49 protein-coding genes, 11 tRNA genes and 2 pseudogenes (1 of these 62 running past the window's edge) are annotated in these 57,671 nt (G+C 48.8%); 43 read left to right on the top strand and 19 right to left on the bottom strand.

Translation table 11 applies throughout. The features are described from left to right. Both BZG83_RS02435 and ptsG read left to right on the top strand, forming a co-directional pair. Nucleotides 1-551 carry the 3' portion of a TatD family hydrolase gene (locus tag BZG83_RS02435; protein WP_077479228.1) on the top strand. Its footprint begins 229 nt before the window's first position, so only the last 551 of its 780 coding nucleotides appear in the window; its start codon lies beyond the left edge, outside the window; it ends in the stop codon at nt 549-551. A 624-nt stretch (nt 552-1,175) separates the two neighbouring features. Beyond that, entirely contained in the window at nt 1,176-2,603 is a 1,428-nt protein-coding gene (gene ptsG / locus BZG83_RS02430) for a PTS glucose transporter subunit IIBC (RefSeq protein WP_077479227.1), read from the top strand. 86 nt (nt 2,604-2,689) lie between these two features. Here the strand turns inward: ptsG and BZG83_RS02425 are convergent, their stop codons facing one another. The 3 genes from BZG83_RS02425 to BZG83_RS02415 form a co-directional block, all read right to left on the bottom strand. Further along, a complete protein-coding gene (locus BZG83_RS02425) occupies nt 2,690-3,595 on the bottom strand; it encodes a lysine exporter LysO family protein (protein ID WP_077479226.1) in 906 nt (301 codons plus the stop codon). A gap of 119 nt (nt 3,596-3,714) precedes the next feature. Continuing rightward, nucleotides 3,715-4,638: an HDOD domain-containing protein gene (locus BZG83_RS02420; protein WP_077479225.1), complete on the bottom strand. Its 924-nt coding sequence runs from the start codon at nt 4,636-4,638 to the stop codon at nt 3,715-3,717. Between the two features lie 133 nt (nt 4,639-4,771). Then, nucleotides 4,772-5,359, bottom strand: coding sequence for an LON peptidase substrate-binding domain-containing protein (locus tag BZG83_RS02415; RefSeq protein WP_077479224.1), 588 nt, complete (start codon nt 5,357-5,359; stop codon nt 4,772-4,774). A gap of 283 nt (nt 5,360-5,642) precedes the next feature. Here BZG83_RS02415 and BZG83_RS02410 point away from each other — a divergent pair, with 283 nt between their 5' ends. From BZG83_RS02410 to BZG83_RS16690, 6 genes are all read left to right on the top strand, one after another. Beyond that, nucleotides 5,643-6,230, top strand: coding sequence for a TfoX/Sxy family DNA transformation protein (locus BZG83_RS02410; RefSeq protein WP_077479223.1), 588 nt, complete (start codon nt 5,643-5,645; stop codon nt 6,228-6,230). A 219-nt stretch (nt 6,231-6,449) separates the two neighbouring features. Next, nucleotides 6,450-6,523, top strand: a tRNA-Cys gene (locus BZG83_RS02405). Nucleotides 6,524-6,547: 24 nt separating this feature from the next. Continuing rightward, nucleotides 6,548-6,624: transfer RNA gene (locus tag BZG83_RS02400), tRNA-Met, on the top strand. Between the two features lie 101 nt (nt 6,625-6,725). Beyond that, a tRNA-Gly gene (locus BZG83_RS02395) sits at nt 6,726-6,801 on the top strand. Between the two features lie 38 nt (nt 6,802-6,839). Further along, nucleotides 6,840-6,926, top strand: a tRNA-Leu gene (locus BZG83_RS02390). Nucleotides 6,927-7,102: 176 nt separating this feature from the next. Then, complete coding sequence (locus BZG83_RS16690) at nt 7,103-7,270, top strand: hypothetical protein (RefSeq protein ID WP_157891193.1); 168 nt, start codon at nt 7,103-7,105, stop codon at nt 7,268-7,270. A gap of 60 nt (nt 7,271-7,330) precedes the next feature. On the opposite strand, the gene BZG83_RS02385 is transcribed toward BZG83_RS16690, so the two are convergent. The 7 genes from BZG83_RS02385 to BZG83_RS02355 all read right to left on the bottom strand — a co-directional run bounded on the left by BZG83_RS02385 (nt 7,331) and on the right by BZG83_RS02355 (nt 15,966). Beyond that, nucleotides 7,331-7,960, bottom strand: coding sequence for a Fic/DOC family protein (locus tag BZG83_RS02385; RefSeq protein ID WP_077479222.1), 630 nt, complete (start codon nt 7,958-7,960; stop codon nt 7,331-7,333). 185 nt (nt 7,961-8,145) lie between these two features. Further along, nucleotides 8,146-8,367: a FeoC-like transcriptional regulator gene (locus BZG83_RS02380; protein ID WP_069589117.1), complete on the bottom strand. Its 222-nt coding sequence runs from the start codon at nt 8,365-8,367 to the stop codon at nt 8,146-8,148. Next, on the bottom strand, nt 8,318-10,645 hold the full coding sequence (feoB, locus tag BZG83_RS02375; RefSeq protein WP_077479221.1) for a ferrous iron transport protein B: 2,328 nt from the start codon (nt 10,643-10,645) through the stop codon (nt 8,318-8,320). Before feoB ends, BZG83_RS02380 begins: the two co-directional genes overlap by 50 nt. Further along, nucleotides 10,645-10,872, bottom strand: coding sequence for a FeoA family protein (locus BZG83_RS02370; protein ID WP_069589119.1), 228 nt, complete (start codon nt 10,870-10,872; stop codon nt 10,645-10,647). The genes feoB and BZG83_RS02370 overlap by 1 nt, the downstream gene beginning before the upstream one ends. 233 nt (nt 10,873-11,105) lie before the next feature. Then, a complete protein-coding gene (locus BZG83_RS02365) occupies nt 11,106-13,496 on the bottom strand; it encodes a Lon protease family protein (protein WP_077479220.1) in 2,391 nt (796 codons plus the stop codon). Between the two features lie 181 nt (nt 13,497-13,677). Then, nucleotides 13,678-14,688 (bottom strand): low-specificity L-threonine aldolase, encoded by a 1,011-nt coding sequence (gene ltaE / locus BZG83_RS02360; protein WP_077479219.1) that lies wholly within the window; start codon nt 14,686-14,688, stop codon nt 13,678-13,680. A gap of 234 nt (nt 14,689-14,922) precedes the next feature. Continuing rightward, a complete protein-coding gene (locus BZG83_RS02355; RefSeq protein ID WP_077479218.1) occupies nt 14,923-15,966 on the bottom strand; it encodes an ABC transporter substrate-binding protein in 1,044 nt (347 codons plus the stop codon). Between the two features lie 297 nt (nt 15,967-16,263). Here BZG83_RS02355 and BZG83_RS02350 point away from each other — a divergent pair, with 297 nt between their 5' ends. The 3 genes from BZG83_RS02350 to BZG83_RS02340 all read left to right on the top strand — a co-directional run bounded on the left by BZG83_RS02350 (nt 16,264) and on the right by BZG83_RS02340 (nt 18,957). Continuing rightward, a complete protein-coding gene (locus BZG83_RS02350) occupies nt 16,264-17,544 on the top strand; it encodes an NAD(P)/FAD-dependent oxidoreductase (RefSeq protein ID WP_077479217.1) in 1,281 nt (426 codons plus the stop codon). Between the two features lie 115 nt (nt 17,545-17,659). Continuing rightward, nucleotides 17,660-18,268 carry a 2OG-Fe(II) oxygenase gene (locus BZG83_RS02345; RefSeq protein ID WP_077479216.1) on the top strand — a complete coding sequence of 203 codons (609 nt, stop codon included), beginning with the start codon at nt 17,660-17,662 and terminating at the stop codon, nt 18,266-18,268. 116 nt (nt 18,269-18,384) lie between these two features. Next, a complete protein-coding gene (locus tag BZG83_RS02340; RefSeq protein ID WP_077479237.1) occupies nt 18,385-18,957 on the top strand; it encodes an alpha-ketoglutarate-dependent dioxygenase AlkB family protein in 573 nt (190 codons plus the stop codon). A gap of 33 nt (nt 18,958-18,990) precedes the next feature. Here BZG83_RS02340 and BZG83_RS02335 read toward each other — a convergent pair whose 3' ends face one another. Then, nucleotides 18,991-20,499, bottom strand: coding sequence for a M28 family metallopeptidase (locus BZG83_RS02335; RefSeq protein ID WP_077479215.1), 1,509 nt, complete (start codon nt 20,497-20,499; stop codon nt 18,991-18,993). A 399-nt stretch (nt 20,500-20,898) separates the two neighbouring features. On the opposite strand from BZG83_RS02335, the gene BZG83_RS02330 reads away from it, so the two are divergent. From BZG83_RS02330 to BZG83_RS02310, 5 genes are all read left to right on the top strand, one after another. Continuing rightward, nucleotides 20,899-20,972, top strand: a tRNA-Cys gene (locus BZG83_RS02330). A 29-nt stretch (nt 20,973-21,001) separates the two neighbouring features. Further along, nucleotides 21,002-21,078 (top strand) — tRNA-Met (locus BZG83_RS02325). Between the two features lie 137 nt (nt 21,079-21,215). Further along, a tRNA-Gly gene (locus BZG83_RS02320) sits at nt 21,216-21,291 on the top strand. A gap of 37 nt (nt 21,292-21,328) precedes the next feature. Continuing rightward, nucleotides 21,329-21,405: transfer RNA gene (locus BZG83_RS02315), tRNA-Met, on the top strand. Nucleotides 21,406-21,537: 132 nt separating this feature from the next. Next, nucleotides 21,538-21,613 (top strand) — tRNA-Gly (locus BZG83_RS02310). Between the two features lie 17 nt (nt 21,614-21,630). Here BZG83_RS02310 and BZG83_RS02305 read toward each other — a convergent pair. Then, the gene (locus tag BZG83_RS02305) at nt 21,631-22,590 is read right to left on the bottom strand and encodes a sensor domain-containing diguanylate cyclase (protein ID WP_077479214.1); all 960 of its coding nucleotides are present in this window, start codon (nt 22,588-22,590) and stop codon (nt 21,631-21,633) included. Between the two features lie 199 nt (nt 22,591-22,789). On the opposite strand from BZG83_RS02305, the gene BZG83_RS02300 reads away from it, so the two are divergent. Then, nucleotides 22,790-23,764 carry an ABC transporter substrate-binding protein gene (locus BZG83_RS02300; protein WP_077479213.1) on the top strand — a complete coding sequence of 325 codons (975 nt, stop codon included), beginning with the start codon at nt 22,790-22,792 and terminating at the stop codon, nt 23,762-23,764. 320 nt (nt 23,765-24,084) lie between these two features. Continuing rightward, complete coding sequence (locus BZG83_RS02295; RefSeq protein WP_077479212.1) at nt 24,085-25,062, top strand: arginine deiminase-related protein; 978 nt, start codon at nt 24,085-24,087, stop codon at nt 25,060-25,062. 52 nt (nt 25,063-25,114) lie between these two features. Here the strand turns inward: BZG83_RS02295 and BZG83_RS02290 are convergent, their stop codons facing one another. After that, on the bottom strand, nt 25,115-25,474 hold the full coding sequence (locus BZG83_RS02290) for a HopJ type III effector protein (RefSeq protein ID WP_069586822.1): 360 nt from the start codon (nt 25,472-25,474) through the stop codon (nt 25,115-25,117). A 181-nt stretch (nt 25,475-25,655) separates the two neighbouring features. On the opposite strand from BZG83_RS02290, the gene BZG83_RS02285 reads away from it, so the two are divergent. The 7 genes from BZG83_RS02285 to BZG83_RS02255 all read left to right on the top strand — a co-directional run bounded on the left by BZG83_RS02285 (nt 25,656) and on the right by BZG83_RS02255 (nt 32,587). Further along, nucleotides 25,656-25,746 (top strand) — tRNA-Ser (locus BZG83_RS02285). 174 nt (nt 25,747-25,920) lie between these two features. Further along, on the top strand, nt 25,921-26,382 hold the full coding sequence (locus tag BZG83_RS02280; RefSeq protein ID WP_131825047.1) for a GNAT family N-acetyltransferase: 462 nt from the start codon (nt 25,921-25,923) through the stop codon (nt 26,380-26,382). A gap of 708 nt (nt 26,383-27,090) precedes the next feature. Continuing rightward, nucleotides 27,091-28,527 carry an esterase-like activity of phytase family protein gene (locus BZG83_RS02275; protein WP_077479210.1) on the top strand — a complete coding sequence of 479 codons (1,437 nt, stop codon included), beginning with the start codon at nt 27,091-27,093 and terminating at the stop codon, nt 28,525-28,527. Nucleotides 28,528-28,782: 255 nt separating this feature from the next. After that, entirely contained in the window at nt 28,783-29,058 is a 276-nt protein-coding gene (locus tag BZG83_RS02270) for a hypothetical protein (protein ID WP_077479209.1), read from the top strand. A 188-nt stretch (nt 29,059-29,246) separates the two neighbouring features. Then, a complete protein-coding gene (locus tag BZG83_RS02265; protein ID WP_241825780.1) occupies nt 29,247-30,131 on the top strand; it encodes a sterol desaturase family protein in 885 nt (294 codons plus the stop codon). Nucleotides 30,132-30,228: 97 nt separating this feature from the next. Continuing rightward, nucleotides 30,229-31,788, top strand: a complete 1,560-nt coding sequence (locus BZG83_RS02260) for a YjjI family glycine radical enzyme (protein ID WP_077479208.1) — start codon at nt 30,229-30,231, stop codon at nt 31,786-31,788. Next, complete coding sequence (locus BZG83_RS02255; RefSeq protein WP_077479207.1) at nt 31,775-32,587, top strand: 4Fe-4S cluster-binding domain-containing protein; 813 nt, start codon at nt 31,775-31,777, stop codon at nt 32,585-32,587. Before BZG83_RS02260 ends, BZG83_RS02255 begins: the two co-directional genes overlap by 14 nt. A gap of 32 nt (nt 32,588-32,619) precedes the next feature. Here the strand turns inward: BZG83_RS02255 and BZG83_RS02250 are convergent, their stop codons facing one another. Next, nucleotides 32,620-33,789, bottom strand: a complete 1,170-nt coding sequence (locus BZG83_RS02250) for an MFS transporter (RefSeq protein WP_077479206.1) — start codon at nt 33,787-33,789, stop codon at nt 32,620-32,622. 251 nt (nt 33,790-34,040) lie between these two features. Continuing rightward, entirely contained in the window at nt 34,041-34,820 is a 780-nt protein-coding gene (locus tag BZG83_RS02245) for a MipA/OmpV family protein (protein WP_443216365.1), read from the bottom strand. 175 nt (nt 34,821-34,995) lie between these two features. Here BZG83_RS02245 and BZG83_RS02240 point away from each other — a divergent pair, with 175 nt between their 5' ends. The 7 genes from BZG83_RS02240 to glpC all read left to right on the top strand — a co-directional run bounded on the left by BZG83_RS02240 (nt 34,996) and on the right by glpC (nt 43,130). Further along, on the top strand, nt 34,996-35,700 hold the full coding sequence (locus BZG83_RS02240; RefSeq protein WP_077479204.1) for a response regulator: 705 nt from the start codon (nt 34,996-34,998) through the stop codon (nt 35,698-35,700). Nucleotides 35,701-35,742: 42 nt separating this feature from the next. Next, nucleotides 35,743-37,029, top strand: a complete 1,287-nt coding sequence (locus BZG83_RS02235) for a HAMP domain-containing histidine kinase (protein WP_077479203.1) — start codon at nt 35,743-35,745, stop codon at nt 37,027-37,029. Between the two features lie 100 nt (nt 37,030-37,129). Continuing rightward, on the top strand, nt 37,130-37,897 hold the full coding sequence (locus BZG83_RS02230) for a glucosaminidase domain-containing protein (RefSeq protein WP_108743614.1): 768 nt from the start codon (nt 37,130-37,132) through the stop codon (nt 37,895-37,897). An 8-nt stretch (nt 37,898-37,905) separates the two neighbouring features. Continuing rightward, on the top strand, nt 37,906-38,589 hold the full coding sequence (locus tag BZG83_RS02225) for a YoaK family protein (RefSeq protein ID WP_077479202.1): 684 nt from the start codon (nt 37,906-37,908) through the stop codon (nt 38,587-38,589). Nucleotides 38,590-38,879: 290 nt separating this feature from the next. After that, nucleotides 38,880-40,574 carry an anaerobic glycerol-3-phosphate dehydrogenase subunit A gene (gene glpA, locus BZG83_RS02220; RefSeq protein ID WP_077479201.1) on the top strand — a complete coding sequence of 565 codons (1,695 nt, stop codon included), beginning with the start codon at nt 38,880-38,882 and terminating at the stop codon, nt 40,572-40,574. Then, nucleotides 40,571-41,884, top strand: coding sequence for a glycerol-3-phosphate dehydrogenase subunit GlpB (gene glpB, locus BZG83_RS02215; protein WP_069588276.1), 1,314 nt, complete (start codon nt 40,571-40,573; stop codon nt 41,882-41,884). The genes glpA and glpB overlap by 4 nt, the downstream gene beginning before the upstream one ends. Further along, complete coding sequence (gene glpC / locus BZG83_RS02210) at nt 41,874-43,130, top strand: anaerobic glycerol-3-phosphate dehydrogenase subunit GlpC (protein ID WP_077479200.1); 1,257 nt, start codon at nt 41,874-41,876, stop codon at nt 43,128-43,130. The genes glpB and glpC overlap by 11 nt, the downstream gene beginning before the upstream one ends. A gap of 63 nt (nt 43,131-43,193) precedes the next feature. Here the strand turns inward: glpC and BZG83_RS02205 are convergent, their stop codons facing one another. Beyond that, nucleotides 43,194-44,876 (bottom strand): BCCT family transporter, encoded by a 1,683-nt coding sequence (locus tag BZG83_RS02205; protein WP_077479199.1) that lies wholly within the window; start codon nt 44,874-44,876, stop codon nt 43,194-43,196. A 322-nt stretch (nt 44,877-45,198) separates the two neighbouring features. On the opposite strand from BZG83_RS02205, the gene BZG83_RS02200 reads away from it, so the two are divergent. Next, a complete protein-coding gene (locus BZG83_RS02200) occupies nt 45,199-45,660 on the top strand; it encodes a DUF3429 domain-containing protein (RefSeq protein WP_232112141.1) in 462 nt (153 codons plus the stop codon). Nucleotides 45,661-45,811: 151 nt separating this feature from the next. Continuing rightward, nucleotides 45,812-47,428, top strand: a complete 1,617-nt coding sequence (locus tag BZG83_RS02195) for a methyl-accepting chemotaxis protein (RefSeq protein WP_158074930.1) — start codon at nt 45,812-45,814, stop codon at nt 47,426-47,428. A gap of 57 nt (nt 47,429-47,485) precedes the next feature. On the opposite strand, the gene BZG83_RS02190 is transcribed toward BZG83_RS02195, so the two are convergent. Then, nucleotides 47,486-47,959 carry a hypothetical protein gene (locus BZG83_RS02190; protein WP_077479197.1) on the bottom strand — a complete coding sequence of 158 codons (474 nt, stop codon included), beginning with the start codon at nt 47,957-47,959 and terminating at the stop codon, nt 47,486-47,488. A gap of 334 nt (nt 47,960-48,293) precedes the next feature. Here BZG83_RS02190 and BZG83_RS02185 point away from each other — a divergent pair, with 334 nt between their 5' ends. The 8 genes from BZG83_RS02185 to BZG83_RS02140 all read left to right on the top strand — a co-directional run bounded on the left by BZG83_RS02185 (nt 48,294) and on the right by BZG83_RS02140 (nt 56,471). Continuing rightward, nucleotides 48,294-49,334 carry a substrate-binding domain-containing protein gene (locus BZG83_RS02185; protein ID WP_069588285.1) on the top strand — a complete coding sequence of 347 codons (1,041 nt, stop codon included), beginning with the start codon at nt 48,294-48,296 and terminating at the stop codon, nt 49,332-49,334. Nucleotides 49,335-49,400: 66 nt separating this feature from the next. After that, the gene (gene pstC, locus BZG83_RS02180) at nt 49,401-50,783 is read left to right on the top strand and encodes a phosphate ABC transporter permease subunit PstC (protein WP_077479196.1); all 1,383 of its coding nucleotides are present in this window, start codon (nt 49,401-49,403) and stop codon (nt 50,781-50,783) included. Then, on the top strand, nt 50,776-52,080 hold the full coding sequence (pstA, locus tag BZG83_RS02175; RefSeq protein WP_077479195.1) for a phosphate ABC transporter permease PstA: 1,305 nt from the start codon (nt 50,776-50,778) through the stop codon (nt 52,078-52,080). Before pstC ends, pstA begins: the two co-directional genes overlap by 8 nt. A 132-nt stretch (nt 52,081-52,212) precedes the next feature. Next, nucleotides 52,213-52,965 (top strand): phosphate ABC transporter ATP-binding protein PstB, encoded by a 753-nt coding sequence (gene pstB, locus BZG83_RS02170; protein ID WP_077479194.1) that lies wholly within the window; start codon nt 52,213-52,215, stop codon nt 52,963-52,965. 130 nt (nt 52,966-53,095) lie between these two features. Then, a tRNA-Ser gene (locus tag BZG83_RS02165) sits at nt 53,096-53,186 on the top strand. 462 nt (nt 53,187-53,648) lie between these two features. Continuing rightward, a complete protein-coding gene (locus tag BZG83_RS02160; RefSeq protein WP_206744369.1) occupies nt 53,649-54,785 on the top strand; it encodes a hypothetical protein in 1,137 nt (378 codons plus the stop codon). Nucleotides 54,786-54,894: 109 nt separating this feature from the next. Further along, nucleotides 54,895-55,419, top strand: a complete 525-nt coding sequence (locus BZG83_RS02155; protein ID WP_077479192.1) for a GNAT family N-acetyltransferase — start codon at nt 54,895-54,897, stop codon at nt 55,417-55,419. 773 nt (nt 55,420-56,192) lie between these two features. Further along, nucleotides 56,193-56,471 (top strand): hypothetical protein, encoded by a 279-nt coding sequence (locus tag BZG83_RS02140; protein WP_077479189.1) that lies wholly within the window; start codon nt 56,193-56,195, stop codon nt 56,469-56,471. 244 nt (nt 56,472-56,715) lie between these two features. Here the strand turns inward: BZG83_RS02140 and BZG83_RS17150 are convergent. Together BZG83_RS17150 and BZG83_RS17145 are read right to left on the bottom strand one after the other, a co-directional pair. Continuing rightward, a pseudogene (locus tag BZG83_RS17150) lies at nt 56,716-56,841 on the bottom strand (IS91 family transposase); the annotation flags it as partial. A gap of 119 nt (nt 56,842-56,960) precedes the next feature. Further along, nucleotides 56,961-57,068: pseudogene (locus BZG83_RS17145) on the bottom strand (IS110 family transposase); the annotation flags it as partial. Nucleotides 57,069-57,157: 89 nt separating this feature from the next. Between BZG83_RS17145 and BZG83_RS02135 the strand changes: the two are divergent. After that, complete coding sequence (locus BZG83_RS02135; RefSeq protein WP_158011508.1) at nt 57,158-57,598, top strand: GNAT family N-acetyltransferase; 441 nt, start codon at nt 57,158-57,160, stop codon at nt 57,596-57,598. Nucleotides 57,599-57,671: the final 73 nt, after the last annotated feature.

Here is a 57,671-nt window from a genome sequence, read left to right as displayed (position 1 = left end):
ACCGTTTAAAGGCCCTTGCCGCTGATGATCGTGTGGTGGCTATTGGCGAGACAGGGTTGGATTACCATTACCAGCCAGAGTTGGCCGAACAGCAACAAGAGATTTTCCGCCAGCACGTGCGTTTAGCGGTAGAGCTAAATAAACCACTGATTATTCATACCCGCGCGGCACGTGAAGATACACTGACGATTTTACGTGAGGAAGGGGCTGAACGAGTGGGTGGCGTGCTACACTGTTTTACAGAGAGTTACGAGATGGCCGAGGCGGCTATTGAGCTAGGCTTTTATATTTCTATCTCAGGTATCGTGACCTTCAATAAGGCGACCGAGCTTAAAGAGGTGGTACGTCGTTTACCGCTAGAGCGCTTGTTGGTAGAAACTGACTCGCCTTATTTGGCGCCGGTGCCTTATCGCGGTAAGCAAAACCAGCCTGCTTATGTGCGGGAAGTTGCCGAGTATATCGCGTTGCTCAAAGGAGAAACGGTTGAGACGGTTTGTGAGGTCACAAGCCAAAACTTTTTTGCGCTTTTCAGCGGCGCGAAAACTAATTAATTCAAATAGCCCGGCGACAATGCCGGGCTTTTTCTTCTTTTGCCATTTCATTGTATATCGGGCGGGTAAAATAAAATCATTTCACGCCTTATGATGCATGTAGCTCGCCTGATGACATGCAGATACGGCTGTTATTTTTCGGTCAAAATTGCGTCATATTGACGTCAAAGTGACCATGCTGACAATGTCGTTATCGATTTTTGATTTGAATCAAAAATAACATAAGCCATTGAATTTAAATAATTAATAGGTTTTCTTGCATCGCTATTACTTAGTGTATTAATTCGTTACGTAAAATAACTTTCCACTTTTTTCTCATCGCACTTGTTGTACTTTTTCAATTCTTGCTTTTTGAAATAAAAAATATTTTTAAATCAGTTGTTTATGAATATTATTGCTGATTTTGTCAGCAAGTTTAATTGTGATCTATATTTACTYTTTAATCAGTAAAATCATCGTACGTAGGCAGGGTGATGATTCGCACCTTATAGTTTGGGTGAGTTCAATAATCACAAATCGCAATGACTCTCAGGCGTCCGACGTTTTCGGGCCACCTGTAGCGGGGGAGCCGAATGGTTAGCCACGAGAGCATGCATTGTTAACTTCCTTGTCAGGAGCAAGACTATGTCAAAAAACCTCTTCGCTAACCTGCAAAAAGTCGGTAAGGCGCTGATGCTACCAGTATCCGTGCTACCGGTAGCAGGTATATTGCTAGGTGTTGGTGCGGCCAACTTTAGCTGGATGCCAGATATTGTTTCTCATCTGATGGAACAAGCTGGTGGGTCTGTGTTCGGCCAAATGGCACTGCTGTTCGCCGTGGGTGTCGCGCTGGGCTTTACTAACAACGACGGTGTTTCCGGTCTGTCTGCGATCGTCGGTTACGGCATCATGGTGGCAACACTTAACGTGATGGCTCCTGTGATGGGCGCTGAAGAAAWCAAGACGGGTGTACTTGGCGGTATTCTTGCCGGTGCTGTGGCTGCGTGGACGTTTAACCGCTTCTACACCATTCAGCTGCCTGACTACCTTGGTTTCTTTGCGGGCAAACGTTCGGTGCCAATTATCACCGGTTTCCTCTCTATCGCGCTGGGTGTCATCCTTTCTGTTATCTGGCCACCAATCGGTGGTGCGATCGCTACCTTCTCTCACTGGGCTGCAGAGCAAAACCCTGTGACCGCATTTGGTATCTACGGTATTGTCGAGCGTGCCTTGATCCCATTCGGCCTGCATCACATCTGGAACGTACCTTTCTTCTACGAAGCAGGTAGCTGTGTGAACAATGCAGGCGAGCAAGTGAATGGCATCATGACTTGCTTCTTGACCGCTAACGACGCGACTCGTGAAGCAGGTAACGGCTTCGGTCAGTTAGCTGGTGGTTACTTGTTCAAAATGTTCGGCCTACCAGCCGCTGCGTTTGCGATTGCACATTCTGCAAAACCAGAAAACCGTGCCAAAATCATGGGTATCATGGCGTCAGCAGCACTGACTTCATTCCTTACTGGTATTACTGAACCTATCGAATTCTCGTTCTTGTTCATCGCACCTGTACTGTACGGTATTCACGCGGTGATGGCGGGCTTGGCTTATGTGTTGACCAACGCACTAGGCGTGGTACACGGCCATACTTTCTCTAACGGTTTCATCGACTTTATCGTACAAATGCCACGTGCTGAGAACGTGACCACACTGGTACTGCTTGGCCTGGGTTATGGTGTTCTTTACTACATCGTATTCCGCGTGGTGATCCGTGCTCTTGACCTGAAAACCCCAGGTCGTGAAGACGAAACCACTGAAACCTCAACAGCGACTGGCTCTGAGCTAGCGGGTGACTTGGTTGCAGCCTTCGGTGGTAAAGACAACATCACAGGTCTTGACGCATGTATTACACGCCTACGTGTTTCTGTGGCAGACACTGAAATTGTTAACCAAGACAAGCTTAAGCAACTTGGTGCAGCGGGTGTTGTAGTTGTATCTGGTGGCGTACAAGCTATCTTCGGTACGAAATCAGACAACCTGCGTACGGAAATGGATGATTGGATGCGCAGTCACTAACCAGTGACATCGTCCAAGCGAAAGGAGAGCCATTGGCTCTCCTTTTTTTATGTGTATTTGCCACGATGAGAAAAGGTGAGGGAGCGTTATGCGCCGAGCGAGAGAAAGAATAGCATTAGTACCGGAACCAGCAGACTTAAAATAAAGCCGCTGACGATCGCGATCGGCACACAGCGAATCCCGCCGGTGCTTTGAATAATGGGTAAGGTAAAGTCCATCGCGGTTGCGCCACCATAGCCAATCGCCGTGAGTGGATAACGGCTAATAATCATGGGAATCAACATAATGGCCACCAGCTCGCGGGCAAGTTCGACAATAAACGAGGCGCCACCATAGACGGGGCCCAGCCCATCTCCCATTAAGATCCCTGCCAAGGAATACCAGCCGAACCCGGATGCCATCGCAAGGCCGTGATGATAAGGCAAATCGAGTAACCATGCGGCCAATAAACCACCCGGCAGTGAGGTGATGACGATGAGCGCGGCGATCACCACACCTTTTTTATTCAGTACAATTTGTTTAAGTGTCATGCCACTATTGCGTAACTGAATACCAATCAAGAACAGCAGAAGTAGCAGAATGATTTCGCTGGCGGTATCGACCCAAGATAAGTTCATTTCTACGATCAGGCCAGCGGCGAGCCCCACAAAGACGGCGGCTATCAGTTTGCCGGATTCAGACATCATGGTGCTTAGCTTTAGTTTGTGTTGATGGCCCTGCGTGTCCGTCGGCCAGATTTTATCTAAAACGGGTAACGCGAGGAGGTTGGCCCCCCCAATACAGACAAAGAAGGTTGCTGCGTAGACACCAATAGTGGAAATGTTACTCCCTAGGTTGTCGAGAGAAGCTAAGCTCAGGCCCATCAGCAATAAAATCACGATCACCAGTCGGACGGTTAGCGTATTAACCCAATGAACATGCTGAGGCCGCTTAAGAGGTATGAGGTAGCCCACGATAAGGGGTAAAAAGATCAGTAACATCCCTGAGAACATCGATTTTGCTCACAATAAAGAAAGAGTTCATCGAGGTTATCAATCGGTTAATAGTCTGGTCAATAAAATCAGACAGCTGTGATATGGAATCACACCACAGCGTGACAGGCGCATTGGCGTTAGATACTGCTCGCTTCGATGACAGCGTCAAGCTCACGGGTAAAGTCCAACTCGTTCAAGTTAGAGAGTTCATAAAGAGCTTCAGCCCCGGGCGCGGTGAGTTCAACGTCATGATCATCAATGGCGTCATCATGGTTACGGAACATGAGTAAGTGATTCGCCATGCGTGCAATATCTAAATAGGTAATGTCTGGGCGAGCGTGTGTGTATAGCTTGGTATTAATCGCCACTTCAATGTAATCACGCTCAAAGTGCCAGTTTTGAAGGATGAGTCGACTGCAATCGCCCGATAAGTTAAAGARGACTTGTTCGGCGATATCAAACTTAAGGTAGTGGCCTTCATCGAGAAAGCGCTGAAATTCGCCGATGATGCTGTACAAACCAATATCTGCGAGTAGACCAATGATTAAGGCTTTTTCTGGCTCAACCGACAAGGGCTCATCGCAATAGTTATGAATTTTCTGGGTCACCAACGCCATAGCGGCAGCAAACTCACGGGATTTTTGCGCGCTTCGCTTCAAAATGTGATTGCACTGTGGGCCAAATTTGGCTTGGCTTTTTAATTGATAAATCGCTGCGGCGGTCACTATCCCTAACACACGATCGACCCCTAATCGGGAGACTGCAGTTTGGATGTCGTTGCATTTGCCGGTGGCCCGTGGTGCAAATAAAGCGGAGTTTGCTGCCTTGAGTACCGCACCACAGAGGCTAGGATCATCGATCAATAAGTTGGCAATATCGCGCATCGTGGTATGAGGCTGTTTGCTGGCGCGCTGGATTGACAGAACGACATCCGGTAAAGGAGGGAGGGCAAGGCGATTGACACGGATGGTTTCAATGGCGCGTTTGTAAAACTCAGATTCTATGCCGCGTAAGTATTTATCGCGATCGGGGGAGACCCAAAAGAATGACAGATGGTCCATAAGTCCTGATTCTATTTTTTACCGTCTTGTATGGTAATGCGGACGCACAGGAAAGAGAACCGCGAACTTGTGGATTACTCGCTTTTTTCGTTCCTTTGTTGATACTTTGAACAACTTGGAGTAGGCGTTAGCGTCACTCGTCGTTTTCGAGCGGGTAACGTAGCAATTTATCGATAAACTCTGCGACCTGATTTGGGCTAGGTTGTGACAGCAATAGCTGTTTTTGTTTGACTTCAATAGGCAGCAGCTCCAGCCAACGCAAACACACCCACCCAAGTTCGTCATATTGTGCAAGATTAAAGTGGTGATGTAACGTGGGGTTTGAGCGATAGTATTGCGCTAGTTTGTTRCTTAAATATTCATACTCTTGCGGGGTATTTTGTTGTCGCCATTGGGGTAATGGCGAATATGTGCCTAACTTTACGTCATTGTCACCCAGTGTCATAGATTCGACTTTTACACATTCGACCCCTTGCAGCGTTAGCGCCATATGGTGGGTATCGTGGCGATCAAAGTCCGCGATGTGGCAAAGGGTAACGATAGGAGAAATCGCACTAGGTATCTCAAGTTCGCTCCCTTCTTCTTGCATAGCAATCAGAAGCTCAGGCGGAGTCCCAGCCTGCGCCAACACGCTCAGGTAAAGGGCTTCTGGCACAATGTAAGTGTGTAAGCCTCCGGGGAGTAAGTGACTGGTTCTAATTAAAACTGGCTTAGGTAACATCGTATCCTCGAGTATAAAATGTCTCTTCCTTAAATCTAGCGCACTTGGCTAAGTTGGTTAAGTCTTCATCACTCTTCCTTTCAGTTTAAAACGAAATACGAATGCTTTTTTAAGTGCCCTCATTAACCATATGTCTTTTTAAGGGTTAAATTTCTGTACAGTGATCTAATGCATAGAATTTCATATCAACATCATGCACTATTTCGCGTGTCGAATTATTAGGCTTGGTGGCCGCTTTTTTGGTCATCACTTTTTTCGCTCAGGAGAGAAATAGGAGTTACCGATGAGTGTGGTATTTAAAGCCCATATTGTTAAGTACTTGAGCAACTTCGGTGAAATGGAACAACGCTCAATGTTTGGCGGAACAGGGTTTTTCTACGACGGCGCGATGTTTATGTTGCTGACGGATAAGCGACTGTATTTGCGAGGCGGTGGCGCATTATCAGAAAGACTACTCGACAAAACGTGTCGTAAATTTGTCCATGTCAAGAAAAGCTCAACCGCGGTTGTTAATTATTACGAAATAACCAGCTTATACATTCAAGACGATCCCGAATTAGGTCAGCTTGTCAAAACATCGATCGATATTGCGGTGGCAGATAAAAAACGCAAAGAGAGCCTAGAGAGCCGTCGATTACGCGATCTGCCTAATCTACGACTGACCATTGAGCGTATGCTGAAGAAATCTGGCGTTGAAGATGTGCGTACATTTAATCAGCTTACTCCCGAGGAGCTGTTTCGCCGTGTGCAGATGACTCATGGCAAAGATGTGGATGTCTCCCTGTTGTGGAAATTTGCTGGTGCGCAACAAGGTTGTCACTGGAAGCTGATTGAAAAAGAAGAGCGCGATCGTTTACTTGCCGCTGTTTAATACCCATTTTGCGCGCAGACAGCCGGCCGAATAGGTCGGCTTTTTTATGTTTAGGGTCTAGCTAAGTGAGGCGGGTGGCGCGAATATACTCAGATTGTGCGAAAAATGTGACGCTTGGATAAATAATCGACGGTTAAACCATAAAAGTGCGATTTATACGTGACAGGCGAAAAAAGTTATGTAGAATTCAAACCACTTAGCCGAGAGGTGAAACGTAAAGGCGCGTTGGCAGAGTGGCTATGCAGCGGATTGCAAATCCGTGGACCTCGGTTCGACTCCGGGACGCGCCTCCATGCACTTGGCTAAAACAATACGGACGCGGGATGGAGCAGTTTGGTAGCTCGTCGGGCTCATAACCCGAAGGTCGTCGGTTCAAATCCGGCTCCCGCAACCAATTTTAGGTTGTAAAAATAGTTTGTCCGGTTGAAGTTTATTCAACACGACCTACGGTAGTCGCAATTGCATTGCGCGATAAATCCGGCTACCGCAACCAAAGCGACATTAGCTCAGCTGGTAGAGCGCAACCTTGCCAAGGTTGAGGTCACGAGTTCGAACCTCGTATGTCGCTCCAAATTAAAACAGTGGCGTAAGCGGCTGAAAGAATTGTGTGCCCCGGTGGTGGAATTGGTAGACACAAGGGATTTAAAATCCCTCGGCGTTCGCGCTGTGCCGGTTCAAGTCCGGCCCGGGGCACCATTAAAAAAGAAAACGGCGACCAGATTGGTCGCCGTTTTTGCGTTTAACAGACAGCGAGTTTGCGCACTGTATTAAAAGCCGTATCCCAGTCACAATATTGTCTAAGTGATAAACATATCACCATTGAATTTAGATGCTTTTTTGCCTAAAATTTAACCATAACGAATGAGGGCAGTATGCACAGGCCAGAGATGCAAAAAAAAGCAAAACAAGTCACACAAAAAATGATTGATCGCGCGGTGGCAAGCTCGACGGCAATCGAAACGCAAGCAACCACGGAAGAAGTAGAAGCGAAATTAAAAGAAAATCGGCAAAAATACCAAGCGCTCGCATTGGCTGATTAGCCACTCACTGCAGTAAGGACGGCGAGAAGCCAATATTACCGGCAATTGGCGATGACCTTGTTAACCCATTAGGGAACTGGGTGGCAATACATCTTTTACTAAGCGTTCCATATGCTGGTAATCATGCCCGACGCCCGCCTGAATAGCGGCGATATAAAAATCTTTGTTTTCCTCCCATAGCTGATAATCCAGCAACCCTATTCCTGCCTTTTGACACATCACATCAATCAATAAGCGAGAAATGCGTCCATTTCCCTCTCGGAATGGATGGATAAGAATGAATTCAACATGGCTTTGCGCTAAAAAGTGAATGAGCTCTGTGCGTGTCATCGTTGGTAAATTGGGATAATCCGTTAAGTAATCTCGTTCAAACTGAGCGAGACAAGGACCAATTTGTTTCGGTGAGGTGAAGCGAAATCCCGCCTTACTCAGTTCGACATTTCGCACCTGCCCAGCCCACAAATAGACATTCCCGAGCCATTGCCGGTGCCAACTGGCCATAGTGTTAAAGCGCAGTGCGCGAGGAAAGTGTCCACCGGTAAAAACCCTTTCGTAGAGTTTAGACAAAAGCACTGCCTCAATATCTTCTATGTCGTGCAATTGCGTGATACCGAGTAAGTTACGCAAGACTTGCTCATTCGRTCCAGGTTGATATTGCGCCTCTGAGGCTTGCGTCTCATAACGTGTCATACCTGTCTTCCTTGCTTATCTGTCACCATGGTCTTAGGGATACGACATTCGCCATGATCAGTTATGTTGCCTGTTGCGATGGCTGTTATGCCATAGGCTTTGAGTATAGTGGATAGATAATGGGTGTTATGCGGGATGCAGAAGTAAAAAAAGCAGCGTCGAAACGCTGCTTGAAAGGGAAGGGGTTAGACCATGCTGAGGCAATGGATCTCATTGTGATGTGCCAAGCGATAATGAATATCGGCAGGATCCTGACAGGGGCACTGACGAACGATGGTCCCCCGTTTTATCCACGTTTCCATCATGGCGTCCACGCCGTCCGGGGTCAGACCATACTCTTTGGCAAGCGCCTCGGCACTAATGACACCCGCCTGAGTGACACTGGCTTTGAGCTTTTGCAGGATCATAATAGGTCTCCTTAAACCAATGAGGATGCTTACCGATGTAGCGCATTGCGGCAACGACCGCGATGAGTAGCGCCGAAATACCGCCAATGTAGAGTGAAGCTGAAACCGGTGAAACACTGATCTGACTGAGTTGGAAACACAGGGTCGCACCGCTGACGGCCAGTAACATTGACCAACTGGCAATGAACATAGCGAAACGGCGACCAAACTCGCGAGTATAAGCGCCCATCGCTGCTACACAGGGGGTATAGAGCAAAATAAACATCAAGTAGGCCAACACGCTAGCGGTGGAACTAAAGTGATGATGCAGGTTGTCGAATGTGGCGAGACTGACTTCTTGCTCCTCTGCGGCAAGTTCGGGATTATCGATATCGCCTACGCTTACCGCCAATGGATCACTGAAATCAATATCAAACAAGTTGGCAGGAATGCTTTGTACCGCTTCTAGCAAGGCCTCACCGATCGTGGTGGGGGTTTCCTCGATATCTGAAGGCGCATAAAGATTATTGAGCGTACCCACGACGGCTTCTTTGGCAAACAAACCGGTGACAAGACCTACGGTGGCCGGCCAGTTATCTTCTTCGATACCTATCGGGGCGAGGGCAGGTGTCACGACTTGCGCGGCTTTAGACAGCACGGACGTGTCGCTGTCTTCGTGTCCGAATGTACCATCTGTGCCGAGCGAGTTGAAGAAGGTTAAAATGGTTACCACCAGTACAAYGGTTTTACCGGCACCCAAAACAAAACGGCGCAGCTTCTGCCAAGTATTGCTCATTACATGGCGTAATCGTGGCAATTCATAGTCTGGTAGCGCCATGAGCAGGCTTTCACTGTGCCCGGGATAAAGCGTGTGACGCAAAATCAGGCCGGTGATGATCGCCACCACAATGCCTAGTAAATAAAGGCCAAAAACCAGGTTTTGCCCTTGTTGTGGGAAGAAAGCGGCAGCAAACAAGGCGTACACCGGCAGCCGTGCACCACAGGACATAAAGGTAGCCATGGTAGCCGCGGTTTTGCGCTCATTGATTTGTTCTAGGGTACGGGTTGCCATCACCGCTGGTACCGTGCAGCCAAAGCCCAAAATTAAAGGGACGAAGGCTTTGCCCGGCAAGCCGATCTTTTGCATTAAACCATCGAGTAAGAATGCGGCGCGTGCCATATACCCAGTGCTTTCGAGAACAGTGAGGAACAGGTATAAGCCCGCAATGACGGGAATAAAGGTCGCGACAGTTTGGATCCCGCCGCCGAGACCATCTGCGATAACGGTGACGATGGCGGTCGGAAGCACCCCATCCAGTAGCTGATGGGTGCCATCGACGAGAATCGCGCCCGCGGCAATATCAAAAAAGTCGATAAATGCGCCGCCGATGTTAATCGCAAACACAAACATGGCGTATAGCACGGCGAGCAAAATAGGCAGCGATAAGAAGGGGTTAAGAATAACCTTATCAAGCTTTTCAGTATTATTGCGACTTAAGTGGCGATGCTCACGACGGGCGTCATGCACCAAATCGCGGATATAGCTGTAGCGTGCATCGGCAATCAGAATATCAGTATCATGCTCGGCGAGCGATTGGCAGGCTTGCGCAAAGATATGTTGTTGCGCCTCGTCACTGCCATCAGGCAGGCGACCACGTTCGAGACATTCTAACAGGTGCGCGCGTTGGTTCACTTGTCCGGTCGCGGTACGAATAAAGCTGGCGCCAAGGTGGGCTTGTATCCAAGCTTCGATGTGCTCACCGTAGTTCAGTTGCATGGCGTCGCACTGAGGGATGTCGCTCACAATATGGGACAGTTGGTGGCGAAATGTCGCGACGCTGTCTGCTTGGCAGGCGGTGACGGTAAGGACAGGACAGCCTAACCACGCTTGCAGTTTAGCAATATCAAGCTGTTGTCCGTTCCTATCGAGCAGATCCATTTTGTTGATCAGCACCACCATAGGCACACCACGCTCACGGAGCTGCAGCGTCAAGTACAGTCCACGCTCTAGGCTGTTAGCATCCAGTACGTTAATGATGACGTCACTGGCGCGGCTATCAATCGAAAAGGTCGCGATTTGCTCATCTAAACTCGCGTCAAAGCCAGCGTTTAGCGCGTATAAGCCGGGCAAGTCGGTGATCTCGGTCTCAGCATTATCGAGCGAAAGCTGACCGACTTTTTTATCCACAGTCACGCCCGCCCAGTTACCAACCTTTTGGCGAGAACCGGTTAATGCGTTAAACAAGGTGGTTTTTCCGCAGTTGGGGTTACCGGCGAGAAGAATGCGTGTTTTACTCATTACATGGCCTCCACATCGATCAGCTTGGCGATTTCACGACGGACGATGAGTTGTTCGTTGTCGAGGCGTATTTGCAATGGGTCGCCCAGAGGTGCACGCCGGACCAGCTCAACGGCGGTGCCCGGGATCAATCCCATAACGGCAAGACGATGGCGGATAACAGCTGGCACATGATGGACACTGGTAATGCGTGCGGCCTGGCCGCGACCGAGAGTCGACAGTTTCATAGCGCGAGATCCAAATAAGAATGGTTTGCATTGGATGTTACGCTTAAATTTGACGTGGTTTTTTGCTTAGGATCAAGCAATTTTTAGTGAGCAGCTTGTCTTGAAAGTAAGACGATGAAATAAATGGTGGTTAAAAAGTAGATATGTGAGGGGAAAAAGCAAAAACTAGCCGCTAACTTTGTAAGAAAATATTTCACTCGCTGGCAGTCAAACCACTGCCAGCGAGTGATAGATTAGCGTGCGTGATGCGATGATGACTCTTTTTGTGCTTTACGCCGCTGATCATTTAAGTTGGCTTTGGCGGTTGCAAGGAGGTTGTCTGTGGTGATTGCATCTGGGCCAAACCCTGCGTTTTGTCCGGTAAGCAGCGAAAGCGCTTCGGCCACATGGGAGACCGCATAGATGTGAAACTCACCTTTCTCAACCGCATGGACCACATCCTTGCGCAGCATCAGGTTTTGGATATTGGCGGCGGGAATGATCACCCCTTGCTGCTCGGTGGGACCTTTAATGGTGCATACATCAAAGAAGCCCTCGATTTTTTCGTTCACGCCGCCAATCGGCTGCGCCTCGCCAAATTGGTTCATGGATCCTGTAATCGCCAGATCTTGACGCAAGGGCACGCCCGTAATCGCCGAGAGAATCGCACAAAACTCTGCCATTGACGCACTGTCTCCATCGACGCCTCCGTAAGATTGCTCAAAAGTGATATGCGTTTTGAGCGGGATTTGTTCTGTTTTGCCGAGTAGGGTGGCGAGGTACGCGGACAAGATCATCACCCCTTTAGAGTGAATCCGTCCACCGAGTTTAACGCTGCGCTCAATATCGAGCACTTCGCCTTCACCATACGCGGTAGTGGCAGTAATCCGGTTGGGGAGTCCGAAGCTAAAATCAGATGTACTCAATACCGATAAGCCGTTGACTTGGCCTAGTGCAGAGCCGGTGGTATTGATTAAGGTGACGCCGTTTTCAAAGTTCTGCATCATGCTATCGCGCACGCGGCTCACCCGCATATTGCGGCTTGCCAAGGCTTTTTCAACATGCAGAGCACGAATACTATTAGCGTTGGCTTGCGTGGCCCAGTAGTTGGATTCGCGCAAAAGGTTAGCAATATCAGCGGAGTGCAGCGACAAGCGATTTTGATCTTCGGCCTGTCGGGCACTGTGCTCAATAATACGCGCAATCGCACCGCGACTGCAGTGTAGCAAMCCGCCGTCGTGGATAATGCTGGAGATAAACTTCGCGTACTGTTGTTCTGTGCTGTCGTTACGTGGCATGTCGTCTTCGAAGTCCGCGGTCACCCGAAATAGCTCGCTGAACTCGGCATCATAGCGTTGTAGCAATTGATAAGTTTGGTAATCACCAAATAAGATGATTTTCACATCAAGTGGAATGGGGGCAGGGTCGAGCGATACAGTGCCACTAAGGGTGACTTCGCGTTCAAGGGCGCTCACGCTGAGCTGTCTTGTGCTTAGGGCGCGCTTGATGCCGTCCCAGACGTAGGGTTTCTCGAGTACCTTGATGGCATCCATCAGCAGCACGCCGCCATTAGCGCGGTGAAAACTGCCCGCACGGATCAGCGAGAAGTCGGTGAACACTGTGCCCTTAAAAGTGGCATTTTCAACATAACCAAAGAGGTTGTGATAACTGGGGCTGTCTTCTACCACGACAGGGGCTTGGTTGTCGTCTTGGCTCACCAAGACATTAACTTGGTAGCGGCGCGGTAGTTTTTTATCGAGTGCGGCATAAGCGAGCGCCGCTTGATCCTCGCTGTCTTCGAGAAAGATATCCAAATGCTCTAGCATATCCGCTTGCATCGCCTCCAGAAATGCCAGCACGTCAGGGAGATCTGCAAACGCTTTGGTGACGGACTTCATTTGGGCGGCAATCACATCGCGCGCTACTTCTTCATCCAGCGCTTGTTGCTTTTCCGCATAGTCTTCTTCCCACTCGCCGAGTTGACGCACAATGCTGCGCAGTTCGGTTTCGAGTTTATCAATCACCTTGCCGAATGCCATTTGCTCCTCTTGAGAGAGCGCATCGAAGGTGTCCTCAGTGTGAGGCTCTTCGCCGTTAAGGGCAACAAACTGGTAATCGCCCTGCGGGGTGATCGTCAAACTAACATTGTTTTGTTCTGCGCTATCACTGAGTGCTTTTAATACGGTTTGCTGGCGCTCGGTGAGCTGATTTTTGAGTGTTTCAGCACGCTGATAATACATCTCGTTGTCGAACGCGAGCGGCAGCGCATTGGCAAGTTTTCCCATTAGCTGCTCAACGTGCTTTTTGAGTTCATTTCCTCGCCCTGCGGGAAGCTTTAAGAATTCAGGCGCGCGGGCTTCTTGGAAATTAGCGACGTAGCACCAATCATGGATAGACGTATCATTTTTCCAATGGTGGTTTAAATAGCGCATCACCATGGTGCGCTTGCCTAATCCGTTCTGACCAATGGCGTAAATGTTATAGCCCTTTTCCTTGATCGACATGGCAAACTCAACGGCATGTCGTGCTCGGTCTTGGCCAACAATTTCATCCAACGGCGCAAGGTGCTTGGTTGAGGTGATGTCACTGTGTTTAAAGCTAGATTCGCGATACAAACGTTCGCTGTTCACCACGGTAGTCGCCATAATCGATCCTATTTGGTCTTTTATCGATTGATGCTTTCAGTGTAGCGAGTGTAAGTGACTGTTTTAGTGATGCTGGTGGAGAAAGTTGCGACAGGGTCACAGTTTAGCACTGGGTGGCGAATAAATGAGCAAAGAAGGGCCATTAAAGGCCCTTTTGAATACGTCATAAAAGCAGGGCTGATTAGAGCGATTTTTTAATCGCGTTTATCAATGCGTCGATATCTTGACGATTTACGTCTTTATGAGTGACAAAGCGGGCCGGTGTGCCATTTAAACTCACTCGAAAGCCGTTATCCATCAGGCGCATATTGAGACGAACCCGATCGATGTTGTCGGCAATATCGACATACACAATATTGGTCTGAACGTCATAATTGTGGGTAGAAAAGCCTTCAATCTCATTGATTTCATTGGCTAAATAATGAGCGTTAGCATGATCTTCAGCGAGACGTTCGACATTTTCTTCGAGTGCTTTTTGTCCGGCAACGGCGAGAATACCGGCTTGACGCATACCACCGCCCAGCATTTTTCGTAGCCGTCTAGCTTTTTCAATGAAGGCTTTCGAGCCCAACAGTAAGGAGCCGATCGGTGCTCCTAATCCTTTTGACAAGCAAACAGTCATAGAATCGAAATGGCAGCTTATCGCGGTAATATCGACATCCAGTGCCACCGCCGCGTTGTAAACACGTGCGCCATCAAGGTGAAGGCTTAGCTGATGCTTGTTGCAAAACATGCGAGCTTCGGCCAAGTAGGAAAGGGGTAGAACGCGGCCGCCGATGGTGTTTTCTAAACTGAGCAATTTGGTGCGTGCAAAATGAAAGTCGTTAGGTTTAATGGCTGCGGCAAGCTTCTCAAATGGCAACGTACCGTCTGGGGCATTTTCAATGGGTTGAGGCTGAATAGAGCCTAATACCGCTGCACCACCGGCTTCATATTTGTAGTTGTGCGCTTGCTGACCACACAGGTATTCGTCACCGCGCTCACAGTGCGACATCAGCGCTAATAGGTTCGCTTGCGTACCTGATGTGGTGAATAGGGCGGCATCAAAGCCATGGCGCTCTGCGGCCCAGCGTTCTAATGCATTAACACTCGGGTCATCACCGTAAACATCATCGCCGACGTGAGCGTTAGCCATCGCATCTCGCATGGCTTGGTCGGGTTTGGTGACGGTATCGGAGCGAAAATCAATCATGTATTACATCCTTGCTGAGTGAGGGTCGTCGAGCGTGTTGCCTAATAATACACACAATGCTCGTTAGTTGGCAGTTGAGACCGGCGATTGGCTCTAGGCCTAACCACAAAGAATAGACAAATATACGCGCACGAAAAAGGCCATACCCGTGATATGGCCTGATTAATGAGACTTGAAGGGGTTCCCTAGACATTTGGTGAGAATACCAAACAGATGAGACCCATCAGTCGATGATTAGCTTTTTAGCATCTGCCAGTATTTTTGGTAGATTTTCACCGCTTCACCCACATCATCGGTAAATTCGCCACTGTTGACGGCTTCGTCAGTAGGGAAAATGGTCGTGTTTTCTTTCAGCTCGTCATCCAGGTACTCCGCCGCACGGGTATTGGGCGCCGGGTAGCCAAATTCCTCGACCAGTTTGGCTTGGTTCTCAGGACGATACATAAAATCGATGAATTGATGAGCCAGCGTCTTGTTCTCTGCATTTTTAGGGATAATGTAGTTATCCATCCAGAGAATCGCGCCTTCTTGCGGATAAACAAACTCGATGCCATCAATTTCTTGCTGCGCCATGTAAGCGTTGCCGTTCCATTGCTGACCAATAGTCACTTCACCGGTCACAAAAGGAACGTGAGGCGCATCTGAGTTATAGACCACAACGTTGTCACGCAATTGACGAAGGTACTCGTACGCTTGCTTGATCTCGCCTTCGTCTTTGCTGTTAATACTGTGTCCTTGCGCTTTTAACGCCATGCCAAAGACATCACGCACATCGTTGAGAAGCATCACTTGTGCGTTGAAGTCATCACGCCATAGGTCGGCCCACTTAGTGACTTTGTCCCCGTTGACATATTGGTTGTTGTAACTGATACCCGTCACGCCGAATACATAGGGCAGGGAGTAGTCATTCGCTTTGTCGAACGGTTGACCCAGTAGGCCGGGACGTAACTCATCGAAGTGGCTGATCTTTGATTTATCAATTTTGGCCAGCATGTCTTCTTTGATCATGCGATCGATGAAATAGGTTGAAGCGAAAGCGAGGTCATAGCCTTTTCCATTCAGTAGCTTCAACTTGGCATACATGGCTTCATTACTCTCAAAGGTCGAGTAATTGACCGTCACCTTGTATTCTTCTTCAAACGCATTGATCACATCCATGGGCATATATTCCGCCCAGTTGTAGAGATTCAATACTTTATCGTCAGCGCTGACCCCAGTTGCAAATACAGCTGAAAGTGCGAGTGCGGTCGCGGTAATTCCGTGAGTGATTTTGTTCATTATCATGGTCCTTCAATGGCTTGCTGGCCGAGTACACGTCGGGGCGCATCATATTGCACCCAGCCTTTGTGTCAATGACTTTTTTTTAACCAAAATCGCGTTTCGTGAAACGTTCCGCTAACGGTAGCATAACCCTTGCGTGCGCCCCCAAATTATTGGGCAGTATCCTGTCATTTTTGGCTYGCGAGTCGCGCACGACAATGCGACTATCTGCGCGCTTTGTGTACAAGCCTCACACTCGTATCCTGAGCTTGTGCCTTATTTATTGAATCACCTAAATGAGTAACCATTGAGAACATGGTCAAAACGTACCGCCCCGACACTAATTACTATGTTGCTACGCAAAATCAATCCTTATCTTTTCCACCTTTAACCGGTAGTCACCACGCCGATGTTTGTATCATTGGCGCAGGATTAACCGGATTAAACGCCGCGATTGAATTACGTCAACGCGGCTATCAAGTGATTGTATTGGATGCCAAGACGATTGCGTGGGGGGGCTCTGGACGTAACGGCGGCCAATGTTTAGTGGGATATTGCCTCGGACTTAGAGAGGTGCATGAAACCTACGGCGCGCAATGGGGTAAACAACTTTGGGATCTTTCCGTTGAAGCGGTTGATATCGTGCGTGAAAGGATTCATAGCCATCAAATAGCCTGTGATTTCCAACCGGGATACATTGAACTGGCGTTAAACAAGGCGCAACAAACCGAGTTACAAAGTTGGCACGCCTTAAAGCAAGGTGACTATCAGTATCCGATGGCGCAATGGTGGGATCAGGCTAAGGTGGCAGAAGTGGCGAATACGGAGCGCTATTTAGGGGGATTATACGACCCGAATAGTGCGCATATTCACACCCTCAATTACACACTCGGGTTAGCGAAAGCTGCGCAGGATTTAGGCGTGCAAATCTTTGAGCACAGCCCGGCGCAGTCGATAAAGAAGGGGCAGACTCATTGCGTTCGTACGCCTCAAGGTGACGTGAATGCTCCCCGCATATTGCTGGCATGCAATGCTTATCTCGATGGCTTAGACCGCAAGGCGCAAGCGAAAGTCCTCCCAGTTGCCTCCTTTATTGCGGTGACAGAGCCACTAGGCGATCGCATGCCCATTACTAATCGCATGGCTATGTCTGATCTCAACAACTGTCTTGATTACTACCGTCCCACCGCAGACGGACGTCTCTTATTTGGTGGCGTGAACCACCCGTTTAATCGTGAGTATAAAGACTCCGCTCAACGTCTACACCAACGCATGACAAGGGTTTTTCCTCAGTTAGGTGATGTGAAGATGGACTACCACTGGGGCGGGTTGTTTGCCGTGACGCGCAGTTACATGCCACACATTGATCACCTCGGCCAAGATATTTATACCGCGCATGGATACACAGGCCATGGAGTTGGGCTGACGAACATAGCAGGACGCGTGATTGCCGAAGCGATGGACGGACAAGCCAGCCGCTTTGATGTGTTTGCACGTTTAAAGCATGGTTGGATCCCGACCCCGAAAATGCTGCGTAGCCCTGCATTGGCTCTCGCGATTTGGAAAGCGAAGCTTGCCGATCTGCTTGGTGGGTAGCGACAACGTACAAACCGTTAACGATTAAAAATACTTGTCGTCACGATAAAGATCTCGTGTTGCTCCCCGCCAAGAAGGCAGTAATGTAGCCCTTCAAATAGCGGGGAGTAAGTGCTTGAACACACTGAGCATCATTGATGATTTAGCGACACACGGATTAAGCGTGTGCGATCAATTTTTAACAGCACAAGAAGTGGCTGATTTACACGCGTGTTTGCCTGAGCAGTGGACGCAAGCCAGTATTGGGCGCGAGCAGAAGCAACATACCAATACCCAAATCCGCACCGACAAGATCCATTGGTTAGAGCGCGGCCATGCCCCAGCCATTGATGCGTTACTCGATAAGATGTCTGAACTGCAGCTTGCGTTTAATCGTCATCTCTTTCTTGGCCTTTTTGAATATGAAGCGCATTTCGCCAAGTATAACCCCGGTGATTTTTATGCCAAACATGTGGATGCCTTTAAAGGCCGCTCTAACCGAAAAGTCACCACAGTGCTCTATTTGAACCATGACTGGTGTGAAGAGGACGGGGGCGAAATCGTCATTTACCATGCCGATGGGAGCCATCTGAAAACATTGTGGCCCCAAGCCGGTCGCCTTGTGACCTTCTTATCGGAAGAGTTTCCTCATGAGGTACTACCCGCGAAGCGACAACGGTTTAGCATTGCGGGCTGGTACCGGATTAACGGCATGAGTGGTCATCGGGTTGATCCAATTCGCTAACAAACCGCATACTGACAGCTACGAGTGATAACCAGCAAGCGGTCAGTATGAGGGGTTCTCCGCAACAGCAAAGCTTTTTTAACCATGCCGAGTTCGACGCTCAGCAAGCCGTTGCTATGCCACAAGCGACTGTTCATTGGCAGCCAGATTGGTTGCCTATGGCTGATGCCGATAACCTCATGGCGGCATTGCATCAGCACACACCTTGGCAACAATTACCCATTTCGATGTTTGGTCGTACCGTGATGCAGCCGCGTTTATTAGCTTGGTACGGTGATCATGCTTACACCTACAGTGGACTCACATTATCTCCTCGCCCTTGGACGCCTGAGCTATTGGATTTGAAGGCGCGTGTTGAGGCTGCCACGCATGCCCGTTTCAATACCGTATTGCTCAATCTCTATCGGGATGGCAGCGATTACATGGGATGGCACAAAGATGATGAAGCCGAATTAGGAGAGCAGCCGACGATTGCATCGGTGAGTCTGGGCGCGAGTCGACGGTTTTTATTCCGTCACACCAAAAGTAAAGAAAAACGCGAGTTTTTGTTGAGTCATGGTGCGTTACTAGTCATGGCTGGGCAAACACAAACGTATTGGCAACATGCGTTACCCAAAACACAAAAACCAGTGGGCGCACGGATTAATTTAACTTTCCGCTGGATAACGTCGTCGTCAGGAAAAGAATAGACCCACTACCGCTCATCGGCAGTGGGTCTGGCGTTACTCGACAATCAGGCTAACGTTGTCATAAGCACTATACCCTCGCAGCATGACCGCATAGTCGCCGGACGTTGCATTGTCGAACCGGCAAACCTCATCATTGCCACTGCGATAAGGGCGACAATCCCAGTTCTCCTTACTGACATCGCCGTTGGCTTTGACGTACAAGTCTACATCACCAAAACCGCCATAGGTTCGGATCACTAGCGCACCGGATTGTTCTAACTGGTAGTTGAAGTACTTTTCATTCCCACGAGCGCCAGAGAGTCCATTGATGGGCTCTCCGAGTTTCAGCTCGTTACCCGGATTGGGCGAGCTGTCGGCGTTCGCGAGCTCCACCGTATAGGCCAAACCGAGTTTCGTGAACTTCGCGGCGTGAGCCCCTTCGCTATCGCTGTTTGCCAAGGTGTCTTGCGGCGTATGGATGTTAGGGTTGTAATCATTAAATTTGGCTTCAAACGGCATGGCGGCTGGATAGCCGACTTGGTGCCACGAGGCGTGATCGGAACAGGCATAGCCACAAGTATCGAAGCCGTAATTTAAGGTAGGCAAGTATTCGTCAAGCAACTGCGTGAGATACTGAGTGAGCTGACTGTCGGTATAGTCGGTGATAAAGACAATGTCTTCAGCAGATCCTTGATAGTTTGTCATGTCCAGTTGTAAGACACCACGAACCTCTTTGCCCGCTTGCTTAAATTGGTTGGCAACGTCTTGCGAACCACGCAATCCAACTTCTTCTGCTGCGTAGGCAACAAATGCGATACTCCGCTTAGGCTGGAAGTTGTTTTGCGCCAAGACGCGGATCACTTCTGTGACAGCAGCAATCCCTGAGGCATCATCATCGGCGCCAGGCGCAATACTTTGCTCATTGGTGCGGGAGCCAATCGTCGAGTCTAGGTGGCCGCCGACGACGACCCATTCGTCGGGCGATTCTGAGCCCTCGATGGTTAACATCACCGATTCTTGATTATACCCATTGTGTGAAATCTGAGTGACGGACGCACCGGCTAACCCTGCACTGAGCGATTGCCAACGTTGCTTTATCCAATCGGAAGCCTGCGCTCCTGATGTAGTGGTGTAGAAACGGTTGGGAAAATCGGTGAGACGGTCAATGGTATTAACGATGAGTGCACTATCAATTTGGCTAATCCAAGGTGTCACTAACGCTTGCTGACTGATTGCAGGCGCGACAAAGCTAGCGCGCGAAAGAGGCATGTTACTCGCAGCCATGGCACTTTGGGCGGATGAGTGCACGATATAACCACCGCAGCGGTGATGGTTTTCGTGCATCTCGTGGGAGAGGGCGGCTAACTCAGATTCACTGACTTCGCCAATCCATGCTTGCCCATTGTGTGCGACTGACTGTGCTAATAAAGGCTGTGCACCAGAAGCCAAAGCGGTTTGTTGTGCATCTGCACCGATCGAGATCCAGACTTTTTTATCTTCAGCCTGCGCGAGGGTGCAGCTTGTTGCAAGGACAACGGCCAGAGCCGTGCGTTTATAATGCATAATTCCTCCTTGAGTGAATAAGGGTCGCTAAACTCCATGCGACCTTTTGACTGTAGAGCAAAAACACAACTTGCTGATAAATTTATAAAACCATTATTGGATAGTTTAATTGTCACAAAATTGTTAATAGTGGATAGTTTTGTTTTTAACGGAGGAGGAGATGGGAAGATAGCTTTGTGCACGTAGACCTAATCATCCCCAGTGTTGCACAAAGGAAAACGCGGAGTGAGTCGATAACAATAGAGATAAAATGCTGAAAACCACATCAAATCGCGCGAAATTTGGCTTTTTCGTTTACAAAGCAGGCAGTTGAAACTTTTATTAAATAATAAGTGTTGACTCGATCACGTTAATCCGTAGAATGCCTCCCCGTACCGCAGCGGCGGAAACAAAAAGAAAGGCGCGTTGGCAGAGTGGCTATGCAGCGGATTGCAAATCCGTGGACCTCGGTTCGACTCCGGGACGCGCCTCCATGTTTCCACTAGGCGGAGTAAAAATCGGACGCGGGATGGAGCAGTTTGGTAGCTCGTCGGGCTCATAACCCGAAGGTCGTTGGTTCAAATCCAGCTCCCGCAACCAATTTTAGGTTGTAGAGACGATTTATTTAGTTGAAAGCGATTTGACACGACCTACGGTCGTTGCAATTGCATTGCGCGAATTGCATTCCGCGAATTGCATTCCGCGATAAATAAAGCTCCCGCAACCAATTTTACAAAGCGACATTAGCTCAGCTGGTAGAGCGCAACCTTGCCAAGGTTGAGGTCACGAGTTCGAACCTCGTATGTCGCTCCAAGTTTTGCCCACATCAAGCAAYGATTGATGTTACGGACGCGGGATGGAGCAGTCTGGTAGCTCGTCGGGCTCATAACCCGAAGGTCGTYGGTTCAAATCCRGCTCCCGCAACCAAATTTTAGGTATGTGAAGTCATTAACGTAGGCAAGGTTATTAATAAGACCTGCGGTCGTCGCAATTGCATTGCGCGATAAAATCCGGCTCCCGCAACCAATTTCATATAGCGTTATAAACGCTTGTCACAAAGCGACATTAGCTCAGCTGGTAGAGCGCAACCTTGCCAAGGTTGAGGTCACGAGTTCGAACCTCGTATGTCGCTCCAATTTCCTTCCTTAGCAGTTATCTTTCCATTGGTAATGGGTAATGTCTTACTTCATTGCTGGCATCGAGTAACATGGTTTCCAACGTGACTGTATGATCAACGGCACTGAAGTGCGCAAGCCCAGCTGTGTAGCTAAATGGGTAGCGATACGAAGAAAGTTGTTGTGATAGTCTGATATATAATTGGTCTAGCTGATTATCCACTGTATCTGCATCTTGTTGTATCAATAACGCAGCAAACTCACACCCCTCTATACGTCCTATCCAGCCCACATCATCAAACACATCATTCAAACAACGCGCAAAGGTTTTGAGAATCTGATCGCCCGCGAGCTTACCATAGTCATGATTAAGTTGATGGAGTTGGCGAACGTCGAAGTGTAATAGTGTGTAGCGATCTTCGATCACTAGGTCATCATTGAGGTATTCGCTAATTTCTCGCTTAAAACCGCGCCGGTTTAACAGGCCTGTTAAGGGGTCTAACACATTCTGTTGAGTCATGATTAGCTCGTGTTCAACAATGTGCGCAAGATCTGCCAATGCCCGTTGACAGGAACCATCGAGTTCACGAGGCTGTCTGTCTATCACGCACAGCGTGCCGAGAATATGCTCGTTATCCAAACTAAATGGGAAGCCAGCGTAAAAGCGGATAAAGGGAGGCCCTGTGACTAAGGGGTTGTCGGCAAAGCGCTCATCAAGATACGTATCATTAATCACAAGCGGCTCTAGCTGGTGGATGGCGTGCCCACAAATGGACTCTGAACGTCCTGTCTGATTCACCGCCAGTCCACGCTTAGCTTTGAACCACTGACGGTGCTCGTCTACTAAGCTGATCGCAACAATGGGGCAGTCTGAGATATAGGCAGCAACGCGAACAATGCGCTCAAACCTGTCTTCATGACCGGTATCTAAAATGCCTAAATCATGAAGTAAATGAAGCCTTTGTACTTCGTTATTCGTTGGCTGAGCCGGTGTCATTTTATGCCCTCCATCCCTGCTTATTCAGTATAGACCCTTAGCTCAATAGTCATATAAAAAGCGCAATGGGATCTCGCTAGGTCATGTATGGGCGATTGAACGCGTAATGACACTCAATTACCGTCAGTTTTTTAATGTTACCAAGAGGTGTCATTGTTATTTGGCTACAGTATTAAGACGATAGATAAGAGGGCATTTAATGAGAGCATTGATTTTAGGCATGATTCTCACTTTGGGATTACTGAGTAAAGCCGTCGCTCAGGATCACAAATTATTGATCATTGATAGCTACCATAAAACATTCTCGTGGACCGAGAGTTATACACTGGGTCTGAACAAGGTGCTCGACAAAAGTATCCATGTATCGCGTTTTGAGATGAATGCTAAAAAGCTGCCAGTATCAGCACATCAGCGCAAAGCTGACGAAGCATTCGCCTTTTATAAAAAGGTAAAGCCTGATGTCGTCCTGCTTTGTGATGATATCGCGCTGAATCATATGCTCCCTAGGCTGCAGCATGAAAACATTGATGTTGTTTTTCTTGGCGTAAACGGCGATCCCCTGCCGTTGCTCGAGAGCCTGAATGGGCCTGTCCGCGTGACCGGTGTTCTTGAGCGGCCTCATTTTTAYCGCTCGCTGTCTGATGTGATTCAGCTTTCTAATCAACCGATTAAAAATATTAAAATTCTCTTCGATGATGGTCCCACTGCAAAAATCAACACCGGTTATTTGCAAAGCCAGGCAAACCTTTTTTCTAAGTTAAATCAAACGATCACGAGGATCGAGAGGTTTACAACGTTTCCTGATTGGAAAAAAGCAGTTCTAGACGATGACTATGATGTGCTTTTTGTGGGTAGCTACCAAACATTGCGCGATAGGATGGGAAGGAATATCGATGCAAATCAAGTGATTGTTTGGACGAACCAAAACGCGAAGCATCCTGTTTTTGCTTTTTGGAAAGTATCAGTTGGTGAGGGTATGGCTGCCGGCGGGTATGTGTTAGATGGTGAAAAGCATGGCATTCACGCTGCGGTTTACATCCATAAAGTATTTGCCGGCATGCCAGCCGATCAAATCCCTATCTCTGTCGGGCACCAAGGAACCGGTATTTACAGCAAATCGGAGTTTGCTCAGTTAGGTTTAGCTCCGCCTCGGGAGTGGGTGCCGATTCGCTAATCCTAACGGTGGCTAGCCCTACCTATGCTTGAGCGGTGCTTGTGTAATTTCAAATTGTGCGTTGAGGTATCCGGACAAAAACCGGCTTGCTGCTAAGCAAGAAAAGACCTGTCCTGTGGTAGCAACCATCGACAGCGTTGCGGCATTTCGCGTTATCAGGTCGCATCAAAAAACTCTGTTTGTAAAAGAGTTGTTTCAATGATATTTTCCTGCGGTTATTAAATTTATCAAGCATTCGGGCCAGCGTGCACCGACAAGTGATCGTGTGCGCGACAGGCCATCTATACTCTTTTAATCATGTTGTTTTGGAAGGTTTGCTTATGGCGTTTTTAGCGAGCTGCGATACCCAATATCCGCTTACACATCCACACGCAGCGTCTGCGGTGGTCATGGTGCCACCTGTGCACTTTAAATTTAATGCACAAACCAGTGAAGATAATGGTTTCCAGCATGCGCTGGCGTTGCCCGATGAGGAAGTGAAAACGCGCGCCATGGCAGAGTTTAATAATATGGTGATGACGCTACGTCGCCATGGTATTGATGTCGTCGTGATGGAGTATCCAGACTCCGATCCAGCAACGCCTGATGCTGTATTTCCTAACAACTGGTTTAGTACATTGCCAAGCGGTGAACTGTATCTGTACCCGATGGCATGTCCTAATCGTCAACTTGAGGTTAAGCCTGAGCGCCTGATGGCGGCCCTTGATAAAGCGGGCTACGCCGTTAACCATGTGCACAAAGTAAAGTGTCACGACAAAGACGAAGCGTTTCTAGAAAGTACGGGTGCGATGGTGATTGATCACCTCAACCAGCGTGTCTATGCAGCACTTTCTCACCGCTGTGACAGCATTCTGTTAACCGAATGGGCAGCCAAAGTGGGTATGCGCCAAGTTGTTAGCTTTAACACGGCAATGAGTGACGGCAATCCTGTGTATCACACCAATGTGATGATGGCGGTGGGTGAAGCGTTTGCTGTGGTGTGTGACGAGGTCATCGAGCCTGCTCAACGTGAGCTCGTGTGTAATACGCTCGCCGAAGACAAAACCTTGGTTTCAATCAGCGAGGCACAGATGAATCAACTGTGTGGCAATATTTTGCAGCTACGCAATCGTCACGGTGAGTCGTTAATTGTGATGTCTCTTTCCGCGTATAGTGCGTTTACTGAAGATCAAAAGCGGACTTTACGTCAATTTGGCAAGCTGGTGCCGATTGATGTAAACACCATTGAAACCGTCGGCGGAGGGAGTGTGCGTTGCATGATGGGTGAAATCTTCCTGCCTCGGCACCAAACTGTGTAAATTATCGCTAAGCGGTAAAAACGGCGATCATTTGATCGCCGTTTTTTATGGATTATGAATGCACACCTGCTTTCGCTTTAAGTGGCATTTTGTCGAAGTCGACACCTTTCCAGCCGGTGACCATAAAATTGCGGATATTTTGGTGGTCGTTGCCGGATGGATTACTGAGCACGTCCTCACGATAATACCCGCCAAAACACGCTAGGGTCTGCTCTTCGGTTAACTCGTGCAGTTGGCAAAATGCCAACACTTTACACGAACCGGTATTTTGGCCCGCTTTATTGGCGAGATTGCCATTAGTAAAGCGAGTCGGGGCGTAATCGTAATGTGCATCGATCACGGCCAAGGTCTCATCAAACGTCACCATCTCGGGTGTCTTTGTGATTTTGACGAGAAAACTATCTATGGTCATGTCTGTTCCTGAGTTATTAAAACGCGGCCTCTTCATGGAGGATAGACACGTTGTACCAACTTGCTCCTCCGATGTGAAGTCACTGTGTGCGAATAATGGATAAATATCCATCACTTAAACAAAAAATAGTGTTGCAGTACTTTACATTGCGTAAGGCCATCATTAGTATACAAACCTGTTCGGAGGGATGGCTGAGCGGTTGAAAGCACCGGTCTTGAAAACCGGCAAGGGTTAATAGCCCTTCCAGGGTTCGAATCCCTGTCCCTCCGCCACATATCAAAAAAGCCGCTGAGTAATCAGCGGCTTTTTTGATCGTGTAAAGACAGATCCCATCAACACATTCCGCACCTTGTTCTGATCCAGCCTCTTCTGTTTGATACTGTAAGCCTAGTCTGGCGACTCTTGACGTCGCTCGCCCCCTACAGTCGCCCCAATACTGGAGTGTTATGATGATTAATTACTTACCACTCGATGCCATCACGCCAAACGACTTTATCCCTATCTTCAATAAACCCAGCATTCGGCAGCATCTTATCGAACATGCCCCTTTTGATGCACAGAGCATCAAAACATGGGTGAGAGAGAAGAGACACATTGATACTCAAGACGGATGTTTGGTTAGGGCGGTGAGTGTCAACAACTGCCTCGTAGGATGGTGTGGTATTCAGCGTACTGAATGTGGTTTTGAATTGGCGATCGTGTTGGATACCTCGCACTGGGGACTTGGGCGGCACGTGTTTAAGTTTCTACTCTCGCGCGCTGAACAACTTGGTCATCAAGTCGTTTATCTTCATTTGCTGCACACCCGTCGAGAATCCACATTTTTAACGCAACGTGCTCTACGAGTATTTAAAACACATATGCTGGGTGAATGCTTTACCACTTACGAGATAAAAGTAGGGGACTAGCGGCGTGTGACGCGAGCGTCTGGTTGTTTGACGCAAGCAGAGCGTTAGTCCTATAAGTTATTCTATTTACATGATTTATTTTCTTTCACGACCTTGTTTTTTCCGCTTTGCTTTCCATAGAAAAGGTCTCGGAGTGTCAGATGTAGCTGAGGTTACTATTCGCTATTGTCTGCAGTGTGTGGGTCGCCGCGACTATAGCGATATCAATTGATTCAATTAGTTACATGATTCAGTGGTGTCATGAATTGATCATGGCATCGTCATACGACGTTATAGTACTTGTCATGTTGAGGCACTATCTTTTTGATTCTACTAGGCTGTTGGCCTAGTTACATCTCAAGGAGTAAGTTATGACGGCCTGTCGCTGCTTCATGGTTCTAATAAGTGCGATATTGATGAATACAATGGTGAAGGCTAATCCTAATGTCACATCTCGAGAATATAAGGTGATGCTGGATGCCAATCACCGTTAGTGGCCGAGCTGTCATTCCGTCACAAGGATGGATCTGCTGATTACACTCGGAAGGTGGTTAACCGAGCGATCAAGTCCTTTGATATGCTCAAATCCTTGTCCCCTTGGTTTTCTCCAGATTCTCAGAGTAAGACGGCTTTCGTATATGGTTTTGACTCGGCATTTTGCCAGTGAGGCATCGCTTAAGGGATAGGATGCTGTGCTGTGATCTTTATGAGATAAAAAGGAAATAGACAATGAAGTCGATAAATAAATATAAACTGTTCTTGGTGCCTCTCATAGCATCTTTCGTGCTCGCTGGTTGTAAATACAGCAACAATGATACAAGAAAAAACAGCGCAACCGTGTTTGACAGTTACCCGAAGGAGGGGGTGTTTCTACCTTACAACGTGTTGAGGACTGATCTCATTGACGCTAAGTCTCAGCAGGCTTTTGAGATTCGTAATGGTGGCTTCGGTTCGGCAATGACAGCACATCCTTCGGATGTAAACCGCTTTTATGCTCTCACTGATCGAGGTCCTAATGCTAAATTTAAAGGCAGCCTCGGTAAAGGAAAAATATTCCCAACACCGGACTATACCCCACGTATTGGATTATTTGAGGTAAAATCGAACGGTCGAATTGAGCAAGTCGATACAATTCTACTCAAACATCCTGATGGGTCCCTGATCACTGGGCTTCCCAATAGCTCTGACTTGGGCGGAACCGGTGAAACGCCGTACCACGCAGATGGCCGACCGATTCTTAAAAATGACAGCCAGCCTTATGATGAAATGACCAATCCGTTTTTGCTTGATGATTATGGTCTAGATGGAGAGGGGCTAGTAGCTCTATCGGGCGGTACTTTCTGGGTCAGCGATGAGTATGGTCCACATATTGTCCATTTTGACGCTGAAGGCAGGGAAATCGGCCGAATAAATGCGTTTGCCAACGATGAGCGGGTTGATTTGACCTTGCCTGCTGAATTCGGCAATCGGCGCGCCAATAGAGGCATGGAGGGGCTGGCTATTACGCCGGATGAGAAAACCCTTGTAGGGATTATGCAATCAACGATGTACCATCCCGATAGCGCGGTGAAGGATCTAGACATTACTCGCATCGTGACCGTTAATCTTGAGTCCGGTAACATCGGGCAGTACCTCTACCGTCAGGAGAAACCACAAAACTCGAACTCCGAAATTGTTGCGCTGAGCGACACACAATTTCTGGTGATCGAACGTGATGGAAGCTTTCTCTACGGTGGCCCTAACGGTGAACAAGCTGCCGCTCCAGATGTACAAAAGCATATCTATCGCATTGATCTTACCTCCGGAACCAACCTTGAAACTCTCGCAAGTAGCGGTGATGTTAAACAGGATATGGAACTTGGTCTTACATTATCGGGAAAGACACTTGAGGAGGTTGTTCTCGAACAGGGTTGGAGTGCTTTAGCCGAAGTTGGGATCACGCCTGTCAGCAAATCCCTAGTGGTAGATATGGTTGCCAAAGTAGGGTATCCGCACGATAAGATGGAAGGGCTATGGGTGATTGATGATCGTCATCTAGGCGTATTGAATGACGACGACTTTGCCACCTGGGCCACGAGCGGTAAATTGGAACAGAAAATGCTGGATACCGACACTGTGGATGGCAATCGATTATATATCGTCGATGTAGACCTCCGCACTGAGTGACACTCATATGTTTTTGTCGCCCGAAAGCCGGGCGACGTCCATCCGACCGAATCCAACTGAGCCTGTAAGATTGATGGTATAAGTCACTCCCAGAACAGTGGGATGTTCGTAGCGATTTAGGGTGGTGATGGGTAAGAAAAGATCTATTTAGCCACTTTTATTGGTGAGGTACTAAACGAGCATTTCACTGGCAACGATTGCCCCCTTGTTCTTTACTTTGTTTTCTGCAGATTGCGAATACAAAGAGGAACGTCCATGAAAAAACTACTCTGTCTTTTAAGTTTTTTCTTTAGCTTTGGTGTGTTGGCCGATGCGCAACCCAGCGTTGTAAATGGGCAAGTAACGGACATCGCAGAAGACCACATGATGGTAGCCACCAGTGATGGACTTTATAAGGTTGAGGCTGACCCTGACATGCTTGATGAGCTAGAACCTGGCATGAACGTTGAGGTCACCGGTGAGCATCACATGCAGGCCAGAGAGGTGCGTATTCATCATAAAAACCGTAAAAATCCACTTGGCGGAGATTAAGCGAGCCTGACTACGGCGATAATTAATTGAATAGCGAAAAGCGCCGTTTGGGCGCTTTTCACCATTGATGAAGAACATCCATCGCATTGCAATATGTGCGCAAACTAACAGCTTGGTGATACTTTTCCTTACAGGTTAGGTAGAACCCCCTAACATGTTAATAAATTGTACCGTGCGATAAAGGCCCCGTGACCGAACTGATTTCCCATCCCGAATGGCTACTGCTTGTGCTCGCTCCCGTGTTTTTCTTATGCATGCTGGGGGAGTACTGGGTGGCGCTGCGCCACGGAAAACTGGGCGATAATGCCCGTTATTACGTGCCGGAAGTGCTTTGCAATTTTACCTTAGCGGGGCTGCATCAAGCTGCAGATTTACTGACCGGGCTGCTGATTGCCAAGGTGTATTTGTGGTGGTTTGGCTGGCGGCTGTTTGATATTGAAATGTCGGTAGGCTTGTTCTTATTGCTGATGGTCGTGCAGGATTTTTGCTATTACTGGTTTCACCGCGCTAGCCATCGTGTGCGCTGGATGTGGGCGGCGCATGTGGTGCATCATAGCTCTGAGCGGATGAACTTTAGCACCGCGTTTCGCCAAAGCTTAATGTACCCGCTGGCAGGGATGTGGCTGTTTTGGCTGCCGCTGGTGGTGATCGGATTTCCGCCGCAATGGGTGGTGTTTGTTGTACTGCTGAATTTAGGGTTACAGTTTTTTGTTCACACTCAATGGATAAAGACACTGGGGCCTGTGGAGTGGATTTTTAATACCCCGTCTCATCATCGCGTTCATCATGGCGTAAATCCTCAGTACATCGACAAAAACTACGCGGGCATTTTAATTATTTGGGACAAATTATTTGGCACCTTCGAGGCGGAATCTGAGCCGGTACGCTATGGGATCCCCAAGCCAGTGAATAGTTTCAACCCTCTGGTGGTAACTTTTGCAGAATGGCAACAAATGTGGCGAGACGCCACGCAGCCCGGTCTGAGTTTTCGGCAACGATGGCAGTGCTTGTTTGCACCACCAGAACAAGCACAAGGTCACACGACAGACGTGGAAGCATCACGTGAGAGGTAGCGGTTTTCCATCGTGTGGACAAGCTAACATATTCTAAGAAAATAACCCTTTATTCTCATGGGGTTATTTTTAGAACTCAGCTTGTCAGGAGCCCCGCATGACCGACGCTATGCATGCCATTGTTACCCATCCGAGCTTAACCCCTTCGCAGAAAACGTTAGCGCTCGCTGCGCAAGCCGATGCGGCTTTACCCTACGTACCTTGCAGCCGAGCGCTCGTGGCTGCGATGGAGCAGGGTGTGATCGGCGATATGTTTGAGGGTCACGCTCCCTTTAAGCCGCGTTATGTGTTGCCCGATTATGCCCGCTTTTTAAAACGTGGCTCGGAGTATTTGGCGTTAACGCCGGCAACCGATCTAGAGGACGCGCTGATGAAGCTCATGGTGCTTTACCATCATGTGCCTTCGGTGACCAATATCCCGGTGTTTTTGGGCTACCTCGATCAACTCTTGCTGCCATATTGCGATGATGTGAGTGATGAACATTTGTATCAAGCGCTGAAGCGGTTCTGGATCCAGCTTGACAGAACACTGCCAGACGCATTTATGCATGCCAACATTGGCCCAGATGATAATCGTGTTTGTCGCATGATTTTGCGCATCGACGCAGAACTGCAACAAGTCGCCCCAAACCTGACCTTGATGGTTGACCCGTCTCGTACCCCGCGCACCCTAGTTCGGCAGGCGACAGATAACATCATTGCCTGTAGCAAGCCACATATTGCTAACTGGCCGGTACATCAAGCCACATTTGGTGACGCAGAGGCTCACTCGCCCAATGTGGGGATTGTGAGCTGTTACAACGCGCTACCGATTGGAGGCGGCGCGAACACCTTGGTACGCCTTAACTTAAAAAAAGTCGCAGAAGAAGCAAATGATCTCTCGACATTGCTCTCGCACACCTTGCCGCATTACGGCGCATTGATGGTGGAGCTGATCGATGCACGCAGTCACTTCCTGCATCAAGAATCACACTTTTTTAATAGCTTTCTAGTGCAGGAAGGCTTGATTGATGAGAAAAAATTTGTCCCCATGTTTGGCGTGTATGCGATGGCTGAAGCGGTCAATACCCTGATGGCACGCCAAGGCCTATGTGGCGAATATGGCCACGATGCAGCGGCGAATGAGATGGCACACGATATCACCAAAGCATTAAGTACGTTTGTAGCAGAGACTCCAGTGAAGCATGGTTGGCGTGGGCGAGCGTTGCTGCATGCGCAAGGTGGCTTATCCATTGACCAAGGGACCACTCCGGGGGTGCGGATTCGTTACGGCTATGAACCGGATCCTGTCACCCATTTGCAGGCGCTTGCGCCGTTACACCCTTACTTTGAAGCGGGTGTGAGCGAGATCCTGACATTGGATGACACCATTAAAGGCAATCCCGATGCATTAACCGATTTATGTTTAGGGGCGCTGCAATCCGGGCTGCGCGAATTCACGGCGAATACAGATGGGAATGATCTCGTGCGTATCACCGGCTATATGGTGAAAAAATCCGAGATTGCCCAGTTCAAACAATCGGGCTCTCGGACCAATACCACGGTATTGGGCGCAGAAGCTTCTGAGATGACGACAGTGACAGCGCGGCAGCCAAGAGTCGTGAGCGCGGAATTTCTCGCTGGCGCGCGTTGGACGGACACTCATGAGTCATCCTAAGCAGGAGAAAATATCGGGTCCAGTGGCTCGGGTTGCAAGTGTGTTGCCCTATTCCTGTGTCGATGGTCCCGGTAATCGGATGGTATTTTTTCTGCAAGGTTGCCAATTTCGTTGCCCGGGGTGCCACAACCCTGAAACCATTGAGCGTGACAGTGCAAGCGCATTCGGTATGTCTTTGGCCGAGGCAGTGACGGCGATTTATCAACAACGGCACTTTATTCGTGGAATTACCGTCAGTGGCGGTGAGGCCAGTCTGCAATGGCGCTTTATCCGCGCGCTTTTTCGCGCGGTCAAACAGCACTCTGAATTAGCGCACCTTACATGCTTGATCGACACTAACGGCGGCGTGCCATGCCAGCGTTGGCAGGCGTTGTCACCCTATATGGACGGTGCCATGGTGGATATGAAAGCATGGGGAAATGACGCGCACCGGGCCCTGACCGGGCATTCGTCCCGCCGTGTGCGTGATAGCCTAAGTTGGCTGGCGAAGCAGGGAAAATTGCACGAAGTGCGGCTGTTACTGATCCCCGGGTATACCGACTGGCAAGCTAATCTGTCGCCACTTTGTGCCTATTTATATGATTTGCAGCAAATGCAGTTGGCGCAGGGAAATGTGTTTTCCGTGCGTTTAAATGGCTTTCACCGCGCAGGCGTGACGGGCGATGCCACCAATTGGCCAGAGGCAACACAAGCGCATCTCGATACCATAAAAATCGCCTTGCAAACGGCAGGGCTGCAAACCGTGACCATGCCACCACCTGAGTTACTGACGACTGAGGCAAGTAAATTCAACGTTTAATGAAGAAGTGGGATACTTAGAATATTGCTAAACTAGGTACTTTTGCACCTTGTCGCTACGGCGTGAATACTTTGGCGTAGAATCCCGATTTGAATAGCGATTGCTACGCCACCAACTGCCGCGGCGGCATAGACAAGCTGAGTCACCGAGAGGCCGTGGCCGAGCCACAGCCCACCCAAAAGGGTACCCACAGCACCACCAAGGTAGTTTGACGAACCATTCAGTGCAACCACCGCAGCGCTGTGCTCCGGTTGGAGGCTAATCAGCGTGTGTTGCTGTGGCGCGAGCGACGACCAACCGGCAGCGCCCCACAAGAAAAATGGCACAAAGGCAATGATGGAGGGCAACGGCAAGCTACTCGGAATGCTCAAGATGGCCACGGACATGAGCGTTAGTATCCCGAGTAAGATGGCTCGTGGGTGTTTTACCCAGTCGATCAAATGGCCGATGGTGAAGCTACCCATCATGCCGCCTAGTCCCCAAACCCATAAATATGGCGTGAGGTTAGTGTGTTGTGTGATGCCCGTAATTATAGGTGCGAGATAAGCGTAGAGCCCCAAGCTAGTGACAGCAGTCAGGAAGGTGACAGCAATGGTGGCAGACACCGAGCGATTGGCGAGCAATGCGACACGCGCTTTCAGTGATGGCGGTGGTGCGACACAGATATGGGGCACCCCAAGCAACACGCCAATCAGCCCAATAAACGCGATACCGACTACAACGGTGAAGACGCCTTGCCACCCCAGCCAAGTGGCGAGAGCAAGGCCGGCAGGCACGCCGATGACAGTACCTGCACTCATGCCACCCAGTAACAGCCCTAGTGCGCGACCTTTCTTTTCTGTAGGCACCAAAGAGGCGGCACTCGCCGCCGCTAAAGGAGAGAAAATACCGGCGCCTATTCCGGCTAGTGCACGACTTGCCAGCAACATGGTTAAGTGGGTGCTGAATATCGTGACAAGGTTAGCGAAGATAAATACCAGCATCGATAGCACGAGCGCCTTTTTGGTTGGAAAGCCCGCCAACAATGTCGCCAAGATTGGCGCAGAAAGGGCATAGCACAAGGTAAAAGCCGTCACCATCTGTGCGGTTTGTGCTTCTGTGATCTGAAAACTGGTCGAAATGTCCGGAATAATGCCCGCCACGACATAGGCATCCATCCCGAACGCAAACATGGCAATGGGTAAAAATAAGATGTTTTTCATGGGCATCCTAGCGCGTGAGTCTGAGAAAAGTCGCGAATGTGTCGCCATGTAGCGTGCGGATAGCGAGGGGACAAAAGCGAGAAACTGTGTTATGCGTTAGGAATGTAACAAAATGTGACTGAAGGCTGCAATCACACCCCATTGAAATAGATTGTGATGGGGAGGAAACTATTTTTGACAATATAAACAAAGTATTACGTAGGAAATTGAGAGGAGCCGACCACTAGATAAACCAGTGGCCGACGTGTTACTTAGAAGTGATAGCTAACCATCGCTTGAGCTGCCCACTGGTTCGCGCTATCGACGATTGGCGAATCAGCAATGTCGCTGCCTAAACGGGTATATTGTGTGGTTTGGCTAATATCCCAGTTTTCACCCATTGGTACGACAAGTTTGTAGCCAACATTGTAAGCAAAGGCATCATCACCTTTATAGGCGGCGCGTTGTGCCGTGGCTTCGCTGTCTTTCACACCAAAATAGTGGTCAACATAGTCTTTGCTCAACCAATCAACACCGGCATAAGGGACAAAGTCAACATTGCCGAAGTGGGTGAGGTGCATGTACTTCATRCCTGCATTGAAGCCATCGTATTCACCAGTGATGTCATGACCTACATAGGTAGACAATACGCCACCTTTGCCTGTGTTGATGTCCATATTGATACCGCCATCAATGGCTGGATCACGATCTTTCATGCCTTTAAGAATATCTGCGTCTTTGCTTTTGTAGCCAGGCGTTAAATGACCAATATAGGCATTGAGGTTCACAGTATCATCATTGTTACCCAAGAAGCGGTAGTTAAGGCCATTGGAAAGATCCGCGTTAAAGTTTTCGCCGTTGTAACCGAGGTTAAACTGCGGATAGATGTTTTTGTCTTGGTCTTTATAGAGATCGCTGGTGACACCTACGCCAATGCTGGCAACTGCTTGGCCTTCATGTGAATAAATGTTGCCGTTACGAATATAGGTGTCGCCAGCATATGCAGTACTAGAGGCGATAGCCGCGATGATAATTGCTAGTTTTTTCATGATTACTTCCTTTAATGATGTTCACCACTGGGGTTGGCAGTAATGTAAGCGCACTAGCAATCAGAGAATATCGTCAGTTCGTCAGGAATTGTCTGACATCTGTCAGAGCAGGAATCAGTTGAATCGATAGGGAAATTGGTATACTTGTTACCTTTTAGTGATGATGTGACCAATCAAAATGGAAGAGAAACTGCACCTGTTTGTGGTCGAGGACGACCCCAAAATGCGCGCAATGTTAACGGAATACTTCGAAGCGCAAGATTACACCGTAACGGCATTGGCAGAAGGCACAGGCGCGGCAGAGAAAATATTGGCAGCGCAACCCGATTTGGTATTGCTGGATCTCATGCTGCCCGGCGACGATGGGCTGACAATTTGTCGACAGATCCGCAATGGTTACCACGGTAGAATTTTGATGTTAACTGCCAGTGATGACGATTTTGATCATGTGGCTGCGCTGGAAATTGGTGCCGATGACTTTGTCAGTAAACCGATTAAACCCCGCGTGCTTATGGCGCGTGTACGTATGCTGTTGCGTCGTCAATCGGACACGGTCATGTCATCCGCTCCCCCAGGGGTGCTGCAATATGGAGGCCTTGTGCTTAATCAAGCACGCCGGCAATGTAAGCTAGATGAGCAAAGTATCACTTTAACGGAAAGTGAATTTGATCTCCTGTGGCAACTAGCCTCGCATCCCGATTCGGTACAATCTCGAGACACGCTTACCCAAGCACTGCGCGGGATTGAATATGATGGGATTGATCGAACCGTAGATAACAAAATCGTCACGCTGCGCAAAAAACTGATGGATGATTCTGCAAGTCCGCGCCGGATTATTACGGTACGGAGTAAAGGCTATTTATTTGTGCCTGATACTTGGTAGTGCTTATCCAAGTGCAATAGGTCGTTGGATTGAGGTAGGGGCATGCGCCGCATTTATTTAGAGTTCTTCTTTGGCTTGGTTATTATTTTCTTTGCCAGCTTGGTGACGTATGTCGTCTTGGTGTATGAAATCACCGATGATCATGATGCTATTCTGTTAGAACGACGAGCGGATGGTCTTGTTGATATGTTGGATATCATTGAGGCAACCTCAGGCACGGACGCGGCGCTGGATGCGCTAAAGGCATACACCCATAAAGTTGAATATGCGCTAGATACTCACCCGGCTGAGCACTTGCCTGTCGCGGTAAAAAATTACTTCGACCGTACCGATAGACAATTTGATGTCTACTACGACGATGATGACAAGTTGTGGTTCCACCTTGCGGATATGCAGGTGTTCTACACCTTAAAAGAGGATCCAAACTCCCCATTACATCGTGCAATAGCCTTCGAAGATAATTTGCTGATTGTTTTTCTTTTTGTTGGCTTTGCCATTTACAGCTTTTTTATGGTGTGGTTTTTAAGCCGTCGTGTTCGCGCGTTAGAGAAAACGGCTTTACAGTTTGCTGGGGGAGATTTAAATGCCCGCGCATCAACACGTAGCCACCAACGTGTCGGGTCGCTGAATCGTACCTTTAATCATATGGCAGACCGTATTGCCAATCTTGTGAGTAGCAGTCGAGCACTGACCAATGCGGTTGCACATGAATTGCGTACTCCCGTATTTCGTATTCAGTGGCAAGCAGAGTTACTTAGCGAGAGCCCGCTGGATACCAAGCAGAGCCAAAAAGTTGCCAGTATTATTGAGGATACCGACGAAATGGCGTCACTCGTTGATGAGCTCTTGTACTTGGCCCGCGTTGATCATCCTAATACACTCTTCACACCACAAACGTTAGATACGTCTGTGTGGATGAATGAACAATGGCCGCGTTGGCAGACACTAAGCACCAAATCCGTGAGCTTGGATGCACCGCAGGACTTGCCCAGTATTGAGGCGGATCCACACCTGCTAAAACGGGTGATTACCAACTTAATTGGTAATGCGGAGAAGTATGCGGTAAGTCAAATCGCCGTGCGTGTCTATTGTGAGGATACGCAGCTGGTGATTGCGGTCCACGATGATGGTGAGGGCGTTGATCCGTCACATTGGCCGTTTATCTTTGATGCGTTTTACAGTGCAGATCGTTCCCGCGATAAAAAGCGTTCCGGCTATGGTTTGGGGCTTGCGATCGTCAAACAAATTGTCACCCGCCACGGTGGCAATGTTGAAATCGACCATAGTGATTTAGGCGGCGCATGCTTTCGGGTCATCTTACCTTGTTAATATAATGTGACTCAGCCAGTGTTAAGTTGAGAGGGCGGCATTCGTCGCCAACGGGTATTTCGCGTATAATACCGCCCACATCGACAACATTAGGGGCACTATGAAACATCGTACCTTCGTCTTTATCGGCATGGCGATTTTTGCTGTGACCGTCACCATTTTGATCTCATGTCAGCGCCCCCAAGCTCCCCTTGTTCCTGATTTCCAATCTTTTGCCGCGGGGGCAGAGCGAAAGCAGGCGTTTTTTGATTACTTCACCCCTGTGGTTAATGCCATTAACAGCCAAATATTGGCGGATCGCACCGCATTAATGGCATGGCATGCGCGTAAAAGTGAGCTAAGTAGCCGAGAAATAAAACGCGTCCAAGCGCTCGCCGAACAGTATGAGCTTAAAGACTTTAACGTCGACCAAGAAGCAGACTGGATGGCATTGATCCAACGGGTGGATATTATTCCTCCGTCGTTGGTGTTAGCACAGGCGGCGAACGAGAGTGCGTGGGGCACGTCGCGGTTTGCACGGGAAGGGAATAACTACTTCGGCCAGTGGTGCTTTAGTAAAGGATGTGGACTGGTCCCTAATCAAAGAGCGGAAGGGAAAGTGCACGAAGTTGCAGCGTTTGATAACCCGCAAGCCTCGGTACAAAGCTATATCAATAACTTAAATACTCATGCCGCGTACCAAAGGCTACGCGAGATCCGCGCCAACCTGCGTGAGCAGAATAAACCACTGTCAGGCGCAGCACTCGCCAATGGGCTGGTACGCTATTCAGAGCGTGGTCAGGCCTATGTGGACGAGTTACAAGCGATGATCCGCCACAACCAACTGGACATGCTCGACCAGCCATCATCCTCATCCAATAACGACTAGGAAAGCCAATGATTACCCGTTTGCCTCGGTGGGTTGAAGCCGGGGCGTTTGTGTTAGCGCTGATCGCCGGTACCATCAATGCGATCGGTTTGTTGGGCTTTGAACATCAAGCCGTGTCGCACGTGTCAGGCACCGCGACGCAATTTGGCTCGGGGTTGTTTGCAGGCCAATGGACACAAGTTATCCAACTGGGTGGCTTATTGTTGGCTTTTTTCCTCGGTGCCGCGATTTCCGGATGCTTATTGCATGGCAGCACGCTTAAATTGGGTCGCCATTATGACTCGGCACTGTTTGTCGAAGCTGGGCTAATTGTGGTGGCGTTTTATTTTCTTTCTCGCGGTTTTGCCATTGGTCAGTTGGCCGCGTCGGCAGCGTGCGGCTTGCAGAATGCGATGGCGACCACCTACAGCGGCGCGATCGTGCGATCAACCCACTTAACTGGCATCTTTACCGATTTAGGATTGATGCTAGGGGGGAAGGTGCGCGGCAATCCAGTGGATAAGCGCAAACTGATGCTCTTTTTACTGATCGCGTCTGGCTTTATCGTCGGCGGGGTAGTGGGTGCGGCGCTTTTTGCGCACTTCCATTTTGCTGCCCTGCTGTTTCCCGCAGGGTTATGTTTTGTGGTGGCTCTGTGTTATCGCGGGTATATGACACGCCAGCGTTTAGTGACCCGCACTAGCAGCAAGTAATTATACAACTCATTAACAATGCGCGTTTTCGCGCATTTTCTAATGTATTTATTGTGCATCGCATCGAGTCAGCCAACTTGACGGAGCCTTCGGTACGATCGTCGGGCCTTTCCCTTGTAGCGGTGGCTTCCCGTGTCACCATTCGCGCGTCTTTTGGCGGCTAAAAGTTTGTCTTAAATCAAACAAGTGTGAGTTTGTATTTCGAATTCGCGCATTGTGTGATGATCTCGCCGTCTTTGTGACACGGAAAATGCCACACTCCCGTTACGATACAGTAACAAGGAGGCCCCATGCCAAATAGCCAGTATATTGAAACGGATGTGGTCATCATCGGTGGGGGTGCAACCGGCACCGGCATCATGCGAGATTGCGCACTGCGTGGTATCTCATGCATTTTGCTCGAACGTGACGATATTGCGGCTGGGACATCGGGGCGCAACCATGGACTGCTGCACTCTGGGGCTCGTTACGCGGTCACAGATACCGAATCGGCCCGTGAATGCATTCAAGAAAACACCATCCTTAAATCCGTTGCTCGCCACTGCGTGGAAGACACCAGCGGACTTTTTATCACCTTGCCGGAAGATGATTTAGCGTACCAAGACACCTTTATTGCCAGTTGCGATAAAGCCGGTATTCCGACCCGAAAACTGACACCACGTGAAGCGTTAGCGCTCGAACCCAACGCGAATCCAGCGATGATTGGCGCGGTGCAAGTGCCGGATGGCATTATCGACCCCTTTCGTTTGTGTGCCGCGAATGTGTTGGACGGCAAAGAGCACGGTGGCAAGGTGTTTAACCATACCCGAGTGACGGGATTAATTCRTCAAGGGGCGACGGTGCAAGGCGTCCAGTGTTTGCATACCCTCACCGGCGAGCGTTTTGCCATTATGGCGAAGCAAGTGATCAATGCCGCAGGGATTTGGGGGCAGACAATCTGTGAGTATGCCGATCTGAATATCAAAATGTTCCCCGCCAAGGGCTCATTGCTGATCCTCGACTATCGGATTAATAACCGGGTGATCAACCGCTGCCGGAAACCGGCAGACGCCGATATATTGGTGCCCGGTGACACCATTTCCTTAATCGGCACCACCTCTGAGCACATCGAGTACGATCAGATTGATAAGCTCGCGGTGACGCCACAAGAGGTGGATGTGCTGATGCGCGAAGGGGCTAAGCTCGCCCCCATCATGGCCAATACACGCGTGTTGCGCGCCTATGCTGGCGTGCGGCCTTTGGTCTCGGTAGATGACGACGGCAGTGGTCGTAATATCAGTCGCGGCATTGTGTTACTCGATCACCAAGCACGCGATGGGCTGGAAGGCTTGATCACTATCACTGGTGGCAAGCTCATGACCTATCGTTTGATGGCCGAGCAAGCCACAGACTTGGTGGCTGAAAAGTTGGGTAACCGCAACCGTTGCCAAACTGCGATTCGCCCGCTACCGGGCTCTGAGCCTTCTAAAGGGATCCGTAAAGCCAGTGCCAGCTTGGTGAAACCTGTCTACCAATCCGCCTATTACCGCCACGGTGAGCGCGTTAGCCATTTTTTAGATGAAAGTGACGACAGCCAAGCGGTGATTTGCGAATGCGAAATGGTGACCAAGGGCGAGGTGAACTATGCGATTCAATCGCTGGATGTGAAAAATCTCACCGATCTGCGTCGGCGCACTCGTCTGGGTATGGGGCCTTGTCAGGGTGAGTTGTGCAGCTATCGTGCCGCTAGCTTATTCAGTGAGCTGGCTGGGATAGATGGCCAAGCCAGTGCAGGGCTGCTGGTGGACTTTCTCGAAGAGCGCTGGAAAGGCGTGAAACCGATTTTTTGGGGCGATGCGCTACGCGAAGCCGAATTTAGCTATTGGATTTATCAAGGATTATTTGGCGCCGGTGAGGTGCCAATGCCGCCGAAGGCACCGCGCAGTAGCGCTGAGATAAAGCGTGCTGCACCGACGTCAGCGGCTGATCAGGAGGTATCACAATGATCCACTACGATATCGCAGTGATTGGTGGCGGCATTGCCGGGTTTACTGCCGCATTGCGGTCACTGGAAGCGGGCAAGAAAACCGTAATGATTAGCGCCGGACAAAGCGCGCTACATTTCTCGTCAGGCTCCATTGATGTATTGGGCCATTTTCCCAATGGTGAGCCGGTCAGTCAGCCTTTTGAAGCGATTCCGAAACTGGTGCGCCAGCACCCTGAGCATCCCTATGCCAAAGTCAGTTTAGAGGAAATCACCCAGTCACTCGCTTGGTTCCAACACCAATTGAGTGCGCAAAAGGTGTGTCTGTATCATCAAGAAGATAACGCCAACCACGGCCGCATTACGCCATTAGGTACTGTGCGCCCGACTTGGCTATCGCAAGGGCATGTGTATCAGCATCGCGGCCCGCGTCGTTTCTCTGGTTTGTGTTTTGTCGCCATTGAAGGCTATCGCGATGCGCAACCGACGTTAGCGAAAGACACCATTACCGCCCAGCGTGATTTTGCATCCTGCCCAAGCCGCACCATTACGCTGTCGATTCCGGGAGCCGAGCGATTACGCCGTAACCGCAATGAGCTACGCTCGGTGGATCTTTCTCGTTTATTGGCTGAGCCTGATGCCTTTGACAGTCTGTGCGAGCAACTAATCATGCAGTCCGGCCCAGATGAGCTGGTGATTTTACCCGCCATCATTGCCGATGTGGCCGGCGAGCGGGGGATGGATGCACTTAAACAGCGCACCGATCGCTGTTTTCACGAAGTGCCAACCATGCCGCCTTCACTGCTGGGGATCCGCATTGAGCGTGCGTTACAGCGGGCTTTTGCTAGCGCGGGTGGGGTATTGCTGCGCGGCGATCAAGTGACTGGCGGTGAATTTGACGACAACGGTCGCCTTACCGCTTTGCATACGCGTCAACTCGAAGATATTCCGTTAACCGCAGAGGCAGTGATCTTGGCCACGGGCAGCTATTTTAGTCGCGGTCTCAATGCCGACCGCACTCAGGTGAGCGAACCGACGTTGGGATTAGACATGGTGCAAAGCCCTGATCGCAGCGAGTGGCGCAACGACGACTTTTTCAGTCAGCAAAGCCACCCCTTTATGGCGTTTGGCATCAACACCGACAACCAACTGCGTCCCACCGCACGCGGCAAGCGCTGCCAAAACCTGTTTGTGTGTGGTGCGGTACTCAGTGGTTACGATCCCGTCTATGAGGGCTGTGGCGGTGGCGTTGCGATCGCAACTGGCTACGCCGCCGCGCAACGTGCGCTCGCTGTGATGGCGAACGCTAAGGAGGCGTCCCATGCTAACTGAATGGCTGAAACAGCGTGACTATAGCGACCATGCGCCGCAACCCACCAGTTTTGACCAATGCATTAAATGCACGGTCTGTACTGTGTATTGCCCGGTATCAAAAGCGAACCCTGCGTATCCTGGCCCCAAAGAGTGTGGCCCGGATGGTGAGCGTCTGCGGATCAAAAACCCTGACTATTATGATGACCTGCTCAAGTTATGCACCAACTGCAAACGCTGTGAGACCGCCTGTCCTTCCGGGGTGAAAATTGGCGACATCATTGCGGTGGCGCGCGGCAAACACGGCAAGAAAAATATCAATCCTAAGTTGATGCGTGATTACGTGCTAAGCCATACCGACTTGTTTGGCACGCTTGCTAATCCAGTAGCACCGTTGGTGAACGTGATGACGGATCTGAAACCGGTGAAAGCGGTGATGCACGCCACGATTGGGGTGGATAAACATAAATCTCTACCCAAGTATTCGTTTGGCACCTTTCGGCGTTGGATGAAAAGCCAAGCAGCGACACAAGCGGATTATCCTAAACAAGTCAGTTACTTTCATGGTTGCTATGTGAATTTTAACAACCCGCAGCTTGGTAAAGACTTAGTGAAAGTGATGAATGCGATGGGGTATGGCGTGCAATTGCTCGAGAAACATAAGTGCTGTGGCGTGCCTCTAATTGCCAATGGCTTTTACGATAAAGCGCGCCGCAACGCGACCGCCAATACCGCGATGATTGCCGATTCGGTTGCCGAGCATCGCCCTGTAATAGCCACCTCCTCATCGTGTGCGCTGACGTTAAAAGAAGAGTATCCCCACGTACTGGGAGTGGATAACGCCCACGTGGCAGGGCAAATCAGCTTTGTGACTCGCTTTTTACTCAAAGCGGCCATGAATGGCGAGATGCCCAAGCTCAAGCCTATTAATAAGCGAGTGGTTTACCATACCCCTTGTCACTTGGAACGCAGTGGTAATGCGATGTTTACCATTGAGCTGTTACGAATGATCCCAGGCTTAGAGGTGATTGTGCTCGATAGTGAGTGTTGTGGCTTGGCAGGTACCTATGGGTTTAAAACTGAGAACTATCAAACCTCGATTGCCATCGGTAGTGGCTTGTTTGCTCAGATTGAAGCCGCGCAGGCGGACTTTGCGATCACCGACTGTGAAACCTGTAAATGGCAAATTGAAGAAAACACATCGCTGGAAGCTTTGCATCCGGTGAGTGTGCTAGCGATGGCGGTTGGAGAGCCAGCAGCGCCGTAATATTCGTTGCAAAGAAAAACGCCACCCAATACGGTGGCGCTTTTGTTACGTGCCCAGTCAGATTTACTGCTTAGCTTGCGATGTGTTCGATGCAGTCGATTTGCCCATCGACTCTTCAAGCAAGGATTTCAGCACACTGATTGTCATGAGGATCAGAAGAATACTGATAGGCAATGCGGTGACCATATTGGCCGTTTGCAGTGCCTTCAATCCGCCTGCGACCAACAGCACGGCGGCAACCGCCCCGATCATCGACCCCCAAAAAATACGGAAACGCTTCGGTGGATGCTCATTGCCCATTGAAAGGATCGTGGTAAGCACCAGCGTGCTAGAGTCGGACGAGGTGATAAACCAGCTAAATAGCAAGAAAATCATCATGGCATTGAGGATCCATCCAGTGATGCCACCGCCGGTGATCCCATCGGCACTGGCAAAGAGTGCAGCGGGTAAGTCCCAGCTATTCACCAAATCAATGATCCCTGCGCTACCAATCCCAGTGTCAGCGACAAGCTCTTGATGTAGGGCATTACCACCAAAGATAGCGAGCCAAGCAAAAATCATCAGTGTCGGCGCGCACAGCACACCAAAGATAAATTCGCGTAGGGTACGACCGCGTGAAATACGCGCAATAAATAGGCCAATAAAGGGCGCCCAAGCAATCCACCATCCCCAATAGAAAATGGTCCACGCATTTTGCCATGCAGCGGGACCTTGCTCATCAGGGAACCACAGCCCCATTGGCATAAAGTTCACCAAGTAGTCACCCAGCGAGACGCCAAAAATCTGAATCAGCCAAGCTGTCGGGCCACCAAACAGGAAGTAGGCGATCACAAGGGCCGAGACAATAATGTTCCACTCAGAGATAATCCGAATCCCTTTACCCACGCCAGATAGCGCAGACATAATGGAAGCCACAGAGATCAGCGCAATGAGTATCACCTGAGTGACCACACCGGGATCAATCCCAAATAAACGATCCAGCCCCACGGCAATTTGGCTGACGCCTAACCCCAGTGAGGTCGCGACACCAAATACACAACCCAGCACGCCAAGAATATCGATGGCATGCCCCATCGGGCCATAAATACGCTCACCAATGAGTGGATAGACGGTCGAACGTAGGGCCAGAGGCAGTTTCTTACGAAACGAAAAATAGGCCAACGCGAGCCCGACAATCACATACACCGCCCAGCCATGAAAGCCCCAATGGAAATAGGTGACTCGCAACGCATCGGCGGCACGATCAAAGCCCATGGCGGTCGCCCCAGCCATATCGGCATACGGGTTGTTGGGGTAGCCGAACGCACCACTTGTATCAAAGTAGAACGTGGGTTCGGCTACCCCAAAAAACAGTACGCCAATCCCGACACCAGCCGAAAAAAGCATGGCTAACCAAGAAAACGTGCTGAACTCGGGGCGATCGTCATCATCTCCCAGACGGATGCTGCCTAAGCGCGTGACGGCAATGATCAAACTGGTCGTGAGAAGCAACACCAGCACCATCATGTAGTACCAACCAAAGGTGGATTCGACCCAGCCTCGTGCAGTTGCAAAAATCGTGGCAGCAAGATCGGTGTTAAAGCCTGTAAACAGTACGAAGGCGAAAACCAGAAGGGTAGCGGCGATCATCATATTTTTGTGAACGCCTTTGAAAAGGCCGCTTTGGGTTACGCGGTTTTCAAATGGGTGATAAGTCGGGCGCATTGATTCGGCGCCGGGTGTACTTCGTGTACGTTGCGTTGACATGAATAACTCCTCTTTCAAACGCGAAAAATAGGGGTAGCGGTAAGCGCTAATGGTGCTCCTTAAACAAGCGGAAAAATTGACGAACTATCGGCTCGCCGCATGGCTGCTGTCGGCAAAAGTTGGCAGCCTGTGAAAACGAATTCGGGCAGCAATGTACTCAATATTCCCTATATTTGCAAAAAAATGAGGGATAAATCACAGCTAAAAGTTGTAAAACGCCGAGAAAATCAGCAAAAAATGTCGATAAGACGACCAAGTTAGACTGGGCTTCGTATACTGAAAACAGACCTAAACGTGACCGCTTTTTGATGGGAGTAGCTTCATGAAACCTCAACCTTCTGCGCGCGATACCATGCTGCAACTTGGCTATCTGGGTTTGGTTCCGTTTATTGGCGGGGTAATTATTACTTGGGCCGATTTAACCTTATTTGGACTCAGTGGTGAGCAGCTATTTTTAAGCTACAGTGCGGTGATTTTAAGTTTCTTATCTGGCGTGTTGTGGGGCAATGGTATCGACCATTTTTCCCATAAACTCAGCCGTAATGCATTATTGCTGAGTAACTTATTCGCTCTACTGGCATGGGGGGCACTCATTCAAGGGGCAACGCAATACGTGATCGCCACTGGCATTCTCACTGCGGGTTACTTGGCGGTATGGTTGGCTGAAAAATGGATCCGAAAGAGCGAACGAGAGGAAGAGCAGCCCGCCGCTTACCAAGTGATGCGTGGCCGTTTGACTGCGGGTGTTGTGGGCTGTCATGGCTTACTGTTACTGGTGGCTTAACGTTAGCTTTTGGTCTACTGTCGCGAGTTATCTTGACAATGAAAAACGGATTTAGATTGAACCTATCACAGTGATTGGTCGTACCCGTTAGCTTACTGACAAAAGAATAATTAGTCTTTTATCAATGCCAATAGGTGTAGCGGGGGGCAAAATGACGATCATTCAATACTTACGAGTAATTTTTCTCACATTAGGTGTCGCTGTTGCGGTCAGCGGCGCTTATTTATTTAGCGAAATTAAAACGGTGAAAGTGCAGTTTAATGACGTTGTTGAGCGTAATGTTCGGCTTCTTAGTACTGTCTCTGATCTCCGTTATTTTACCGTGACCTATCGTCGCTTCGCGCTGGATTATGGCCTTACAGATAGCCGCCAAGAACACCGTGATATTTTGGTGAAAATTGAACGCAATGATGAGGCAGTTAGCCAAGCTTTGGCTGACATGGAAGCCTTGACTGTGCGAGATGCCAATAGTCTAGCGGTGGCAGATATTGCCGATCGGCTGGATGCGTATCGCCAAATGCAGAACGACTATATCAGTTTGATCGATAACGGTCAGATGGAAGATGCGCGCCGTAAAATGCTTGGGCCGATGCTGGCACCTTTTGATCAGATTGTGGCGAACCTTGCCACTTTACAAGCATCTATAGAGGACCAAGCTAACGCGATTAAAACGCGTGAGGCGAATAAAATCGAACAGCTAGTTTATATTGGCATCGCGGTCATTATCGCGCTGATCGCTTTGATGGTGGGGGTAGCCCTGCTTCTTCAACAGCGTATTCGTGGTCCGCTTGCGCGCTTGGTGGCGCAGATGCAGCGAGTCGAGAGCGGCGATTTAACCCAACGTCTCACCTTAGATGCGTTTAATCGTGATGAAATCGGGCAAGCAGCGCAGACATTTGACCAAATGCAAAGCAGTGTAACGGCACTGATTAGCGCTTTAGTCGCGGGAACTGAGCGTTTGCAAGCGGTGAGTGATGAGCTATCAAACCAAGTGACCGACACTGTTAGGAGTGTTGAACAACAGCGTGGCGAGTTATCACAATTGGCGAGCGCGATGACGCAGATGGAATCCACTTTTGGGGAAGTTGCTACCAATACGGTCAATGCGGCGGAGCAAACAGATAAATCACGCGATTACGCTGAACAAGGGCGTGATATTTTTGAACAGTCGTATCAGCAAAGTGTGGCGGCACAGGAGCAAGTGAATAAAGCGTCGCAAGTCATTGAGGCTTTAAGCGCAGACAGTGAAAATATCGGCAWAGTGTCTGAAGTGATCAGTACGATYGCAGAACAAACCAACCTGTTGGCACTGAATGCTGCGATTGAAGCAGCGAGAGCGGGTGAGGCCGGCCGTGGCTTTGCGGTGGTCGCTGACGAGGTTCGCGGCTTGGCGACCAAAACCCAATCATCCACGGATGAGATCAACCAAATCATTGAAGGACTACAAACCAAAGCACGCCAGGCCTATCAAGTGATGACGGATAGCCAGACGCTCACCCAAAAAGGCTTGGACGACGCGAAACGCGCGGCAGAAGCGATAGAAACGATTAATGCAGCGACACAGCGAGTGTCCGAAATGACCGGAGCGATTGCGACCGCCACAGAGGAGCAAACCACGGCAGCGGCCGATCTGAACCAAAATGTATCGGCGATTCACCGTGCAGCGGAGTCGCTAGCTGAGACTGCAGAAAAAACGCGTGACGCCTATGAGCGACTAGAGAAAGAAAACGCCAGCATTCGCGAGCAAGCCCAAGCGTTTCGACTCTAACCGCAGCCTTGATGCAAAATGCGCCTAACCGGCGCATTTTTTGTGGGATGAACTGAACTAGCGAAATAAATAGAGAGACAGAAAGTAATTCACGTTGTGATTGATGGTTCGCAGTACCGCGGTTGTGCTGGCGTTGGACTGCTCGGACACATCCCAGGGTACAAATTTTCCATAGCTGGGCAGTGCAAGGCCCGATTGCACTGCGGCAGGCGAAAGGGCGACTAAATAGTCAACATAGTTCAACGATAAGCCGGCCAAAGGCACCGGCACAATGTCCGCGGTTGAGATTTGAAATTGAATCAACGCCCGTGCGGCCGGTTCGGTTGCCATGTCAGGGCTGGTGTGACAGCACACGATCTCAAAAAACGCTCCGGCTTTGTTCTGCATAATGGCGCTTGCCATTAACGAGGCGCCCTGAAGCCCATCACACAAAAACAGAACCGACGGTTTACTGGGTTGGGTTTGGGTGTTTTTTATTCTCGCTCGATGCGACTTAATTGAGCGCGCGAGGCTATCGTTTGGCTCCGCCATGATGAATCCTTACGGCTGTTCCCTGTTTTACGCCAGGATGTTGTGCAGCCCCATGCCACACGACTTAAATAGTGCTTATACCCGTGTCTAACCGGCGTTGCAGCACGAAAAAGCTTAGCTATATCCTAGCGATACCGCCGCGCAACGCGAGCGGGCGAGCGCCAATTTTTGCGTTGCTTACCAAAGGATCAGCCTGTCATTAAAGCTTCATCGTCTCATCAAGGAAGTGTCACGAACCCTGCTTAAGGTGTTTCACAGCTAACCGAGTTCTTCGTCATGTGCAGGTTGGACAATTTGCACAGCACTAACTTAAACAATCGACTTGGAGGTYGATGTGAAACTCAAAGCTCTCTTTGCTGCTACTACAGTATCAATGGCCGTATTGGCCGCGGGTAGCGCAACGGCCGCAAACCGTGACTACATTAGCATCGTTGGCTCTTCTACCGTTTACCCTTTTGCTACTGTGGTTGCTGAGCGCTTCGGTCGCACGTCGCAATACTCAGTACCCAAAATCGAATCAACCGGTTCAGGCGGTGGCTTGAAACTGTTCTGTGCAGGTGTGGGTGAAAATACACCAGATATCACGAATGCATCACGCAAAATCAAAAGTTCTGAAATTGAGCGTTGTAAAGCCAATGGCGTAGACGACATCGTCGAAATCAAAATTGGTTATGACGGCATCGCCTTTGCGAACTCAAAAGCATCGCCACAATATGACGTATCACTGAAAGATCTTTACACCGCACTGGCTAAAACCGTGCCAGACGGCAAAGGTAACTTCATCGACAATCCACACAAAACGTGGAAAGACGTGAACCCATCGCTGCCGAAAACCAAGATTGAAGTGCTAGGCCCACCACCAACGTCAGGCACGCGTGATGCGTTTGTTGAACTCGCCATGGAAGCAGGCTGTTCTCAATATCCTGAAATTGCCGCGCTAGAAGACAGCGATGAAGATAAATTCAAAGCCATTTGTCATGGCATGCGTGAAGATGGTGCCTTTATCGAAGCGGGCGAAAACGACAACTTGATCGTGCAAAAGCTTGAAGCGAATCCAGATGCATTCGGTATCTTTGGGTACAGCTTCCTCGAGCAGAATGCCGATAAAGTTCAAGGCGCAAAAATTGCCGGTGTTGAGCCGACATTTGATGCGATTGGTAGTGGCGAGTATCCCGTATCACGCTCACTCTACTTCTACGTGAAGAAAGCGCATGAAGATGTGATCCCAGGCTTGAAAGAGTATGTGAATGCCTTCACGGCAGAAGATGCTATCGGCGAAATGGGCTATCTGACCGACCGTGGTCTGATCCCATTGGCAAGCCAAGAATGGAACAACGTACGCACTGCAGCGGTGAATCTAAACCCGAATCTGTAATGGCAGTGTGAACGCGAAAAGGTGGCACACGCGCTGTGTCACCTTTATTCGTGTTCAGGAGGAACAATGACCACATCCATGTTGATGACCGTAATTGCGCTGATTGCAATTTCAGGCTTCTTTCTTGCTCGAACACGTTCAATCAAACTGGCTGATATGGCAGGTGGATTGAGCAAGCTTCACTCTCGCCCCAATTACTATGGCTCCTATGTTGCGATTCTCGCCGCCATTCCGGCGTTGATTTTACTGCTGCTATGGCAAGCCGTGGAGCCGAACTTGATCCACAGTTTGGTGATGGCACAGATCCCAGATAGCTACCTTGTGCGCATCAATAGCCATGATTTGGTTTACAGCCAAATCGGGAACATTGCCAGTGGCATCACCCAAACTGACGATGCTGTCTTGTTAGCAGCGGCTGAACACTATCAATCCCTCCATGCGTTAGGGAACACCTTGCGTTTTACCGCCATGACAACATTGGCGTTGGCCGGGTTTGCCTTTGGATGGCGCTCGCTGCGGCCGCGGTTAAGAGCCCGCAACCGTGTCGAGAACGTGATGCAGGCGTTTTTGCTGCTGTGTTCGACGTTAGCCATTCTAACCACCCTAGGCATTGTGCTCTCAGTGCTGTTTGAAGCCCTGCGCTTTTTCCAAATGATCTCGATTACCGACTTTATCTTCGGGACAGAATGGTCACCGCAAATTGCTTTACGCGCAGACCAGCAAGGAGCAAGTGGCTCTTTTGGCGCGATTCCACTGTTCACCGGCACCTTGATGATCTCGATTATCGCCATGTGTATTGCCGCACCAGTGGGGCTGATGAGTGCCATCTATCTCGCTGAATACGCCTCACCGCGCGTACGCAGTATCGTAAAGCCGATTCTTGAAATTCTCGCCGGTATTCCGACCGTGGTGTATGGCTTTTTTGCCGCTTTGGTCGCGGCTCCGGTAATTCGCGACATTGCACAAGCGATTGGGTTTGAGAGTGCGTCCTCGGAAAGTGCACTGGCTGCAGGGTTTGTCATGGGGGTGATGATCATCCCGTTTGTGTCATCACTATCTGATGACGTGATCACCGCGGTGCCGCAGTCATTGCGCGATGGCTCACTCGGATTGGGGGCGACGCCATCTGAAACCATCCGCCAAGTGGTTATTCCAGCCGCGTTACCGGGCATTGTCGGGGGGCTCTTGCTTGCCGTATCCCGTGCGATTGGCGAAACCATGATTGTGGTCATGGCCGCAGGCCTTTCGGCCAACCTCACCGCGAACCCACTTGATTCGGTCACCACGGTTACCGTGCAGATCGTAACCCTGCTGGTGGGCGACCAAGAGTTTGATAGTCCGAAAACGTTGGCCGCGTTTGCACTGGGCTTAACGCTCTTTGTTGTGACGTTAGCGCTGAACTTTGTTGCGCTCCGTATTGTGAAGAAATATCGAGAACAATATGACTGATAAAATTGCACAGATCGCGCAAAACAAGCGCGCCCGAGTAAAAGCAGGCCTTGCCAAACGACGTGGACGCGAAGGACGCTTTCGTTGGTATGGCATTGGGTCGATTTTGTTGGCGTTTACGTTTTTGGTGGTATTGCTAGGATCAATTATCTCGCAAGGGTACACCGCCTTCTACACCACAGAAATTCGTCTCACGGTCGATTTAAGCGCCGAAAAGCTTGGCATTGAGGGCAAACCGCTCAATGACGAAACATTGCAATACCTGAGCTATCGCTCGGTGCTGGCCGATGCCATTTTTGCTACCTTGCCGGACGTCACGTCACGTACGGATAAGCGCGAGCTATTCCGCTTCCTTTCCACGGGGGCGGAGTACGATTTGCGCGACCGTGTGGCTGCAGACCCTAGCCTTGTTGGACAGCAAATTGATATTTGGGCGCTTGCTGGAGACAACGTTAACCAGTTCAACAAAGGCAATATCGACGGCAACTTACCGGAGTCTTATCGTCAGTTTAAAGACAAGCACATCGGTTGGTTTAACCAACTGCAAAGCGATGATCGGATCCGTACCGTGTTTAACACCCGCTTTTTCACCAACGGTGATAGCCGCGATGCCGAACTCGCTGGAATTTGGGGGGCGACGGTCGGATCCTTCTACACCTTACTGGTCACCCTAGTACTGAGTTTTCCGATTGGGGTAGCCGCGGCGATTTACTTGGAAGAGTTTGCGCCACGCAACCGTATTACCGAGATCATTGAAATTAACATCAATAACCTCGCGGCCGTACCCTCAATTGTATTTGGTTTGCTGGGATTGGCGGTATTCCTCAACTTTGCCGATCTACCGCGTTCTGCGCCGGTTGTGGGCGGCTTGGTGCTTACTCTTATGACGCTGCCAACCATCATTATTTCCAGCCGTGCTTCCATCAAAGCAGTTCCACCCTCGGTACGTGACGCCGCGTTAGGGGTAGGGGCTTCCAAGATGCAAATGGTTATTCACCATGTGCTGCCATTAGCGATGCCAGGCATGCTCACCGGCACCATCATTGGGATGGCACAAGCGCTGGGTGAAACCGCACCGCTTCTTATGATTGGCATGGTGGCGTTTATTGTCGACATTCCATCTGGGCCTCTCGATGCGGCGACCGCGCTACCTGTACAAATCTATTTATGGGCAGAGAATCCTGAAAAGGGCTTTGTCGAAAACACCTCTGGCGCAATCATGGTGCTGCTGGCATTCCTTGCTTTTATGAATGCCTGCGCCGTGATTATGCGTAAGCGTCTCGAGCGACGCTGGTAAGTCGGGAGAGAAAACCATGACGACAACAACCATGACTAACGCAACTCTTACAGAGCAAACAGTGAACGCGACGCCCCAAAATACCGCAGCCCCCAAAGAAACCTGCGGTGTGCCCTTTGTGGATACCCGCGAATGACGGCGCGCAATGTCTTTGTGAACTACGAACATGGCGCAAAACCCGCGATCGCAGACGTGAGCCTTGATATTGGCGAGAAAGAAGTTCTTGCGATGATCGGCCCATCAGGCTGCGGCAAATCCACTTTTTTGCGCTGTTTAAATCGAATGAATGACACCATTCCCGGCTGTGTGGTGACGGGCGATATCATTCTCGACGGTGAAGATATTCACCACAAAGAGACAGAAATTGTGGAACTGCGCTCGCAAGTGGGCATGGTATTCCAGCGGCCTAACCCGTTCCCTAAATCGGTGTATGACAACGTGGCTTATGGCCCGAGGATACATGGACTGATCGACAGCAAAGCCGATCTCGATGAGTTAGTGGAGCAATCGCTGACTCGAGCAGGGCTATGGAACGAAGTGAAAGATCGCCTCGACCAGCCTGCCACAGGCTTATCTGGTGGTCAGCAGCAGCGTCTATGCATTGCTCGCACCATTGCCGTCGCGCCAGAAGTGATTTTGATGGATGAACCATGCTCAGCCCTTGACCCGATTGCCACCGGTATTATTGAAGAGCTGATTGCCGAACTGAAGAAAAACTTCAGCATAGTGATCGTCACGCACTCCATGCAACAAGCCTCGCGTGTGTCTGACCGAACGGCCTATTTCCACTTAGGGAGTTTGGTTGAGGTGAACAGCACCGAAAAAGTGTTCAACGACCCAGAGCACAAGCTGACTCATGATTACATTAATGGCCGATTTGGCTAAATAAACGGCGGGGCATAGTGGAGAAAAGCACTGAAAATAGGCTTTTGCTGATAATTTCAGCACTTAAGTGTGAAAAAGTAAAAATGGACTTTACATCGCTCTGAGCTGCCTCTAGTATACGCCCCGTTCCGGAGAGATGGCTGAGTGGTTGAAAGCACCGGTCTTGAAAACCGGCAAGGGTTAATAGCCCTTCTAGGGTTCAAATCCCTATCTCTCCGCCACATACCGAAAAGCCGCTGATAAGTCAGCGGCTTTTTTGCATTCATGCCCCCGCAAACATCCAAACCCTGACCTTGCCAACATTTTAGGCGCTTGTGTCTAAACAGCTATTCTGCACTCTGGTACGCTAACCCTTTATATTTCTGTCTCTTACATGGCCTTTTGGACGCCGCCAACCGAAGGGCGGTAGCGTGGAACGCAACAAAAGCGCCCACATGGATGCACGCTTTCTCATGACCTATTCACACTTTCCCTAGGCGAAAAAATAAAAAACACGAATAATCAATCGGTTAAAAGTACAAGCGCGGGGATAATGTGAATACCTCAACCGGGATAGGCGGCATGCACACTATCACCGAAGAGAGCTTGATGAGATAGATGGAAAAACCACATGCGTATCATGAGGTTATGGATAAAACAGGGCGTATAACGATTTTGACAAATCGAGCACGCGCACTAATACAATGTTAACTTTATTCAGCCAAGGAGAAAGTAAGTTAGTGAAGACGGTTTATATATTAGGAGCTGGATTTTCAGTAGAGGCAGGAGCACCAACTCAAGCCGCAATTATGAAAGAAGCATTTAGGCTTCGCGATCAAGATCCAAATTATTTTAATGAAAGTAAATTTAATATTTTTGAAAATTTCCTTAAAGAGCAGATGAATATATCAGCAAACTCTTATCAAGATATTGAACTTGAGGATATTTTTACGCCACTTGACCGCTGTTTATCTGATAATTCTCAATTCAGAGGTATTGATTTAGGAAAAATTATGGATATAAGAGAGTCTGTATTTTATGTTGTCGGTAAGACAATCCAGATTCTTTTAAATAAAACAAATAAATCTAAAGAATATATTGATGATTTTGCTCGATATATTACGAAATTATCATCAGTGAGAGCTGGAACAAATTATCATCGACAGGATCCTGTAAGTGTTATAAGTACTAATTGGGATATTTTGTTAGATAACTCTATTTATACCACAATTCAAAGTAACTCTACCTATGATGCTGTTGTAGACTATTGTTGTTATATCAGTTCGAAGGATGAAAGTGATACAACTGTAAAGCCAGGATTAGAAAAACTTGGTCAGGGTGGATTTAATGTTAAATTGCTAAAATTACATGGTTCTCTCAACTGGTTGCAATGTCCTCGATGCGCGAGGTTATACGCAAGATTCTTAATAAAAGATACTATGCGAAATTTTGAAAATCCAGAATCTTGTCGCCATTGTGATAGAAACTTTAAAGAGGATGCTGGAAAGCATGTATTAATATCCAATTTAATTATGCCGACTTTTATTAAAGATTTATCTAATCCTCAGTATAGAATTATTTGGCAAAACGCAGGCATAGAATTATCAGAAGCATCAAAGTTAGTTTTTATCGGTTATTCGTTACCTAGTGCAGATTTCGAATTGCGCCAGCTATTATCACGGATGACAAGAAAAAATGCAGAAATTGAAGTGGTTGATTTTTGCACTGACCCAGAAAGGCAAGAGCAAATTAAAAAACATTGGCATAACTTCTTCGGTAAGAGAAATATTTCATATTATTTTTCTGGAGCAAAGAATTACATTGGTACTATTCAATCATAAAGTTAACAAGGCGAAGCAATTGACAAAATAAATGTCACGAATTTTGCTTCGCAAAATGTAGTGCCATTTATTTTGCAACTGTTCTTAGCGTTAGGCGAATGTAGGTGCAATGAACTACGAAAGTGGAATTTTTAGAGTCAGAGAGCTTCGAGAAGCTGATGCAAATTCTTTGTTCAATATGTATTCAGGCTCAAGCAGTTCAGCAAAGTACATATCGACATTGCCCCACGATACAGTTGAAACCACGCTCACGAAAATTAAGCAATGGCGAAAATTCTATTCAGAAAATGCTCCCAAAGTTTGTTTGTATGGAGTTGCAGCGAGTCCAGATGACTTTGTGTTTGGTTTAGTTGTTTTCGTATTTAATGAGCAATATGCTGAAATTCATTTTGGTATATCAGATCAATTTAGTAATCAAGGCATTGCAACTGAGTTGTGCCGCTCTGGTCTACAATACTTGAAAAGTTTGGGTGTAAAAGAGGTAAGAACCAATCCGTTTATTGAGCATCTCGCAAGCATACGAGTTTTAGAAAAGTCGGGTTTCTCAAATTATGGTACGCTCACAAATCATGCACGATTTCCGACTTTGGGCGATGGTCTTTTCAATTGTGCAGATATGCGCATAACTCTTTGAAAATTCGCCTAACAAGTTGTTCAAGAGGGATTCACAACGCGTGGCATTTTTACCATGCGTTGATTTTTGTGTTTAAGGTGGTTTGCAGCAACTTCGGTATTGCGTTGTTCACCCCTTAACAAAGCGTTCGCTAAAATCATTAACAAGGATATGTAATGAGAAATAGAAAATGGATATTTGCAGCTATTTTCCTCATTGGAGGACCTTCACTGTTACCATTTAGTATAGAAGTGATATCACTAGTTGAATTACTTGGTTTTTTAGGGATATGGACAATGTACTCATCCTACACTGAGTACTTGGTGAATCACCCTAGGTATAAAAGAGGTCTGTGTTTAGCTACAAGTTGGGATCTTCAACCGCAAATGTTGTTCTCGACGAGTGAGCTTAAGGCATGTCCTCAGTTAGTTTTTCATATGTTTCCAGTTCAGAGTGTAATAATCTGGACTTTGAATATTCTGTTTTGGGGTGGTATGGCTTGGTGCTACATAACTTAAGCTAACACATATGAGCCCTTCTCCGGTCAATRGGCAATAGCATTTTTTGGCTGCGCCAGCAGCCAATGCTCTCGAGTAACAAAGTCGTCTACTTCGCTCTGTCATTTCCGCCATTAAGTCATTGCTTACGGCAAACACATATAGAAGGTCTCTTACTGCGGTCTCACCGCTGCCTGCCAATCATGTGACAGGGCCATTAGACATTACTTCCCGTTCCCACGCAGGAGCGTGGGAAGGAGTTAATCTAGCTTTAGTTAACAGAAAAGGAGTGGATTAATGAATGGTAAAGCATTTGAGAATTGGCAAAAATCGCGAAAGAAAGGATGTTTAAATTGGCTTTTTAGAACAACTTTCGTCACAGCCACTTTGTACATGATTTTTAATGTTATTTTCCTTTATCCATCTTCTGATGTGGCAAGTATTACGATTTTCTTATCGGATAATGCTCTTAATTATTTCATTTATACGATCGGGATGTTTTTCGCATTTTGGGCTATTTGGCTATACAATGAATCTTCTTATGAGAAAGAAGTTAAACGTAGAAATGTCGCCTAATAAATAATAAGTGTCGCGTAGCCGACACTTTATTTGGGAGTTGAACAAGCCCGTTGCTTTATTAAGTAAATAGCTCGAATGTGCATAGGTGGGGCTGCGTCTGGCACTTTTTTCAGCACGAGCGCAGCCAAGAAATGAGCAGATAAGACGTTACTTCAATACGTTGCGTAACGATGTGGTTTGTGTCGGTTTGCTCTCCTGTGTTTAAATGAATGCCATTCTCCTTATTCTATTCGCCTTTCGGCTACCTCGGTCGTGTCACGCCCACGCAGACCATGAACCGCTCCCAACACGCAGGACAACATCGTGTTGTATGCTGCTCAGAGGTCGCCTCAACGGGCAAGGTCAGGTTTGCCATGTGAAGCAACATGAATCGCCATTAAGTCATTGCTTACGGCAAAAACATATAGAAGGTCTCTTACAGCGGTCTCACCGCTGCCTGCCAATCATATGACAGGGCCATTAGACATTACTTCCCGTTCCCACGCAGGAGCGTGGGAACGAGTTATAGAGAATGACTTTTCCGTGATCATCCACCGCGTGAAGAGAAAAGTGGTGCTTGGCGAGATCAACGCCACAAAAGAATTGAGTAGATATGGTTACCTTCGTTATTAAAGGCCGCACCTAAGTGTGGCAGATCTTCAAGAGGGGGAATCCATGTCATTCGTTATGCATAAGGACGAATCGTGCTAATCGAATTTAGAAAAGCCGAGATAACTGATAGAGAATGGGTTTGGGGTCTATTTAAAGATCTACTAAAGCCAAGTATCGAGGCTCAGTGGGGGTGGCATGAGGCGTTCCAAGAAGAGAGCTTTGGCAAGCATCTCCCGATCACCCAATTTAAAATAATCCAGAATAAGTGTGAACGCGTTGGTGCATTTTATTTGGTCAAAAATGATGATCACATCCACTTAAAAATGCTACTGGTAAAGGCTGAGTTTCAATCAATGGGTATAGGTAAGCAAGTTGTCAATTACACAAAGTCAGCAGCAATTGAGCATGATCTGCCAGTTAATTTAGGTGTCATAAAAGCAAATCCTGTTGTTGGTTTTTATACTAGTCTAGGATTTAGTGTTTTGGGTGACGAAAATGGTAGTTATAAGTTACAGTGGAACCCAAATGCATAACAAGGCCAGTCAAGGCGACGGCTTTTTCGTTCCGCCTACGGCTCTACTACAAAGCCGCGCATGCTGGTGGCGT

Origin of the sequence: Salinivibrio sp. PR919 (assembly GCF_001995355.1) — a bacterium.
Taxonomy (GTDB): Bacteria; Pseudomonadota; Gammaproteobacteria; order Enterobacterales; family Vibrionaceae; genus Salinivibrio; species Salinivibrio proteolyticus.
This window is presented reverse-complemented; position numbering and strand designations above follow the sequence as displayed.

What these genes read in the sequence shown, in the direction of transcription:
- BZG83_RS02270 (WP_077479209.1), top strand. Translation starts at nt 28,783, where the DNA reads ATGAAAAAACTACTCTGTCTTTTAAGTTTTTTCTTTAGCTTTGGTGTG.
- BZG83_RS02340 (WP_077479237.1), top strand. Translation starts at nt 18,385, where the DNA reads ATGCCACAAGCGACTGTTCATTGGCAGCCAGATTGGTTGCCTATGGCT.
- BZG83_RS02350 (WP_077479217.1), top strand. Translation starts at nt 16,264, where the DNA reads ATGGTCAAAACGTACCGCCCCGACACTAATTACTATGTTGCTACGCAA.
- BZG83_RS02235 (WP_077479203.1), top strand. Translation starts at nt 35,743, where the DNA reads ATGCGCCGCATTTATTTAGAGTTCTTCTTTGGCTTGGTTATTATTTTC.
- BZG83_RS02240 (WP_077479204.1), top strand. Translation starts at nt 34,996, where the DNA reads ATGGAAGAGAAACTGCACCTGTTTGTGGTCGAGGACGACCCCAAAATG.
- BZG83_RS02225 (WP_077479202.1), top strand. Translation starts at nt 37,906, where the DNA reads ATGATTACCCGTTTGCCTCGGTGGGTTGAAGCCGGGGCGTTTGTGTTA.
- BZG83_RS02155 (WP_077479192.1), top strand. Translation starts at nt 54,895, where the DNA reads ATGAACTACGAAAGTGGAATTTTTAGAGTCAGAGAGCTTCGAGAAGCT.
- glpC (WP_077479200.1), top strand. Translation starts at nt 41,874, where the DNA reads ATGCTAACTGAATGGCTGAAACAGCGTGACTATAGCGACCATGCGCCG.
- BZG83_RS02140 (WP_077479189.1), top strand. Translation starts at nt 56,193, where the DNA reads ATGAATGGTAAAGCATTTGAGAATTGGCAAAAATCGCGAAAGAAAGGA.
- BZG83_RS02250 (WP_077479206.1), bottom strand. Translation starts at nt 33,789, where the DNA reads ATGAAAAACATCTTATTTTTACCCATTGCCATGTTTGCGTTCGGGATG.
- BZG83_RS02230 (WP_108743614.1), top strand. Translation starts at nt 37,130, where the DNA reads ATGAAACATCGTACCTTCGTCTTTATCGGCATGGCGATTTTTGCTGTG.
- BZG83_RS02260 (WP_077479208.1), top strand. Translation starts at nt 30,229, where the DNA reads ATGACCGACGCTATGCATGCCATTGTTACCCATCCGAGCTTAACCCCT.
- BZG83_RS02355 (WP_077479218.1), bottom strand. Translation starts at nt 15,966, where the DNA reads ATGAACAAAATCACTCACGGAATTACCGCGACCGCACTCGCACTTTCA.
- BZG83_RS02380 (WP_069589117.1), bottom strand. Translation starts at nt 8,367, where the DNA reads ATGATCCTGCAAAAGCTCAAAGCCAGTGTCACTCAGGCGGGTGTCATT.
- BZG83_RS02295 (WP_077479212.1), top strand. Translation starts at nt 24,085, where the DNA reads ATGGCGTTTTTAGCGAGCTGCGATACCCAATATCCGCTTACACATCCA.
- BZG83_RS02305 (WP_077479214.1), bottom strand. Translation starts at nt 22,590, where the DNA reads ATGACACCGGCTCAGCCAACGAATAACGAAGTACAAAGGCTTCATTTA.
- BZG83_RS02160 (WP_206744369.1), top strand. Translation starts at nt 53,649, where the DNA reads ATGTTAACTTTATTCAGCCAAGGAGAAAGTAAGTTAGTGAAGACGGTT.
- BZG83_RS02290 (WP_069586822.1), bottom strand. Translation starts at nt 25,474, where the DNA reads ATGACCATAGATAGTTTTCTCGTCAAAATCACAAAGACACCCGAGATG.
- BZG83_RS02335 (WP_077479215.1), bottom strand. Translation starts at nt 20,499, where the DNA reads ATGCATTATAAACGCACGGCTCTGGCCGTTGTCCTTGCAACAAGCTGC.
- BZG83_RS02280 (WP_131825047.1), top strand. Translation starts at nt 25,921, where the DNA reads ATGATGATTAATTACTTACCACTCGATGCCATCACGCCAAACGACTTT.
- pstC (WP_077479196.1), top strand. Translation starts at nt 49,401, where the DNA reads ATGACCACATCCATGTTGATGACCGTAATTGCGCTGATTGCAATTTCA.
- BZG83_RS02200 (WP_232112141.1), top strand. Translation starts at nt 45,199, where the DNA reads ATGAAACCTCAACCTTCTGCGCGCGATACCATGCTGCAACTTGGCTAT.
- BZG83_RS02190 (WP_077479197.1), bottom strand. Translation starts at nt 47,959, where the DNA reads ATGGCGGAGCCAAACGATAGCCTCGCGCGCTCAATTAAGTCGCATCGA.
- ltaE (WP_077479219.1), bottom strand. Translation starts at nt 14,688, where the DNA reads ATGATTGATTTTCGCTCCGATACCGTCACCAAACCCGACCAAGCCATG.
- pstA (WP_077479195.1), top strand. Translation starts at nt 50,776, where the DNA reads ATGACTGATAAAATTGCACAGATCGCGCAAAACAAGCGCGCCCGAGTA.
- BZG83_RS02275 (WP_077479210.1), top strand. Translation starts at nt 27,091, where the DNA reads ATGAAGTCGATAAATAAATATAAACTGTTCTTGGTGCCTCTCATAGCA.
- BZG83_RS16690 (WP_157891193.1), top strand. Translation starts at nt 7,103, where the DNA reads ATGCACAGGCCAGAGATGCAAAAAAAAGCAAAACAAGTCACACAAAAA.
- glpB (WP_069588276.1), top strand. Translation starts at nt 40,571, where the DNA reads ATGATCCACTACGATATCGCAGTGATTGGTGGCGGCATTGCCGGGTTT.
- BZG83_RS02410 (WP_077479223.1), top strand. Translation starts at nt 5,643, where the DNA reads ATGAGTGTGGTATTTAAAGCCCATATTGTTAAGTACTTGAGCAACTTC.
- BZG83_RS02425 (WP_077479226.1), bottom strand. Translation starts at nt 3,595, where the DNA reads ATGTTCTCAGGGATGTTACTGATCTTTTTACCCCTTATCGTGGGCTAC.
- pstB (WP_077479194.1), top strand. Translation starts at nt 52,213, where the DNA reads ATGACGGCGCGCAATGTCTTTGTGAACTACGAACATGGCGCAAAACCC.
- BZG83_RS02205 (WP_077479199.1), bottom strand. Translation starts at nt 44,876, where the DNA reads ATGTCAACGCAACGTACACGAAGTACACCCGGCGCCGAATCAATGCGC.
- BZG83_RS02370 (WP_069589119.1), bottom strand. Translation starts at nt 10,872, where the DNA reads ATGAAACTGTCGACTCTCGGTCGCGGCCAGGCCGCACGCATTACCAGT.
- BZG83_RS02255 (WP_077479207.1), top strand. Translation starts at nt 31,775, where the DNA reads ATGAGTCATCCTAAGCAGGAGAAAATATCGGGTCCAGTGGCTCGGGTT.